Source organism: Acidobacteriota bacterium, assembly GCA_016208495.1.
Classification (GTDB): Bacteria; Acidobacteriota; Blastocatellia; order Chloracidobacteriales; family Chloracidobacteriaceae; genus JACQXX01.
In genome coordinates this window covers 1-57,671 of the sequence record JACQXX010000136.1, presented here as the reverse complement: position 1 = coordinate 57,671, position 57,671 = coordinate 1, and the positions used below count along the sequence as shown (strand labels likewise).

38 protein-coding genes (1 of these 38 running past the window's edge) are annotated in these 57,671 nt (G+C 52.7%); 20 read left to right on the top strand and 18 right to left on the bottom strand.

What is annotated here, in order from left to right:
* The 6 genes from HY774_26725 to HY774_26700 form a co-directional block, all read left to right on the top strand.
* Positions 1-380, top strand: the 3' portion of a protein-coding gene (locus HY774_26725; GenBank protein MBI4752099.1) for a type II secretion system F family protein. The gene continues 838 nt to the left of window position 1, outside the view; the window shows 380 of its 1,218 coding nt (coding positions 839-1,218); its start codon lies off the left edge, out of view; its stop codon occupies positions 378-380.
* Positions 381-451: 71 nt separating this feature from the next.
* Positions 452-2,161, top strand: coding sequence for a type II/IV secretion system protein (locus HY774_26720; protein ID MBI4752098.1), 1,710 nt, complete (start codon positions 452-454; stop codon positions 2,159-2,161).
* A gap of 69 nt (positions 2,162-2,230) precedes the next feature.
* Positions 2,231-4,789 carry a hypothetical protein gene (locus HY774_26715; GenBank protein ID MBI4752097.1) on the top strand — a complete coding sequence of 853 codons (2,559 nt, stop codon included), beginning with the start codon at positions 2,231-2,233 and terminating at the stop codon, positions 4,787-4,789.
* A 400-nt stretch (positions 4,790-5,189) separates the two neighbouring features.
* Positions 5,190-5,708, top strand: coding sequence for a type II secretion system protein (locus HY774_26710; GenBank protein MBI4752096.1), 519 nt, complete (start codon positions 5,190-5,192; stop codon positions 5,706-5,708).
* A 66-nt stretch (positions 5,709-5,774) separates the two neighbouring features.
* A complete protein-coding gene (locus HY774_26705) occupies positions 5,775-6,209 on the top strand; it encodes a prepilin-type N-terminal cleavage/methylation domain-containing protein (protein ID MBI4752095.1) in 435 nt (144 codons plus the stop codon).
* Positions 6,210-6,430: 221 nt separating this feature from the next.
* A complete protein-coding gene (locus HY774_26700) occupies positions 6,431-7,411 on the top strand; it encodes a hypothetical protein (protein MBI4752094.1) in 981 nt (326 codons plus the stop codon).
* 300 nt (positions 7,412-7,711) lie between these two features.
* Here the strand turns inward: HY774_26700 and HY774_26695 are convergent, their stop codons facing one another.
* From HY774_26695 to HY774_26685, 3 genes are all read right to left on the bottom strand, one after another.
* On the bottom strand, positions 7,712-9,439 hold the full coding sequence (locus HY774_26695) for a TldD/PmbA family protein (GenBank protein ID MBI4752093.1): 1,728 nt from the start codon (positions 9,437-9,439) through the stop codon (positions 7,712-7,714).
* A gap of 100 nt (positions 9,440-9,539) precedes the next feature.
* On the bottom strand, positions 9,540-10,409 hold the full coding sequence (locus tag HY774_26690) for a hypothetical protein (GenBank protein MBI4752092.1): 870 nt from the start codon (positions 10,407-10,409) through the stop codon (positions 9,540-9,542).
* A 33-nt stretch (positions 10,410-10,442) separates the two neighbouring features.
* Positions 10,443-11,048 (bottom strand): UbiX family flavin prenyltransferase, encoded by a 606-nt coding sequence (locus tag HY774_26685; GenBank protein MBI4752091.1) that lies wholly within the window; start codon positions 11,046-11,048, stop codon positions 10,443-10,445.
* Between the two features lie 715 nt (positions 11,049-11,763).
* Between HY774_26685 and HY774_26680 the strand changes: the two genes are divergently transcribed.
* The 6 genes from HY774_26680 (at position 11,764) to HY774_26655 (ending at position 19,443) form a co-directional block, all read left to right on the top strand.
* Entirely contained in the window at positions 11,764-12,306 is a 543-nt protein-coding gene (locus HY774_26680) for a hypothetical protein (GenBank protein ID MBI4752090.1), read from the top strand.
* Positions 12,303-12,884 (top strand): hypothetical protein, encoded by a 582-nt coding sequence (locus tag HY774_26675; protein MBI4752089.1) that lies wholly within the window; start codon positions 12,303-12,305, stop codon positions 12,882-12,884. The genes HY774_26680 and HY774_26675 overlap by 4 nt, the downstream gene beginning before the upstream one ends.
* 219 nt (positions 12,885-13,103) lie before the next feature.
* The gene (locus HY774_26670; GenBank protein MBI4752088.1) at positions 13,104-14,804 is read left to right on the top strand and encodes a VWA domain-containing protein; all 1,701 of its coding nucleotides are present in this window, start codon (positions 13,104-13,106) and stop codon (positions 14,802-14,804) included.
* Between the two features lie 226 nt (positions 14,805-15,030).
* Positions 15,031-15,864 (top strand): ABC transporter ATP-binding protein, encoded by an 834-nt coding sequence (locus HY774_26665; protein ID MBI4752087.1) that lies wholly within the window; start codon positions 15,031-15,033, stop codon positions 15,862-15,864.
* A 13-nt stretch (positions 15,865-15,877) separates the two neighbouring features.
* Positions 15,878-16,111 (top strand): hypothetical protein, encoded by a 234-nt coding sequence (locus HY774_26660; protein MBI4752086.1) that lies wholly within the window; start codon positions 15,878-15,880, stop codon positions 16,109-16,111.
* 44 nt (positions 16,112-16,155) lie between these two features.
* Positions 16,156-19,443 (top strand): caspase family protein, encoded by a 3,288-nt coding sequence (locus HY774_26655; protein ID MBI4752085.1) that lies wholly within the window; start codon positions 16,156-16,158, stop codon positions 19,441-19,443.
* Positions 19,444-19,616: 173 nt separating this feature from the next.
* On the opposite strand, the gene HY774_26650 is transcribed toward HY774_26655, so the two are convergent.
* The 7 genes from HY774_26650 to recG form a co-directional block, all read right to left on the bottom strand.
* On the bottom strand, positions 19,617-20,270 hold the full coding sequence (locus HY774_26650; protein ID MBI4752084.1) for a Uma2 family endonuclease: 654 nt from the start codon (positions 20,268-20,270) through the stop codon (positions 19,617-19,619).
* A gap of 104 nt (positions 20,271-20,374) precedes the next feature.
* On the bottom strand, positions 20,375-20,956 hold the full coding sequence (locus tag HY774_26645) for a TIGR00730 family Rossman fold protein (protein ID MBI4752083.1): 582 nt from the start codon (positions 20,954-20,956) through the stop codon (positions 20,375-20,377).
* 74 nt (positions 20,957-21,030) lie between these two features.
* Positions 21,031-21,504 (bottom strand): low molecular weight phosphotyrosine protein phosphatase, encoded by a 474-nt coding sequence (locus HY774_26640; protein ID MBI4752082.1) that lies wholly within the window; start codon positions 21,502-21,504, stop codon positions 21,031-21,033.
* A gap of 14 nt (positions 21,505-21,518) precedes the next feature.
* Positions 21,519-22,259: a DUF1648 domain-containing protein gene (locus HY774_26635; protein MBI4752081.1), complete on the bottom strand. Its 741-nt coding sequence runs from the start codon at positions 22,257-22,259 to the stop codon at positions 21,519-21,521.
* A gap of 22 nt (positions 22,260-22,281) precedes the next feature.
* Positions 22,282-23,079: a class I SAM-dependent methyltransferase gene (locus HY774_26630; GenBank protein MBI4752080.1), complete on the bottom strand. Its 798-nt coding sequence runs from the start codon at positions 23,077-23,079 to the stop codon at positions 22,282-22,284.
* 229 nt (positions 23,080-23,308) lie between these two features.
* The gene (gene aspS, locus HY774_26625; protein ID MBI4752079.1) at positions 23,309-25,108 is read right to left on the bottom strand and encodes an aspartate--tRNA ligase; all 1,800 of its coding nucleotides are present in this window, start codon (positions 25,106-25,108) and stop codon (positions 23,309-23,311) included.
* A 164-nt stretch (positions 25,109-25,272) separates the two neighbouring features.
* Positions 25,273-27,441, bottom strand: coding sequence for an ATP-dependent DNA helicase RecG (gene recG / locus HY774_26620; GenBank protein ID MBI4752078.1), 2,169 nt, complete (start codon positions 27,439-27,441; stop codon positions 25,273-25,275).
* Between the two features lie 145 nt (positions 27,442-27,586).
* Between recG and HY774_26615 the strand changes: the two genes are divergently transcribed.
* The 4 genes from HY774_26615 (at position 27,587) to HY774_26600 (ending at position 31,808) form a co-directional block, all read left to right on the top strand.
* On the top strand, positions 27,587-28,864 hold the full coding sequence (locus tag HY774_26615; protein MBI4752077.1) for a glucose-1-phosphate adenylyltransferase: 1,278 nt from the start codon (positions 27,587-27,589) through the stop codon (positions 28,862-28,864).
* A gap of 315 nt (positions 28,865-29,179) precedes the next feature.
* Positions 29,180-30,361, top strand: a complete 1,182-nt coding sequence (locus HY774_26610) for an acetyl-CoA C-acetyltransferase (protein MBI4752076.1) — start codon at positions 29,180-29,182, stop codon at positions 30,359-30,361.
* A 74-nt stretch (positions 30,362-30,435) separates the two neighbouring features.
* Positions 30,436-31,101 (top strand): L,D-transpeptidase family protein, encoded by a 666-nt coding sequence (locus HY774_26605; protein ID MBI4752075.1) that lies wholly within the window; start codon positions 30,436-30,438, stop codon positions 31,099-31,101.
* A gap of 56 nt (positions 31,102-31,157) precedes the next feature.
* The gene (locus tag HY774_26600) at positions 31,158-31,808 is read left to right on the top strand and encodes a Uma2 family endonuclease (GenBank protein ID MBI4752074.1); all 651 of its coding nucleotides are present in this window, start codon (positions 31,158-31,160) and stop codon (positions 31,806-31,808) included.
* A gap of 107 nt (positions 31,809-31,915) precedes the next feature.
* Here HY774_26600 and HY774_26595 read toward each other — a convergent pair whose 3' ends face one another.
* The 5 genes from HY774_26595 to HY774_26575 all read right to left on the bottom strand — a co-directional run bounded on the left by HY774_26595 (position 31,916) and on the right by HY774_26575 (position 35,237).
* Complete coding sequence (locus tag HY774_26595) at positions 31,916-32,131, bottom strand: hypothetical protein (GenBank protein MBI4752073.1); 216 nt, start codon at positions 32,129-32,131, stop codon at positions 31,916-31,918.
* 6 nt (positions 32,132-32,137) lie between these two features.
* On the bottom strand, positions 32,138-32,839 hold the full coding sequence (locus tag HY774_26590; protein MBI4752072.1) for a hypothetical protein: 702 nt from the start codon (positions 32,837-32,839) through the stop codon (positions 32,138-32,140).
* An 88-nt stretch (positions 32,840-32,927) separates the two neighbouring features.
* Positions 32,928-33,284 carry a cupin domain-containing protein gene (locus HY774_26585; GenBank protein ID MBI4752071.1) on the bottom strand — a complete coding sequence of 119 codons (357 nt, stop codon included), beginning with the start codon at positions 33,282-33,284 and terminating at the stop codon, positions 32,928-32,930.
* Positions 33,277-33,684, bottom strand: a complete 408-nt coding sequence (locus tag HY774_26580) for an MGMT family protein (GenBank protein ID MBI4752070.1) — start codon at positions 33,682-33,684, stop codon at positions 33,277-33,279. The genes HY774_26585 and HY774_26580 overlap by 8 nt, the downstream gene beginning before the upstream one ends.
* A gap of 218 nt (positions 33,685-33,902) precedes the next feature.
* A complete protein-coding gene (locus tag HY774_26575; GenBank protein MBI4752069.1) occupies positions 33,903-35,237 on the bottom strand; it encodes a M20/M25/M40 family metallo-hydrolase in 1,335 nt (444 codons plus the stop codon).
* Positions 35,238-35,470: 233 nt separating this feature from the next.
* Between HY774_26575 and HY774_26570 the strand changes: the two genes are divergently transcribed.
* Together HY774_26570 and HY774_26565 are read left to right on the top strand one after the other, a co-directional pair.
* Entirely contained in the window at positions 35,471-35,701 is a 231-nt protein-coding gene (locus tag HY774_26570; GenBank protein ID MBI4752068.1) for a hypothetical protein, read from the top strand.
* Positions 35,702-35,731: 30 nt separating this feature from the next.
* Complete coding sequence (locus tag HY774_26565; protein ID MBI4752067.1) at positions 35,732-37,360, top strand: hypothetical protein; 1,629 nt, start codon at positions 35,732-35,734, stop codon at positions 37,358-37,360.
* Positions 37,361-37,750: 390 nt separating this feature from the next.
* Here HY774_26565 and HY774_26560 read toward each other — a convergent pair whose 3' ends face one another.
* The 3 genes from HY774_26560 to HY774_26550 all read right to left on the bottom strand — a co-directional run bounded on the left by HY774_26560 (position 37,751) and on the right by HY774_26550 (position 46,419).
* Complete coding sequence (locus tag HY774_26560) at positions 37,751-43,423, bottom strand: choice-of-anchor D domain-containing protein (GenBank protein ID MBI4752066.1); 5,673 nt, start codon at positions 43,421-43,423, stop codon at positions 37,751-37,753.
* 694 nt (positions 43,424-44,117) lie between these two features.
* Positions 44,118-45,575, bottom strand: coding sequence for a hypothetical protein (locus HY774_26555; GenBank protein MBI4752065.1), 1,458 nt, complete (start codon positions 45,573-45,575; stop codon positions 44,118-44,120).
* 634 nt (positions 45,576-46,209) lie between these two features.
* A complete protein-coding gene (locus HY774_26550) occupies positions 46,210-46,419 on the bottom strand; it encodes a 30S ribosomal protein S21 (GenBank protein MBI4752064.1) in 210 nt (69 codons plus the stop codon).
* 817 nt (positions 46,420-47,236) lie between these two features.
* On the opposite strand from HY774_26550, the gene HY774_26545 reads away from it, so the two are divergent.
* Complete coding sequence (locus tag HY774_26545; protein ID MBI4752063.1) at positions 47,237-54,406, top strand: immunoglobulin domain-containing protein; 7,170 nt, start codon at positions 47,237-47,239, stop codon at positions 54,404-54,406.
* Positions 54,407-54,882: 476 nt separating this feature from the next.
* Positions 54,883-57,671 (top strand): hypothetical protein (locus tag HY774_26540; GenBank protein MBI4752062.1); only part of this gene is annotated, 2,789 nt, incomplete at its 3' end.

Sequence of the window (57,671 nt, the reverse complement as noted above, 5' to 3'; positions counted from 1 at the left end):
TGGCCGGGGGACTGACCCTGTTGGAAGCCCTGGAAATTTCCACCGAAGTGGTATCCAACCGGGTGCTGTCGGATTCGATGGTCCAGGTCATGCGCCAGATTCGCGAAGGTCAATCATTGATTGATTCGCTGGAGCAGGCGGGATGGGTGCCGCCAATGGCGATGGATATGATCGGCGTGGGCGAAAAATCCGGCTCCCTGGGGACAATGCTTGATGAAGTTGCCGTTTTTTACGATGCCGAACTCGACCTTCGGCTCTCAACCTTAACGACGTTGATTGAACCGATTGTGCTGATTTTCATGGCCGCCGTGGTGTTAACTGTTTTGCTGGCGCTTTATTTGCCAATCTTGCAGTTTGTGGGCGAGCGTCCGTCCGGTTAAGAAAAGTGACCGCTCCCTGTGATTGACGTCACCTTTTGATCTTCTATTTTTTGAGAATTATTGATTCCGCTATGTCCGAAGCTCCGCAATCCAATGCGACACCGCCTCCTGGAGGCCCACAATTAACGCTCCCAGGGCTTGATGCCATTGATCCCAAAACCCTGGCGCAACCGACGCCGGACCGGTCAGACTTCGACATCGCTGACGCCGAAGCCAAAAATGCTCAGGATCTGGCCCGCCGGTATCGAATGGAGTTTGTTGATCTTGGGGCACTCAACCTGGACTATGATTTAATCAATAGCCTGCCGGTGGAACTGATGGTCCGTCATCAGTTTATTCCACTCCGGCGCGATACTAACCGCCTGATCATCGCTATGGCCGATCCAACCAACATGGATCTGCTCGATGAACTGGCGGTCCAGTTAAAAACCCAGCTCAAACCAGCCGTTGCCACCAAATCAGCCATTGAAAATGCCCTCAAACGGGGCGATACCGCGCAACGAGTGCTCCAAGGGGCCACCGAATCGTTCCGGATGAAGCTGGTCAAGGAAACCGAACAGGGTGAACAAGACCTGGACCTGGACCGCCTGACTGACGAAACGTCACCGGTGATCAAGCTCATTGACACCATTATTTTGAACGCTTTGGAACGGCGGGTGTCAGATATCCACATTGAAGCTCGCGACACCGAGGTGATGGTGAAGTACCGGATTGACGGAGCGCTCTACCCGGCAGCGAAGCCAATTGATATTACCTATCATCCGATGCTGATCTCGCGCATCAAGGTGATGTCGGAACTCGATATTGCCGAGCGTCGTGTTCCCCAAGATGGGCGGTTTCGGGTGCGGATCAAAGGGCGCACGGTTGACTTCCGCGTTTCAATCATTCCGGCTGCCCACGGTGAAAGCTGCGTGATCCGTATTCTGGACCGCGAACAAATCAACGAGTCCTTCAAAGATTTGAGTCTCAACATCGTTGGATTTGAGGAAAATGACCTGCGGCGCTTCCGAAAGTTCATTGCCGAACCCTATGGCATGGTACTGGTGACCGGCCCCACCGGGTCAGGCAAAACCACCACGCTCTATGCCGCCCTCAATGAAATTTACAACGAGGAAGATAAAATCATTACCATCGAAGATCCGGTCGAATACCAGTTGCGTGGGGTGACCCAGATCCCGGTCAACGAGAAGAAAGGACTGACCTTTGCCCGCGGACTGCGCGCTATTTTGCGCCACGACCCAGACAAGGTCATGGTTGGTGAAATCCGCGATGCTGAAACGGCTCAAATTGCCATCAACGCGGCCCTGACCGGACACCTTGTCTTTACCACCGTTCACGCCAACAACGTGATTGACGTGATTGGCCGGTTTCTCAATATTGGTGTCGAAGCCTATAACTTTGTCAGTTCGCTCAACTGTGTGCTGGCGCAGCGACTGGTCCGTCAATTGTGTACTCATTGTGCCCGGCCATATCAACCAACCGACCTGGAACTGATCGAATCGGCTCTGGATCCGGATAAGTGCCGCCAGTACCAGTTTTATGAGCACGTCGGCTGCGAACACTGTAACTACACAGGATATCGTGGCCGAACTGCCATCCACGAACTGTTGGACTTATCTGATCACATTCGTGAATTGATCCTGGATCGGCGTCCCGGTTCGGAAATTCGCCGGGCAGCCCGCCAGGAAGGGCTCACTTCCCTGCGTGAAACCGCAGTTCAAAAAGTTTTTCGAGGATTGTCAACGCTGCGTGAAATCAACCGCGTGACGTTTATTGAGTAGAGGCGACTCACCATTTTTGTTTGATCTTGAGATGACTCACTATATTTTTGTTTGGTTTTGAGGAAAGTTATGAATCAACGATGTTCTTTTCGATACCGACTGTACCGTGCAGCCTGTCACCTGCTTTGTCTGCTGCTGGTTTTGAACCTGTTAGGCGGCAGCACCGCCCTCGCCTTTAATGGAAAAAAATATTTCAAGACCGGGCTCAGATATGAGGCGACCAAAGAATGGGATCGAGCGGCTGAAGAGTTCAGTCTGGCGCTGCGCGAAGATCCAGGAAATGCCGAATATGAACTGCACTACCTGCGTTGCGTGTCAAATGCGTCGTTGATGTTTATGGACCGTGCCCGGATGCTGGTCGCACAGGGAGATTATGAAAGTGCTTACATGGCCTATAAACAAGCCTACACCTATGATCCGACCAATGAACAGGCCCAGGCCAAAATGAAGGAAATGCTTTTGAAACAAGGGATTACGCCTTTGGCAAACGGCGACCCTGACCCGTATCAGAAAGTTTCCGACAAAAACAAACAGGTCATGGACTATGCCGCCCCAGCGGCACCCAAAATCGCCGACAGCATCGTGATTACCGAGCGCACGGTTGAAGATATCATCCTGCAACTGGCTTCATTTATTAACTTTAATGTTGTCTTTGATGCCCAGGCCAAACAGCCGGTCGGTGTTAAATCCAAACTTTCGCTCAAAAACATCACGTATGCCGAGGCATTGGAAATCGTGCTCGATTCCAACAACCTGGCGTTTTACCCGGTCGGGCGGCGGACGATTCTGGTCGGACCCAAAAACAATCCACAACTGGCAGCGCGGTATGACACCAGCATGCTCAAAACGTTCTACATTCGGAACGCGAAACTGCAGGATGTCCAAACCCTGATTACCCAAATGCTGGGTGCCGGGAAACAAGTCGCTCAAAATACCCAAAATAACACGCTGACGGTCCGGGATTCGCCAGAAAACCTGGACATCATCCAGAAACTCATTGCCAGTATTGATAAACCCCAGGCGGAAGTCGTCATGGACGTCAATATCTATGAAGTCTCTCAGGACGATTTGCTGCAAATTGGGAATCAGTTCAACTCAGGCACTGGCCGCAACCAGGCTTCGCTGCTGAATCTAGGCGGAGTTGCCCAAAGCGGATTGCGCAATACTTCGGCGACTGGAATTTTTGGCCCACTGGGAACGGCGCTGGTTTTGCCGCCGACGACCTTCAGTTTCTTGCAATCGCGCGGCAACACCAAGCTCCTGGCCCAAATCCAGTTGCATTCGTTTGAAAGTGAAGAAGCCACCGTCAACGTCGGTCAGAAAGTCCCGATCCAAACGGCTTCAATCCCGTCGTTCAACAATAACAACAACAACAATAACCCCAACAATAACAACAACTTTAATAACTCTCTCTTTGGCGGGGTCAATCAGGTTCAGTACAACGATGTCGGTCTCAATATTTCGATTAAACCCAAAGTGATTGACGATCTGGTTCAGATGACCCTGAGTGTTGAATCCTCAGGCGTGGTGGCCTCAACCTCTGAATCGCTAACGCCAACCTTTACTCAACGCAAAGTAAAAAGTGTCGCACGAGTGCGTGAGGGACAAACCACAATTGCCGCCAGCATTATGCGTCAGGATGATTCAAACTCCCGCCGTGGAATCCCTGTCCTGAGTTTGATTCCAGGTATCGGCAACCTCTTTTCAACCCCTGTGAAAAGCAAAAATGCAACCTATATTTTAATTGCCGTGACGCCACACATCCTGCGCGGTGGCGCCGTCAGTGAAGAAGACGAGAAAATGACCTTTGGCCCGCTCGATTTCCAGATTGGCCCCAATGGCGCTCAAGGATATGGTCGCAAGTTGAGTTTGCTCGAACTGACTCAGCAGGCAGACCTGAAAGATCAAAAAGAAGCTGAACAAGGTCGTCAGCAGGTGCCTTCAAACCAGCAAAATCAATCGCCCTATGCCCCAGCCAAAGGCACCAATCAGTCAAAAGCTGAGTTCCAGGGCGTGAAACAGGGTGATGGAATCGTCCGCCCACAAACGGTCCCGGTGTCACAGACCAATCCTCAAAACTCAAACATCCAGACCTATACACCAACAGTTCTGCCCAACAACGAAACGGCTGTCCCGCCAACCAACCCAAATCCAAACGATGGAAATCCCCCGTCCAAAGAGAACCCGGCTCAACCATCAGCCCCCGTGCAACTGACCCCAGTCATCGCCCCATCCATCCGGCCTGCAGTCGGGAGCATTGTCAATCTGGCGGTCATTGTCAGTTCCCCACAGGTCAAAATTTCATCGGCGGCCTTTTACATCCACTATAACTCGGCGGTGGTGAAACCCATTAGTATCCGAGATGGCGGATTGTTTAATGGACCATTTGACCAGCGTGACGATGGCTCTTCATTGTTTGTCAAAACATCACTCAGCCCAAACCTTGGCTCCATTGCGGCAGCCGGACAACTCATTGTGATTGATTTTCAGGTCATTGGCCCCGGTCCAGCCGATATCGGGTTTGATATGATCGAAATTTTCGGCGCTGATCAGCAACCAGTGCCAATCATCAATAATCCGATTCCAACCATTACGGCCATTGGTCCACGACAGAGCGGACAACAATAATACCAGCTTGTAGTACCAGCTTGTAGTCAGTAGTCAGTAGTCAGTAGTCAGTAGTCAGTAGTCAGTAGTCAGTAGTCAGTAGTCAGTAGTCAGTAGTCAGTAGTCAGTAGTCAGTAGTCAGTAGTCAGTAGTCAGTAGTCAGTAGTCAGTAGTCAAGTGTTGGGGTTTTGAAGTATCTGTCAAGTGTATTTTATTCGATTTGAGTCATTTAGAAACAATTCTTTTCAAGAACTCCACGGATTCAACAATCCGGGTTTTATCTACTGACTACTGACTCATCATCTACTGACTACTAACTACAAACTATAAGAATTTGGAACCAGTCTACCAGACCATCGTGAGTACAACCGGGGGAAATTCTTTCCCCCACTCGTTCAAACACCAGGCCCAGAAATCGAATATGCAAGACCGAAACCATCTTTTCTCTCGTCCACGTCAACGAGCCAGCCTTCTTCAGAGTGGTACCAGTTTACTGGAACTGGTGATCACCCTGGCAATTCTGGCGATATTGACGGCGGCGGTTCTCCCAATGACAGCCAACACGGTCAAAAGCCGGCGGGAAGTTGAATTGCGACGGGCGCTGAGAGAACTCCGCGAATCAATTGACCGCTTTAATCGGATCGAATACGTCTTGTTTCAAGGACAACGCATTCCAATTGAAGATCGAACCCCGTCTGGATTTCCGAAAAAGCTGAATATTCTCTATGAAGGGTTTATCCCAGCCGGACAGGTCAACGATAAAAAGGTGTACCACTTGCGCCGGCTGCCAATTGACCCAATGACTGGAACCGCCGAATGGGGAATCCGCTCATCAACCGACGAACCGGATGATTATTCGACAAATGGGGATGATGTGTTTGATGTCTATTCGCTTTCAGAGGGAACCGCGATGGATGGGACCAAATATAAAACCTGGTGAATTTCACATCGGCGGTGATGCAACATTGACCAACGTTCGATTTATTGTTTTGATTTGATAGGATTTATGGGTATTCAACCATTTTTCAATTCCAATGTTCGCCAGTCTTCGACCCGTGGCCGCGCGCGTGGGTTTACCTTGCTTGAACTCACCATCACCATCTCACTGATGATGATTCTGGCCGCGATTGCTGTACCGGTTTACCAGTCACTCATTCTCCGCGCAAAAGAAACCGTCCTGCACGACACGCTCTTTAAACTCCGGGATAGCATTGACAAATACACCAATCATAAAGAAGCGGCACCATCCACGCTGCAGGATCTGGTCACAGCGAAATATATTCGGGAAGTCCCAATTGATCCAATTACTGGACGCAATGATACCTGGACGGTGAAGTTAGAAGAAGAAGCCTCCTCACGCGACGGGAAAATTGGCATCCGGGATGTTTTCAGCGGGGCCGAGGGGACTTCGACGGAAGGAACTCCGTATACCGAGTGGTAGCGACCAGTCACTCAAACTCCATTTCCACACTGCCTGGGCCAGCGCGCATCGGCTGGCCTTCCTTCTCTCTACCATAGGTTTTCAGATAAACATTTTTGTGGTGTTTTCAGCAATCAAGCTCAGAAACCATTGAAATATTTGGATTTGTTTTTTGTGTATTTCGTGTATTTCGTGGTTTCCTTATCTGAAATTCTATATCAACTTCACGACCAATCACGCCAATGAACTTGTTACAGCGCGCACTCAAGACGCTTAGCGCCCCCAATTTGCCTCATCATGCCTGTGCGTTCGCCACATCTCACATTTCGATAGCCCAGGTTTTACGACATCACGGCCATCGCCACATTGAGCGAAGCGCCGCCCTTCCAATCCATTCTGATTTATTCCGCCCATCATTTAGCGGGATCAATATCCCGAATGTGTCAGCTCTGGCGGATGCCATCTTTTCACTTGGAAAAGGAATTGGATTAGGTCGTGAAAAGCTGTGGGCGGTAACCCTTCCGGATGAAGTCACCCGACCACACATCATTTCATTACACACCAGTGTCACCAATGAACCCGATGTCATTGAAGACATGCTGGTGCTTCGAATCGAACGACTGGTGGGGGAACCAATTGATAAGCTTCGGGTATCGCATTCGCCGCTTTCGCCAGTCGCTGGACAAAAACGCTTTCTGGTCAGTGTCGCGGTTGAAGCAGTAATGAGGGAATATGAGCGCCTGTTTGATGAACTGGGGTGGCATGTCGGCTTGATCTGGCCCACCTCGTTGGCTGAAGCAGTCTGGTTAAACCGGCCCAACGCCTTGCCAAATCAAATTTTACTCAGTTCAACCCCGAACGAAATGACGGTCTTGATCCTGCATGACCAGGATCCAGTGCTGCTCCGAACCCAGACTTTTGACGAATCCGAATTTGGCGATACGTTGCTCCGCCTGTTGCTCTTTTACCGGGATCGTGCTGGGGAAATTATCCCTGGTGTCACCATGGCTGACAATCCACTGGATTCCACCGTGTTTGAAGTCCTGGCCCTGGGCGACCAGTCACATACCAAAACCATTCGTGATTGTGTGCAGGAAGTTTTTGGAGTCTCGCCGGTCATGGTGTCCTCTGACACACTCGGCCTTCCCGTTGCCAGCCTCATGACCGATTTTGCCCACATTGCGGCGGCTGCCGGACTGGCTTCCCTGTCATTGCCAGCGTGATGAAATGACAAGGTGACAAATGACAAGGTGACAAATGACAAGGTGACAAGGTGACCAAATGACAATTGTCACCTTGTCCCCCTGTCATCCTGTCACATTGTCACCCCGTCACCCCATAAGCACCAGGATAAGAAAGCCCGTGCCTTTTCCGTTGGTATTGAATGACGTTCTTGTTGGGTTGGGGTTTCGTCCTGACCGTGACCGTGGGCTTCGCACCACGGCTATTACACGACGACCCTCCAGGCCTGAAATCCTTATCCTGGCGCTTATGCCTTGTCCCCTTGTCCCCTTGTCACCCTGTCACTTTGCCACTTCACGGGGTGATGGCAGAATCGGCAGTCGTTCTGAGGATTTTTCCTTCTTCTGCACTTCAATCTGAGAGGTTAAAAGACTGGGTGAAATCGCTGACACTGGGACCCAGCCGGATTCGGCCCCGCACATCCCGTTAAACACTTCAACTTTATCGCTCCCGGCAATGATCTTGCTAAATGAAGTGAGGGGCGTTCCAATCAAATCAACGCCACGCACCAGTTCATCTGGCCGCCCATTGGTATAAACCCGGTACACCATAATTGGCGTCACTTGAAACGCCTGAGGTGTGTCGCGTTGGGTAAAAGTAAACCCGCCGGAAATATCTTCAAAGATCAACCCAAACGGCTTTTTTTGTTTTTTACATTCAGAAATCAACATGTCGCGGAGTTTTGCTTCAGAAACCGGCTTGCTGGTCTGCACAATCAGGTTGCCCTGACGCCCAACCGGAGCAAATCCAGGAGATTTGCGTCCGTGTCCGTTGGATTGAGTAAACCCTTGAATTGGGGAACGCGAAAGCAAAAAGTTTTTCAGGATTCCCTGTTCAACAATTGGCACCCGCTGGGCCTTTACCCCTTCATCATCAAAGTCATAATAGCCATTCAAATCAATGTTGTTCTGCGCCTTCAATGTCGGGTCATCAAAGACCGAAAGAAAACCCGGCAAAACTGATTGATTGACGCGTTTGGTAAAGGTCTGGCCGCTGTCTTCGTCTTTTTGGCGATGGCCTTCGATTCGATGACCAAAGATTTCGTGGAAAAAGACCCCGCTGGCGCGTCCAGACAAAATTGCCGGCCCGGTATAGGGTTCAACCACGGGTGCATTCCGCAACGCCAGCAGGTCTTTGGACATTTTCTCAATCACCCGGAGAACAGTTGCTTCATCCGGAAGCCGATCCAGCGATTGCGTATCGAAAGCCTCATACCGGTACAAATTCATTCCGTCATCAGCCTTGGTCTGGGCATAAAATCCAAGTCGGCTAAAAATTCGCCCGTGCTGCAGCGAAGCCCCTTCGCTCGTGACCAGATATTTGTTTGACGCCTCGGCATAAAAGGTCACGGCGCCCTGCAAAATTTCAGGATATTTGGCAAACAGGGCCGAATACTCACGCGCTTTTCTCTCCCAGGCAGCAGTATCAACGTCAAATGACACCAACGGCTGAACGGCAACCTGAGGCGTTTCCTTTGAAAAATCAGCCGAGAGGTCTTCTTCCTGAACTTTGATCGCCCGATTGGCTTTGATTTTGATCAGAGCTTCCACTGCCTCGCGATACCGTTTGTCCGTTTGAAGCCACAGAGCACTCTTGATGGCATCCGGGTCATCTTCAACCGGTAAATAACTCGCCGGCGAATACACCCGCGACGAAAAAAAGGCATTTTCACCCCGGATCTGATGGCTGCTATCCAGGCCATACCCACCAACTCGAACATCCACATCCAGCAGGCGATAGCGTGAATTCTGTGAATTCTGCAAAGCTCCAAGCGAGGCCGTAATCTCAACCCGATGAATATCTGAGGCCGCGTAGCTCACAAAGTACGGCGGGGGATCGCCTTTCTGGGTAAGAATTTTGAAGGATCGTTGAAGTTCGTCTTCCAATGCCTGGAGCACGACGCTTTTTTTGACATCGGCTGATTGTGGCGAAGTCTCCCCTGGAACCGATCCGGATACCAGGTTACCGAACGCCAACCAGATACAAAACAAAGTCAATATTTTTTTCATGTGAAACTGTCAGCCAATCTTTCCTGGAATGCAGGCGTGAAAAGAAAAGGTCTATTTTCGTGTGTTTGGTGTGTTTCGTGGTTTTTTGCGCTGAAAATTTTTATCCACGTTTTGAGTGCAATCGGGCTGAAATCTGGGAAATCAAGGTTCGGATGGGCATCGAAACGGTTGAGTCAGCCTGCAATTCCCGAAGTTCGAGGGTATTCAACGTCTGAATCAATGTGGTGGCACGTCCAGGTGACAAATACCGGCTTCGCAACAGGGCCTGTTTGACATATTTGCGAACCGACCATTTCGGGCTATCAGCAATGAGCGACACAACGTGACTGTGGGTTGCTTTGCGCACGGCATTGGCCACAATGTTTTCATTCAAAAACGGGTTGTCGAGGGCAGCCCGCACTACTTCCTGACTGGGGTCATTCAACATATGCGGAATCAGTCGAGTACCGTTGATGCGTCGGGCCATGGTGATTTTTTGCCCCAGAGCAATGCCGGCATACTGCTGCAAAATCAGGTTTTCGGCTGCGGTTTTGACTTCCATGGGCAGGGCTGGGGTTGTCAGGACAAATACCAGATCAAACAAATAAAGCTGTCCCACCAGACGTAATCCAGCCGAAGCCGGCAATTTTGGATTGAGCACCAGAACCCGCCGCAGGACATGGCTTCTGGCGACACGTTGGTCACCCGCCATCCGCCGCAGAAGTTCAAAGCTTACATCACGGCGCCGGGCAAGGATGTGCAATTCCTCCTCGCTGGTCTCTTCGTTATCGAGGAGGGCATGGAGCACATCTTCGACCACATCAAAAACCAGGTCCCGGCGGTCATCAAACACCGTGCTCCGGGCACGTTGCATGCGTCGAAGCAAGTCCAACTGAGCCAGCATCATTTGCTTGCTGGCCAAAACTTCGGCTGAAACCTCCGAAATCGTTTCCCGGATAGCGTCTTCATTCGACACCAGTTCATCAGTCATAGTTCCCTACCCCTGTGTCACGGTTTCAGGTCCTCAGGTGCGACGCCCCTGCCAGACAGTATCCGCCGTGTGCGAAATATCGAGATGGTCCAAAATGCGATAGACAAAATGATCAACTAATTCAACAATCGTTTTCGGGCGATGATAAAACCCAGGCGATGCCGGTACAATCATCGCCCCAGCTCGCTGTAGTTTGAGCATATTTTCCAGGTGAATGGCATTATAGGGTGACTCACGCGGGACCAAAATCAGTTTTCGGTGCTCCTTGAGGGTCACATCGGCTGCCCGGTGAACCAGGTCACGCGCAATCCCATTGGCAATATAGCCCAGACTCCCCATACTGCAGGGAAGAATCACCATCCCGTCGGTGCGGTAGGAGCCACTGGCAATACTGGCACCAACGTCTTTGGCTGGATGCAACTGTATTTTGTCGGACGGGCGTCCAAGCAGCGTTTCCACGTCGGCGGCCTTCACGCCGGAAATATCCAGATCCAGTTCTTCACGCAAGACAATCAAGCCATAAGCTGTCAAAATCAGGTGGATTCGTCGCACTTCCGGACTTTCTTCCAACAAATGCAGTAACCGCTGGGCATAAACCGCGCCACTGGCGCCGGTTACAGCGACAATAATATCTTTCACGCTTTTACCTGCTTTCTAAAACCCTATGTTTTTGAGAGGAAACCGTGGGGATGTTTGCCAAATTCTAAAGGGAACGAATAGTATTTTGGAAGGTCGCTTCACTGTATTGGCGCATCCCGGCTCTGTCACCAGGCAACACCCCAACCATTCGGCAATCTCCTGTCGCATTCAAACTATAGATTTTCAGAACAAGAAACCACGGAATACACGGAATACACAGAAAATAAATCCAAATTTTTCAATAAGGGAGTCGGATGGAAATATCATACCATCAGGGTTCAGGGTTCGGGGTTCGGGGTTCAGGGCCAAATAGTCCACGTTGAATGGTACCCGCCAGTTCCCCAGTCTTCATCGTGCGTCGGATCAGTTGCTTCATCGCCGAAACCCTGAACCCTGAACCCTGCTAATCCCCCCGGATTTTGTGGGGTGATTAGTCTTATGTTGAAAACAAAGGACTTAGCTAAACCACATTTTTGTGGGTGACAGGTAAAACAGCTCAAAACAGGCCATTTTTAGGGCTTTTGGATTCATTTTTGAGCTTACCCCACAACATCCGGGGGGATTAGGAACCCTGAACCCTGAACCCTGAACCCTGAACCCGATTTCAGTGGGATTTTATTTTCTTCTGGGTCCCTAATTTCTGAGATTCCAATGAAATGCGGACGGAGGAAATATTTATCTGAAAAGCTATATCAATTCCTTGTGGAGTCTTCCCATGAAACGTTTTTGGTCAACCATCTTTGCTTCCGCTTGCCTGATCCCAGGTATCACCGGTTTTACATTCGGTTTTTTCATTCTGGTGACTGGGACAATCCACCCGGTACAGGGAATGCCGGTTCAAAACCCGCCCACGACAACCCAAACCAATAAAGATGACAAAACCGGGGCTCAAACCCCACCCAAAGATGAACCCCCAAAGCCACCGGCGATTCAACGCATTCCTGGGTATCCGCCAGTGGAACAACGGGTCGAAGCATATCGCCGTCTGGCAAACAGCGGGAAAGGCCCACGCGAGGAAAGCCGCCCGTATGTGGTTGAAGGCGTTACCGTAGTCGGTCTCTCAGGCACCAGGTCCGCTTTTCTTCGGACCGAAGACGGCAGCACGGTGATTGTCCGGAAAGGAATGAAGCTCTATAACGGAGAAGTTGAGGCCATTCAGTCAGATCGGGTGGTTTTTCGTCAAGGCAAAAAACTGGTTGAAAAATACTACCGTCAGGCCATTAATGCTTCGAAGTCGGAGGAAGGCGACGCCCAGTGAAACATACAGTCCATCTGGCTGATCTCCAGGAGAAAAAAGGTGAACCAACGCCCTATTGCGCCGTTCAACCCTTCCAACTCTCTTCTTCTCCTGGGTTTCAAAGCGCTCTCGTCTGGCTTGAGCACCCCCTCAATCTGGTAAATTTTCCTGAAGTCCTCTCTGCAGCCGTGCTTTTGGCAAGCCCGAGCTGCAGAGTTCATTTTTCCCGCCTGACTGGTCCGCCATCCGTCCCAATCGTAGGCCCACTGGTGCGGCGGGTCGGACCGCATCGAGCATTGGAGTACCTGCTCACCGGAGTCGAACTGAGCGCCGAAGAAGCCTTTCAAGCCCGGTTAATTGATGGTGTGATGTCCGCTGAAACTTTTGAAACCTGGATCAATCAGGTGCTCGTGCTGAGCCCACAATCACGGGAACTGGCCTTTGAAATGGTGCACCTCCAACGCTCAGCCAGCCAGTCAGCCGCTGAAGCCGCTGAGCGGTATGGGTTCGCCCTGGCATTTGCGCTCCCAGATGCTGCCGAAGGCATCAAAGCTTTTCTGGAGAAACGCCACCCCCACTTTCAAATGAAGAATGAATAAAGTCAGTACCACCTGCGTGAGCAGGTGGGTTTCTTTTCAATATTTTAACAAATCATTCATCTTACCTTTGCAACTTTTTCAGGATTTGAGTCACTCACACCATCGTGCGGATGCAACATTCCTCAGTTGTGCTCGCTGCACCTTTTCATTCCGAAACAAACCCACCCGCTCACGCAGGTGGTACTGACTTTATTCTTCATTCCAAAGGGAGTAGGTCTCATGCGTTGCTTGAATCGTGATTCGCAGGGTCAAGTATGGCGTGTGGTATGCATTCTGATGTGTGCTACGCTGAGTTTCACCAGTTTTCCGTTGTTGAGCACCGTCAACGGACAGGCTCGCCAGGTGCGCGACAGTACCAATATTCCCCTTCCACCACAGTGCACACTCCGGGTCGAAAACCTCGGCGGAAATATTCAGGTGGTCTTGACCAACCGTCAGGGGATGGAAATGTTATCTGGGCGGCACGGAGCTGCCGGGCCAGCCGTGCAACCAGATGAAATTGTGTTCCAGGAAGACACAGCCGGCAGCCAGGTGATGATCCGAACTCGCCCGCCCGCGGGTGGACTGGGTATTGATTTACGGCTCTCAGTCCCCGAAGGCACCAACCTTCGCCTTACGAGCGATAGTGGAAACATCGAAGTCTCCGGTTCGGCGGCGAGTATCCTCGCTTCAACCGTGCAAGGAGACGTTCAACTCGTGGTCCCTGAAAAATCCAACGCTGATGTCACACTGTATTCAGCTCGCGGCGTTGTCCGCACCAATCTCACAGTTCAGACCTTCGGCACTGGGGATGATCATTCACTTCAAGGAACGATGGGAAAAGGTGGCGGTATGGTCATGGGTCGTTCAGAACGTGGCAACGTCATCCTGACCACACCTGGAAAAGAGCAGCAAATCCAAATCGCAGCGAAAGATCCAGCCCCGGCTCGCCCCCAGGCGGATGATGATTTCTTAGGCGGGGGCCGCGGACGTCCCGAATCGCTTAAACCGTCACCCCGTACGTCAAACCCGGCTTCCACAGGCCCAGATGCAGACCTGGACGATGACAATATCCTGCGAATTGAATCCGACCTCGTCACGCTTAACGCGGCAGTCAGCAAACGGACGGGCGAGGCCGTCACCAACCTGCGCAAAGAGGATTTCACCTTGTTTGAAGATGGGATCCAACAGGAACTGGTTCACTTCCAGCCAGTGACGATGCCGTTTAACCTGGTGCTGTTGATTGATTTGAGCGGAAGCGTTAAGGAAAAAATCAATCTGATCAAACGGTCGGCCATGCGGTTTATCCAGGCGACTCGTCCGGAAGATAAAGTTGCGATTGTAACGTTTACAGCGACGCCACGACTGGTTTCGCCACTCACCAATGACCGCCAAAAGCTCCGCCAGCGCATTGAAGGCATTCGTGAACCCGATGGCGGCACCAATTTCTACGACGCGCTTGATTACACGATTAACTCGGTTCTGGTCGGAGTCAAAGGCGAACGCAACGCAATTGTGATTATGTCGGACGGCGTGGACAATGCGCTGCCCGGTCAGCCCGGAGACGGTTCAGATATCACCTATGAAGAACTGATGAGCCGGATCCAGGAAACCGATACCATTATGTTTCCGATTTACCTTGATACCGAGGAAGCCGCAATTGAAGAATTTGGGATGAAGATTTCCCGCGGATATGCCGTTGCCCAGCGGCAGTTGAAGGAAATCGCCGAAGCAACCGGAGGAAAGGTGATTTATGCCCGGCGGGTGGAAGACCTGGAAGGAAGTTACGATCAGGTAGCCAATGAGCTGCGCACCATTTACAGCCTGGGCTATTATCCGACCAATACCACACGTGACGGCAGTTTCCGTAAAATTCGCGTCCGCATCAACGTGGCAGATGCCCAGGTTCGTTCCCGGCGTGGCTACTATGCGCACCAATAACCCCAGCTCCACTTCGAACGAACCGTGAAATGACCAAAAGCCATGGGTACAGCGTTGCTGTACCCATTATGTTTTTGAAAAACCAATACCTTTCCGGAAAAAATTTCCTCAGCCTATATTTTGTTAAAACCTCAGAAATCATTGAAAAATTTGGGTTTATTTTCCGTGTATTCCGTGATTCCCGCGGTTTCTTATTCTGAAAATCCATATATGTCGAGGATACCGCATGATTGAAGTTACCAATCTGACCAAAACGTTTGGCACGGTTGAGGCGCTTCGTGCTGTGAGCTTTCACATTCCTTCAGGTCAGGTCTGCGGCTTTTTAGGACCGAACGGCGCCGGGAAATCAACCACCGTCAAAATCCTGGTCGGGGTCCTGAAACCAACCTCCGGAAAAGCGGTTGTGGCAGGTTATTCCGTTGAAGAACAACCGCTTGAGGTCAAAAAACGGATTGGGTATGTACCAGAACTGGGCACCGTGTATTCAACCTTGAGCGGAAATGAATATCTGGCCCTGGTTGGGGCGCTCCACGATATGTCTCCTGAGCAGGTTGCCGACCGATCTCATCAACTGCTGAAACTCTTTCATATTGCGGACCAGGGCAATCGCCGGCTTGATACTTTGAGCAAGGGAATGCGCCAAAAAGTCGTGCTGTCAGCCGCGTTGCTCCACGATCCAGAAGTTATTTTGATGGATGAACCCCTTTCAGGACTTGATGCCAACGCCGCGCATACAGTGAAAGATCTTGTCCGTGGTCTGGCCGACCAGGGGAAAACGGTTTTGTATTGTTCGCATGTGCTCGATGTCGTGCAGCGGCTTTGCGAACGGGTCATTATCGTCAATCAAGGGGCGATTGTCGCCGATGGTGAAACTCAGACATTGCTGCAATCTGCCCATCGTCGCGATTTGGAATCATTGTTTCGATCTCTCACAGCCACTGATGATGATCAGGCAGCCGTGCAAGAATTTTTAAAAAGCTTTGAGGGTGAACGCGCCCATCCCAAAAAGTCGCCGGGTTCCAGGCCAAACAAAGCATCCAGAGAGAATAGTTCTGAATGATGAGCACCCAAAGTTGTATTTTTATAGCCTGTATGGAATCTCAGAAATTATTGAAAAATCTGGATTTATTTTCCGTGTATTCCGTGGTTTCTTTATCTGGAAATCTATAGTGGAAACCACCTATGCTGAAGTTAATCAAATGCGATTGAGCACAGGGCTGGCAATACTGGCAGTTGCATCAGAAATTGGACCACGGATATTGTTTTTGTTGGAGAGCCAGGCTGGGGAAATCCTGATTTTGTTCTGACTACCTGCTACTCACGACTCACTCTTCATTTCGCGGTGGTACGTATGAATCGTTTCTTTTATTTTCTCTCACTTGCTCTCATTATTTTTCAAATTCCGCTTCTGATTCAGGGCGCACCTCAAAAAAAGAAGCCCTCGGCTGGTTTGCCCAAACAATCCCGGACAGTGAAACCGCCAACTTCGACCAAATCCTCGACCAATGCCCAACCGCCAAAGCCCAAACCGAAAGATCCAGTGGTTGAAGTTGATTACAGCCAACCGCGCCTGGTCGTGCAACTCGGGCACACGATGGATGTTGATTCAGTGACTTTTTCTGAAGACGGCTCGCTGGCGGTGACTGGAAGCTGGATGGATGGCACCGCCATTGTCTGGGACGTCCAAAGCGGGCGTGAAATCCGACGCTTTACCGGCAACACTGACAACAAAGGCTATCAGGATGGCTGGGTCAGCGGTGCCATTTCACCTGATAAACGGCTGGTCGTAGTACTCAGTGAATTCAGTTTTCGGTTGTGGGATCTGGTCACCGGAAAACTCGTCAAACGGATTCGAATCACCGATGGCGATTATATTGAAAGCGGTGAGTTTTCGTTCTCACTCGATCAAACCCGCCTCATCTGGCGGAACAACATTTCACGCAAAGTGTGGGACCTGGCAACGGGGAAAATCATTGAAAGCAAACGTGGAAAAGGTGAACCAGACCTCCGCCCGGAAGCCTATCTGTCCCCGGATGGAAAACTCAAAGCGGTGATTGAGGAAAAAGTGGTTCGGATTCTTGACACGGCCACCGGCGCCGAAGTCAGCCGCCTGAATGGGAATCCAAGCGTCGTTGCCAGAACAACCATCACACCAGCGGGGCTGCAAGTGGCAACCGTTCAGGGAAACGCTGTATTTGTGCGAGATGCCGCCACCGGGCGAGCCGTCGAAGTGGGCACCTCCGCTTATGAAATCTTGCTGCCAGATGCCAAAATTTCGCCGGATGGCCGACTCCTGGCCGCAACGAGTCGTGGAAATGTCGGAATCTGGGATATCCAGACTGGAAACCAGCTCCTGACGCTGACTGGCCACACCGATGATGTTTCATCCGTTGCCTATTCACCTGACAGCAAATATCTGGTTACCAACAGTTTTGATTTCACCGTGCGGATGTTTGATCTCGCCACCGGCAAAGAGCGAATGCAAATCAAGAAAACATCCAATCTTGATGCGCCGATTGCTTTTACCCCGGATTGTACCCAGATTGCCTATGCCATTGAGCCGGACGAAAGCGGCAAACTGCTGGTGTATGTGCAGGGCTTGATGTCACGCCGGATTTTGAAAAAGCTGCTGGTGAGTACCGATGGCAACACCTGGGTACAGGACATCGCCTTTTCACCTGATAAAAAACAGATGGTTGTGGCCACCAGTTCAATGGACGATGCCACGCTGTTTGATGTGCAGGTATGGGATCTCGAAACCGAAAAGCTGGTTCGTCACCTCAAAGGTCACTCAACTTATGTCCAGGCAGTTGCTTATTCAGCCGATGGCAAGACCATTGCCACCAATAGTTGGGACACAACCATCCGCTTGTGGGATGCCGCGACTGGGACTCAACTACGGGTTTTGAAAGGTCACGTGGGGCCGGTTGGCGCCGTCGAGTTTTTTGCCAATGACCAGTTACTGCTTTCACAAAGCTTTGACAGTACTTCCCGAATCTGGAGTGTCCAGACCGGCGCGGAACTTGCGTGTTTGACCTCATTTGAAACTGGTGACTGGCTGGTATTGACCCCTGATGGGCGCTTTGATACCAACAACCCCGATCAGATTCGAGGCATTCACTGGATCGCGCCCGATGAACCAACCCGCCCGCTGGCACCCGAGATTTTTCTCCGGCAGTATTATGAACCTCGCCTGCTGGCCCGATTGCTGGCTGGCGAATCCCTTCCGGCAATTCCAAACATTACAACGCTCAACCGGGTTCAGCCACATATTGCCATTACTGGAATTACCCCAGATTCACCTCAAACGGTCAAGATCACGCTTGAAGTCGCCCGAATGAGCGGCACCATCCAGCGGGGCACTCAAAAACTTGAGAAAACGACCGGGGTGTATGACGTGCGGCTGTTTCGAGATGGGCAACTGGTCGGCTACGCGCCTGAAAACAACGGCGAAGTATCAGTTGATCCGGCGACCGGAAAAGCCACGTTAACCTTTGCAGGGATTAAACTTCCACGCTCACGCAACGTGAAAGAAGTCGAATTTTCGGCCTATGCGTTTAACGTAGACCGGGTGAAATCAGCCACTGCCCGTCAGACATTCAAGATTCCATCCACCGTAACACCAGCTCGCGGACGGGCCTATGTGATCGCCGTTGGCGTCAATACCAATCAGCACCCGAAACTCAATCTCCGCTATGCCGCCAACGACGCCCGGCGAATTCAATCCACATTGACGAATTTGCTTGGTCAGTCAGGAGCCTATGAAGAAGTGGTCCCGGTGTTGCTGACCTCCGAAGCTGTGGAAAAGTCTGTGGAAAACAAAAAATCCGTGGATTTCGCCACCAAAGCGAACCTTCAAGCCGTGATTGAGGCACTGGCTGGCCAAAAACTCAGCCATGAACAATTGCGAACCATCCCGAACGCCGTAAAGTTACAATCCACAACCCCCGAAGATGTCGTGATTTTTGCCTTTGCCGGTCATGGCTACGCTGATGCGGACGGTGTGTTTTATTTGGTGCCAAGCGATACTGGCGAGAGTGAAGTTTTGTCAAAAGCGTTTCTATCCCGCTGTATTTCAAGCGACGAACTGACCCGCTGGCTGCGCGACATTGACGCCGGAGAACTCACAATGGTGATTGATGCCTGCCAGTCCGCTGCCGCCGTCGAAGGTGGAGGCTTTAAACCAGGCCCAATGGGAAGCCGGGGACTGGGGCAGCTTTCCTACGACAAAGGCATGCGGATTTTGACCGCGACTCAGGCCGACAATGTGGCGCTCGAAGACAATCGCCTTCAACATGGACTGCTGACCTATTCGTTGATGCACGATGGAATCGAAGCCCATCAGGCAGATTTCAACCCAAAAGATCGCCGCATCACCCTGGCCGAATGGCTTGGATACGGCGTGGTGCGCGTTCCGCAATTGTATGAAGAAATCAAACTCGGTACCGTGACGAGTTTTGCCGACAATCCATCCGCAAACAAACCCCAGGTTCTGGTGACAGATGCTCAGGGACGAATCCTCGAACGAAATGAAGAACGTCAACGAGTTGTTGTCGAGCAGCGGGTACAGGCGCCTGGGCTCTTTGACTTTGCCCGCCGAAATCGCGAAGTGGTGGTGTGGAAGGCTGGAGGAAAGTGAGAAATCAGGGTTCAGGGTTCAGGGTTCAGGGTTCAGGGTTTGGAAACCAGGGGTCATAAGGTTAAACATTTTCAGGGTTTCGAAGTTTAGATCTTGAAATGCTGCAAAGTCTGCTGGTAGCAAACAAAGCATTTTTCTGTTTTGAAACCCTGAACCCTGAACCCTAAACCCTTTTAGCTTGGTTCAATCGTGTCTTCGAGTTCTGCATCACCCAGATCTTCTTCAACCGATGGAAATTCAACCCGGTCATAGAGATCCGAGAGTTGTATCCGACAGTCAATGGTTGGGAGTTCGAAAAAATCGGTGAGGCCAGTTGTGACTCGATAGAGCCACGTCCCATCTTCCTGGCGATGATAATGCTCAACCATCGGCTGGTTTTGGGAAATCAGGACGTAATCCGTCAGGCTGTCAAGATGGCGGGCATAGCGGTGAAATTTCTCACCCCGATCAAAGTTTTCAGTGGATGGTGAGAGCACTTCAAACAGAACCCGTGGATTTAAAAGCACATCCTGGTGTTCGTCGTGAAACAGCGGTTGGTCACACACCACGGTTGCGTCAGCATAAGAAAACATGCCTTTTGTCATTCGGCGCCCGACCAGATAGGATCCGCTCCGAACTTTCATGTTTGGTGAAAGTACCTGATGCTTTTTTCTTTTAAGTTGGCCATGAAGTTCACCGATGAGATTAGCGCAAATCCGGTTGTGCGAAAGGCTTTCCCCCGCCATAGCATAAATCTGCCCATCCAGAAACTCGTGCCGATCAATCACCTTCCGTTCAAAAGCAAGATATTCCTCAAAACTCAGCATCGGCTTTAACTTTGCGCTCATGATTCCCTCCCTGAAAAAGACAAAAAGGACGAAAAGGATGAAAAGAATCTAAATTCGAAAACCCTGAATCTTGACCTCTGAACCCTGAACCCTGAACCCCAGAGCTACGTCTCATCCCGCTTGATCCACTTATCCACCACTGGCGGCACAAATGCTTCCATTCGTTCAAGTAATTGATCAGCGTCCGTGTCGTCAATCACCAACTGGCGATGCACCGGACGAATAAACTTCTGATCCACGCCATGGTCAATCATGGCCAGCAAATGATTGTAATACCCGGCCACATTGAGCAATCCACAGGGTTTGTGATGAAACCCAAGCTGGGCCCAGGTGATGATTTCACAATATTCTTCGAACGTACCAAATCCGCCAGGCAAGGCAATAAAACCATCAGCCAAATCAGCCATCAGGGCCTTGCGTTCGTGCATGGATTTGACAACGTGAAGTCTGGTTAAGCCTTTGTGTTCAACTTCTTTTTCCGCCAGCGCAACTGGAATCACGCCAATCACTTCCCCACCTCGCGCCAGCACGGCGTCAGCAATCGTGCCCATCATTCCAACGTGTCCGCCACCGTAGACCAGTCCAAGCCCCCGATCTGCCAGCAGGTTTCCAACTGTCACAGCCGCTTCAACATAGGCTGGATTCGTTCCTGGATTTGAACCGCAAAATACACAAATTCGATTCATGTCATTCCTTCCATTTTAAGCTCAAGCCGTCTTTCTCAGGCCCAGGCCCGATGTCTCCAGCCCCAGGCCCCGATCTATAAATGGTTTTCCTGAATCTCCGCCAGCAGGCCGCGAGCGGCTTCTTCGATTAAATTGAGCACGTTTTCAAAGCCATGGGCGCCGCCATAGTAGGGATCAGGTACATCCTTGAGATTCAAATGCGGAGCAAAGTCCAGGAAAAGCTTTACTTTGTGATCAAGACCGCGTGGGCAGAGTGCGCGTAAGTAGCGATAATGCCCCTGGTCCATCGCTACCAGATAATCAAACCGCTGAAAATCGCCGCGTTCGACTTCGCGCGCGCGCAAGTGGCTTAAATTGTAGCCTCGACGGGCTGCTGCCTGTTGCGAACGACGATCCGGCGGTTCACCAGCGTGATAATCGTGCGTCCCGGCTGAATCCACTTCGATCTGTTCACTAAGGCCAGCCGTATCAACCAGATACTGAAAGACACCTTCTGCCGACGGCGACCGGCAAATATTTCCAGTACACACAAAGAGCACACTCACCATAGCCAACCAACTTTCTATCTCGCCGAAGCGAGCAACAAAATAGTGCCCAGTACAATGAGCAAGGGAATTCCAATCATGGCCAGAAATACCAGCCAGCCTTTGGGATGCGCAAAGTTGATCGTGTAGCCAAGCCCCGAAAGCTTTGGCACCCACAAATGCGGGTCATTCGGATTGCGATAGAGCACACCGGTATACCCTTCCAGCCCAGGGATTTTTCGCTGGTGAAGCGACCGAATGACTGTCCCCAACCGTCGAATGCCACTCACCATGGCCAGCGCCAGGATGCCAACGATCACCAGGATCATTCCGGTTGGGTTGTCGGGTCGTCCAAGCGGCAACCAGACGGCCAGAATCATAAACACACTGGCCAGTCCCGCCGCCAGGGTGTGAATCAACACCATATTGGCCACCGCCAGCTCAGCAGCCGCATCAACCGGCAGTGTTTTGTGCTTGCGCAGGAGCGTCCCGGTAATCCATCCCAGACAATTGATTAGCAACCACAACCCAAACCCAAAAACAATCGGGAAAAATACCCAGAACGGTGTTTTGGTCGCCCAGCCATCTGGCTGGCCGGAGGCACCCCAATGAATTACCCACCGTCCCGGCAACCGGTCCCACATCGCAATCAGGAAAATAGCGGTCATTCCCAAAAACACCCCTGGCAGCAAGACAATCGCCCAGATCGCTGGATTGGCAAAATAAAGTTCAGTAAATGGGTCTTCGGCCTTTGAGAGTGATGGTTTCGTTTCTGACATGGAGAACTCCAGTGTGAAGAGGTTAACGAACTGGAAAAATTGGATTTCCCTGATCCCTGCCCCCTGGCCCCTGCCCCCCAATGCGCCCCAGCCGTAGTGCAATCGGCATTTCAACTCGTCGAAGGCTCGCTGGATCTCCCCATTGTTCAGCGATTTCCGTTGCCGCCAGTTCCAAAAAACCAGTTCCCTGCTCGGAAATAAGCTTTTGCGTCGCCGACCAGGTCTCAATAAAAGCCATCAACTGCGGCAAGTTCCAGTCAACGCAAATCGCAAATCGCGGCGCTTCAACTGGTTCAAAAGGAAAGGGTAAATCACGGTAGCCATTGTGCGAATGGACATTCTGAGGCGACCAGTACGGAGCAATCACCGTGATAATCCACTCCTGTAGAATTGGATCAATCATCGAATGAACGAACACTTCACTATACACCCAGGCGGCGAAAATACCGCCTGGTCTCAACACCCGGTGCACCTCCGGATAAAACCGGTCATGATCAAACCAGTGAAGTGCCTGCGCCACACACACCGCATCAAAATAATTGTCAGGAAAATGTGTATTTTCAGCCGGTTGCAGCGAGTAGGTTACATTGCTGACCTGAACCGCGTTGGCAAGCTGTCTGGCGCTCGCATCCGTGGCCAAAACCATTTCAAAATGCCGGGCCAACCCAGCCGCCGCCTGTCCATTCCCGGTGGCGCAATCCCAGACACGCTCACGCCCTGGTGCGTGCGAAGCAATCCAGGCAAAGAGTTCGTCCGGGTAGGTTGGCCGGGCCGACCGATACAAATCAGAATGTCCAGAAAAATAATCGAGGAACGACATGGAAATCAGGGGTCAGGGGTTGAAAAACAGGGTTCGGGGTTCGGGGTTCAGGGTTTGGAAATCAGGACTCAGGGTTCAGGGTTTTTGAATTTTCGTCCTTTCGGTCCCTTTTGTCTTTCTCATCCGCCCCTCGTGAAATGATCTGTGCCAAAAACAAAACCTGCTGCAAAAATGGGTTTCACGGGTTGAAACCAAAACTTCCGCAGCAGGCACGATATCTGGCAAAAAATTAACGATCAATCTTCAACCGCAATTCCTTGAGTTGAGCGGGATCAACCGTGCTGGGTGATTCGCACATCAGGTCCGAAGCACTGGCTGTCTTGGGGAAAGCCATCACCTCGCGGATAGACGGTTCATTGGCAAAGAGCATCACCAGCCGGTCCAGACCAAGGGCGATGCCTCCGTGTGGCGGTGTACCATAGCTCAGGGCATCCATAAAGAACCCAAACCGGCGGCGGGCGTCTTCATCCGTAAATCCAAGCGTTTTAAAGATTTTCTGCTGTACGTCCTGACGATGGATTCTGATTGAGCCTCCGCCGACTTCGACTCCATTCATCACCAGATCATAGGCTTTGGCCCGCATTATGCTCAAATCGGCGTCTTCCTCATCGAGCAGGTGCAGGTCTTCGTCACGTGGCGAGGTAAACGGATGGTGCATCGCGTACCAGCGACCATCTTCACCGTTGAATTCAAACATTGGGAACTCTGTCACCCACAACAGGTTATACTGTTTTGGATCATAGAGTTTTTCCTGTTTGCCGATTTCCAACCGCAAGGCGCTCAACGCGGCGGCCACCGTACCGGCATTGCCAGCCACGATAAACACCATGTCACCGGTTTCGGCACCAGCCGCAGCCACGATCCGGTTGATGAGTTCTTCGCCAAGCCCTTTGGTCAGCGGCGAATTCGGCCCTTCGGCCAGCACTTTGATATAGCCCAACCCACCGGCTTTGAAATCTTTGCGCAGCCACTCGGTAAAGGTATCAATCGCTTTGCGTGAATAATCAGCCCGGCCTTTGACGGTGATGGCTTTGACGTGCCCACCCTGCTGGAGTGCCGCTTTGTACGGGACAAAGTCTGTGCCTTCAACCGTTTGTGCCAGATCAATCAGCTCCATGCCAAATCGGGTGTCAGGTTTATCCGAGCCATAACGTCGCATGGCTTCGTCATAGGTCATCCGAGGAATTGGCAACGAAAGCGGAATTCCATTGATCGCGCACAATTCAGCCATCAGCCCTTCCATCGCTTCAAACACAGTTTCCATCTGTGGAAATGACATTTCCACGTCAAGCTGGGTAAATTCCGGTTGCCGGTCAGCCCGCAGGTCTTCATCCCGGAAGCAGCGCACAATCTGAAAGTACCGATCAAACCCGCTGATCATCAACAACTGCTTGAACAACTGTGGCGACTGTGGCAGGGCGTAAAATTCGCCGGCGTGTAGACGACTCGGAACGATAAAATCGCGGGCGCCTTCTGGTGTCGAACGAATCAAACATGGGGTTTCAATTTCAAGGAACCCCTGACGATCCATATAACTACGAATTGCCGAAGTGATCTTGTGGCGCAACCGGATGTTGGCCTGGAGGCTGGGCCGGCGTAGATCCAGATAGCGATATTTCAGCCGCAAATCTTCAGAAGCACTGGCCGCGCCTTTGTCTTCATCCAGCGGAATCGGAGGCGTTTTCGCATCATTTAAAATAAAGAGCGCATCAACCTGGACTTCGAGTTCGCCGGTCACAATTTTTGGATTGATCCGGTCCGGGGAACGCAGCACGACTTCGCCGCTGACGGCAATCACATATTCATTGCGTACATTTTTGGCCTTCGCATGGGCGGCGCCACCCTCACGGTCCTCATTAAACACGACCTGAACAAACCCTTCGCGGTCGCGAAGATCAACAAACGTGAGTGGTCCGTGATCACGGCGGCGGGTCACCCACCCCATGAGTGTTACCCGCTGGCCAACGTGTTCTTTGCGCAGTTCCCCACAATAGTGGGAGCGTTTTAAGTCTCCTAAATGGTCCAACATACTCTTCCTTTGCGTCTAATCTGGATAAGAAAATGGGAAAACGGCAATGATACCTTGTGGGGCGGGAAGGCGTCCAGGGCTGAAAACATTGGGCTGAAAAACCAGGGCTGGGGGCTGAAGACTGACGGCTATCGCCCGCAGGGCGAAAACTGGTAACCAAGCGGTCAATGCAACTGCTGCTCCGCCTGGGGATAACGAAGCTGGGAAAGCTCAACCAGTCGCAGCACTTCACGTGAATGCGGATGCTCGCGCATCAGATCACGCGCCGTTTGCTGGGCGGTTTCCAGCCAGTCGCGGTCACGCACGATATTTCCAACCCGAAAGAGTGGAACACCGGACTGTCGGGTGCCGAATACCTCGCCGGGGCCGCGCAGTTCAAGGTCTTTTTCGGCAATCACAAACCCGTCGCTTGAAGCAGCAAACAATTCCAGCCGGTCTCGGGCCTCCTGGGAGGTTTTCGGCGCCAGCATCAAAATACAATAGGATTTGGCCGCCCCACGTCCAATTCGCCCTCGAAGCTGGTGCAACTGAGCCAGCCCAAACCGTTCGGGATGCTCAATGACCATGACTGACGAATTCGGCACGTCAATGCCGACTTCAATCACGGTGGTTGAGACCAGAATTTGGGTTTCCCCGGCGGAAAAGGCAGTCATCACGGCTTCTTTTTCCACTGATTTCATTTTTCCGTGGAGCAGCCCAATTTTGAGCGTTGGAAAAATCTCGGTTTGTAATTCTTCAGCCGCCTGGGTGGCAGCCTTGAGATCCATCTTTTCAGACTCTTCAACCAGTGGAAACACAATATAGACCTGACGCCCTTCAGCCGCTTCCCGCCGCAGAAAAGCGTAGACCTTTTCACGTTCCGCATTGGTACGGATGGCTGTCCGGATCGGCTGCCGCCCTGGTGGAAGTTCATCGAGCACGGAAATGTCCAGATCGCCATAGGCTGTCATGGCCAGCGAACGTGGAATGGGCGTTGCCGTCATCACCAGGACATCCGGCTGCAGACCGCGTTGTGAAAGCGCCGTCCGTTGAATCACGCCAAACCGGTGCTGTTCATCAATCACGACCAGTCCCAGGCGGGCAAACCGGGTACTTTCCTGGATCAGCGCCTGAGTCCCAATCACCAGATCAACTTCCCCGCCGGCAATCGTTTCGCGGAGCGCCAGTTTTTCTTTTGGCTTTAACCGGCCCGTCAAACTTTCAACCCGATAGCTGGTGTCTTTGAGATAGCGTTTCAAATTCAAAGCATGCTGCTCGACCAGGATTTCCGTCGGCGCCATCATCGCCACCTGGTAGCCGTTTTCAATGGCCACCATCATGGCCTGGAGCGCCACCATCGTTTTCCCAGCGCCGACATCGCCTTGCAGCAGCCGATTCATTGGGTGCGGCGAGGTCATATCGAGCACAATTTCCCGAATCACCCGTTTTTGGGCATTGGTTGGTTTAAAAGGCAATACTCGCCGAACCGCCTCGCGAATGTGGTCATTGACCGTCATCGCCGTGCCTTTTGTCGTCTCGCGCAGGGCCAGTCGGCGGCGGTTGAGCGCCACAGCCAGGAGCAAGAATTCTTCAGTCGCCAACCGGGCGTGAGCCTTTGAACGACCACACTGATACTCATCAAGCCAGTGATCCATCGCTGGAAAGTGAACCTGCCGAAAGGCATCCAGCCGGGATGGAAAACCATAGCGCTGCATCAATGATTCTGGCACCCACTCCTCGCCAGCTTCGGTGAGCTGTTCCAGCATGCGAAACATGATCGTGCGCAGGGCCCGGGTTCGAAACGATCCCAGCTTGCGGTAAATCGGCACTCGCCGTCCAGTGTGAATCGTTCCGGCATCGTCAAATTCGCTTGCGGTGTCCGACGTCTCATTCAAAATTTCATACTCTGGATTTTCGATTTGAAAGCAATTGTGCCGGTTTGAGTATTTCCATTCGCCGTAGAAAACCACCCGTTGCCCCTTTTCAAAGACATTGGTCAAATATGGCTGATTCCACCACATGGCGCGTAAGCGACCAGCCGAATCCAGGCCCGTGATTTGAAAAATCGAAAGCGCCCGCCCGGTTTTGGTTCGAATGGGGGCATATTCCGTGGTCGTCAGTTCGACTTCGAGGGCCGCCTTCATTCCATCAGCCAGGTTTTTGCTGCTCATCAACTGGGCGCGGTCTTCATAGCGAAACGGCAGGTAGTACAACAAATCCTCAACCGTCGGGTCAGCCAGATCCGTCATTTCCAGGAGTTCAGCCACTTCCGTAGCCAGTTTGGTGGCTGTTTTTTTCCCGACACGCGGCAGGTACAGGTGCAACTCCGCAAGTGGTGTGGCAAGTGTCAGCATTTCTGTTCTTTTCCTTGACAGGTAAAGGCGAATGGTAAAGGATGCAGCCCAATCATCCGATCAGGTGAGCGTCTCAGTTTTTCCAACAATACCCAAGCTCCGTTCACGAATCCACGCATCTTTTTTCTGGAGGCATCTCTTCTCTATGGACAATGTACTGGCTGTGATTTTGGGAGGCGGTCAAGGAACGCGGCTCTTTCCTCTCACCCACGAACGATCAAAACCCGCCGTTCCGCTTGGCGGGAAGTATCGCTTAATTGATATACCGGTAAGTAATTGCATCAATTCTGGAATCATCAAAATCTACATCCTGACGCAATTTAACTCGGCTTCACTCAATCGCCACATTGCCCGAACCTTTCGCTTCAGTCAGTTTTCCTCGGGGTTTGTGGATATTCTGGCCGCCGAACAAACCCCTGACAACCCGCACTGGTTTCAAGGCACGGCGGATGCCGTTCGGCAGAACTTCCGTCATATCAAAGATGTCGGGGCTGACACCATCATCATTTTGTCGGGTGACCACCTGTACAAAATGGATTATTCCAAATTCATCAATGCCCATTGGGACGCCAACGCTGATGTGACGGTTTCAGTGACGGCGGTGCCGCCTGAAGAAGCCTCGGAATTTGGCCTGCTCAAAGTTGACGACACCGGAAAAATCGTCGAGTTCAAGGAAAAACCCAAAGGTGAGGCGCTGGAAAGCATGCGCGTCAATACGGAACTGATGGGACTGTCACCCGAAGAAGCTGAATTGCGGCCCTATCTGGCCTCCATGGGGATTTACGTGTTCAACATGCAGGTGCTCGAAGACTTGCTCAACCAGCAGGATCGAATTGACTTTGGCCGCGAGGTGATTCCAACAGCAATTCATAACTATAAAGTGAGCAGTTATCTGTTCAAAGGGTATTGGGAAGACATCGGAACGATTGGAGCCTTTTTCCGGGCCAATATCGAACTCACCGATGTGTTGCCCCGCTTCAATTTCTTTGACACCCGCAAGCAAATCTACACCCGGCCACGGTTTCTGCCTGGCACCAAGATTCGCAATGCTCAAACGCATGACTCCATTATCTGTGAAGGCTGCATCATCAACGAAGCCATCATCCGACGCTCCGTGGTTGGAATCCGCAGCCGCATTGAAAGCGGCTCCCGGCTCGACCATGTGTTGATGATGGGTGCGGATGATTATGAATCAATTGATGAAATGCGCCGCAATAAAGAAACCAACCAGCCAAATATCGGCATTGGTCACAACTGTACCATCAAGCGAGCCATCATTGACAAGGATGCCCGCATTGGAAATAACGTCCAGTTGTTAAATGACAAAGGCGTTCAGGAAGCCACGGCTGAAAATTACGTCATCCGGGATGGCATCATCATCATCCCGAAATGCGCTGTTGTTCCAGATGGGACAGTGGTGTAGATAATTCGTCAGTAGTCAGTAGTCAGTAGTCAGTAGTCAGTAGTCAGTAGTCAGTAGTCAGTAGTCAGTAGTCAGTAGTCAGTAGTCAGTAGTCAGTAGTCAGTAGTCGAGTGTTGGAGTCCTGGAACCTGTGTCAAGCTTATTTGGTTCGATTTGAGTTATTTAGAAACAATTCTTTTTAAGAATTCCACGGATTCAACGATCCGGGTTTTGTCTACTGACTACTGACCACTGACTCATCAACTACTGACTACTGACTCATCAACTACTGACTACTGACTATGGACTCAAATCATCCAGAGGTACCAACATCATATGAGTTATCCAGTCATTCTAAGTGCAGTTCGTTTGCCAATCGGCAAGTTTCAAGGAAGTCTTAAATCATTTCGCGCGCCGGAATTAGGCGCACTGGCAGTCCGTGCCGCCATTGAACGGGCTGGCATTGATGCCGCCCAGGTTGACGAAGTCGTCATGGGCAATGTGCTCCAGGCTGGGTTGGGTCAGAACCCGGCTCGTCAGGCAGCACTCGGCGCCGGATGTCCGACCACGGTCGCCGCGTTAACCGTCAATCAGGTCTGCGGTTCCGGGCTGCGTTCGGTGATGCTCGCAGCGCAGTCCATTCAAGCTGGAGACGCCCAGTTTGTGGTTGCCGGCGGGATGGAATCCATGACCAATGCTCCATACCTTCTCCAGCGGGCCCGCGATGGCTACCGCCTGGGACACGGTGAAATCATTGATTCCATGATCCAGGATGGGTTGTGGTGCGCCTTTGACAACTGGCACATGGGCAATACCGGTGAATATGTCGCCGAGCATTATAGCGTCACCCGCGAAGACCAGGACAATTTTGCCGCCAGTTCACACGCCAAAGCCGTCGCTGCCGCCAGCGCCGGGAAGTTCACAACCGAAATTCAAACAGTCTCAATTCAGCAGAAAAAAGGCGATCCGATTGTGTTTAGCGCCGACGAAGGCCCACGCGCCGACACCACCGCCAGCAGTCTGGTCAAACTCAGACCGGCCTTCAAAAAGGATGGAAGCGTTACCGCCGGCAATGCCTCCAGCATCAATGACGGCGGCGCCGCCGTTGTCGTCACATCAGAACACCAGGCCACAGCACTTGGTCGGGCGCCGATGGCGCGCATTGTCGCCCAGGCCATGAGCGGTGTTGATCCGAAACTGGTCATGATGGCCCCGGTCGAAGCCGTGAAAAAAGTGATTGCCAAAGCTGGCTGGAAGCTCGATGACGTGGATTTGTTTGAACTCAACGAAGCATTTTCCGCCCAGGCTGTCGCCGTCACTCGTGAAATCGGCGCCGATCCAGCCAAAGTTAATGTCAACGGCGGTGCGGTTGCTCTCGGTCACCCGATTGGTGCCAGCGGTGCCCGTGTGCTGGTCACACTGTTGCACGCCCTGAAAGACCGTGGTGCCAAACGTGGTGTCGCTTCCCTCTGCCTTGGCGGAGGCAATGCGGTCGCGCTCGCGGTTGAATGTCTTTAATTGAGCAAGGTAGCGAAGTAGCGAAGTAGCGAAGTAGCCAATCCAAAAAGTCAAAGATGAGAAGCAATCAACTCATGGAAAAAAAGACCTGGATTTTGCGACTTACTACTCGCTACTCACTACTCGCGATTCGCTCCATACTGGGTGGTTTGTTTTTTCTCTCTTCAGCCTGTAGCACGTCAAAACCTCCGGCCATGAATCCCACTCGAACCGAACTTTCCGCTGCCGAAATTCGACTCCGAGACGCCGCCCACACAGCCCAGGTCACCTACCCGCTTCAAAACCCTGAAATCAAAATCTTTAAAGGTACTCGCCGGATTGAGCTCTGGGCTGAGCAAAAACTCGTCAAATCTTACAAGGTCGGATTAGGGTCGTCTCCAGTCGCAGACAAAGAGCGGGAAGGCGATTTCCGAACTCCAGAAGGCAAATTTTATGTCTGCACCCGCAATGAACAAAGCAAGTTTCATTTGTTTCTGGGCGTGAGCTACCCCAACAAGGAGGATGCTCAACGCGGTCTGGCTTCAGGCTTGATTACACAGGAACAACACGACGCCATTGTTGACGCCCAAACCAAACAGGAACGTCCGCCGTGGAACACGCCGCTTGGCGGCGAAGTCGGAGTTCACGGGCATGGGTCAAGTTGTGACTGGACCTGGGGTTGTATTGCGGTTGAAAATGAAGAGATTGAAGAGTTGTGGCTTGCCTGCCCAATGAAAACCCCGATTACGATTGCAAAATAATTACTCAGTCATCATAATAACGCTTCCTGTCACACATCGAAAGAAAGGAGCCGGATATGTCAACTGTTATCCATCCCCAAACCCACATTGAGGTGATTTATCCGGAAAGCGATGGCAATCGCATGGCAGACAACACTGAACAATTTGAATGGATTGTTAAAATTAAAGAAGGTCTGGAATTTCAGTTCGCCACGGATCCAAATGTGTTTGTTGCTGGCGATTTGTTGTGGTACCCGGTCGAAAATAACAATAAATGTCGGGTGGCACCTGATGCGATGATTGTCTTCGGACGGCCTAAAGGGAGGCGAGGTTCATACCTTCAATGGAACGAAAACGGGATTGCGCCGCAGGTAGTTTTTGAGGTGTTGTCACCTGGAAATCGGCTTTCCGAAATGGCTCAAAAACTTGAGTTTTATGATATTCACGGAGTCGAAGAATACTATCTGATTGACCCTGGTCACATGGATGCCAGTGGATGGATTCGCCGTGATGACCGGCTGCACGCAATTGAATCCCTTCACCAGTGGATCAGCCCACGTCTGGGTATTCGGTTTGAAACTGAGTCAAATCAAATCAAGCTTTTCCACCCGGATGGAAGCCCATTTAAGAGTTTCACTGAGGTTTCCCAACAACTTGAACGAGAACGTCAACGAACTGAACGCCTGTTAGCTCAATTGCGAGCAGCAGGACTGACGCCGGAAGAATAAGATTATTGAGACTCCGTTGCGGAAAGGTCACTTGAGCTTGACAGCCCCCGCCCGGAGGGCGATGGAGAGTAGCCGGTGGTCGCGCAGCTTTGGGCGCTACCACCGGTTCACTGCCCAGCCCCGTCTCGCGCCCGGATGGGCGCTGGAAGATTGGTTCGGTCTGGTATCGCAGTGTTCACTGACCCGCTTGAAACTTTGGTCCAGTGCCCATCCGGGCGCGAACCATGCATGCTGCGCCCATATTCCGGTGGGTGCGCCTCAAAGCAGGCTTCCCACCGGCTACTTTCCGGCGCCCATCCGGGCGAAAACCGACCTTTCCGCAAGGGAAGTTAAGGGTCTTCATCTGACTCATCCTCGCAGTCTTCGGATGTAACATCACCAATCGTTGAGAACTCTGGGTCTCTGATATAGAGCAAGTTGTCATTGTTCAACACTTTGCGCAGACAATCAAAGTGACAGTATAGTTCTTGTTCTTTTTGGTTTGGGCGTGACTGATCAATGTTTGCAACAATGATCAGTGCACAAGGGTCAAGCGGATTATGTATCTTCACACCTTCTTCAATCCCGTTCTTACAAAAACAGCATTGGTATTGCATAAGACGCTTTTTTAATCCCACCAAAAAAAGAAGCGTTGGTTGCCTGGTATCTGCCAGTGGGTCATCAATATAGATCAGTTCACCTTCCAGCGATGGATCGCCTAATTCTTCGGCCTCGGCTCGGGTCATTTCTCGAAACTGACCATCATCACCGCCAAAATCTTGTCCAAACTGTTCAGCTTCCTGATGAAACAGCTCAAATATCCGCAACCGTTTTTCTGGGTCGGCGGGGAGGACCACCGTCAGTGCCGGGGCAGCAGGTTCGGCAGTATCAGGTCGCACCACCTCATCCAAATCAATCAGAACCTGTTCGGCGCCTGCCCGGTACAGCTCGTTGAGATAGCTGAAAATCTCAGCTCGCGTGTCAAAGCGATTTCCAGCCAGCAAGGCTCCTGGATGACGATTGAACCAGTCTTTTGCTTCTTCTTGAGCCATATTTTTGTGTTTTTCGTGTTTTTTGTGTCAGTCATAGTTTCTTGCTCGACACTTCTGAATCTGTACCCAGCCCCAGGCCCTCAGCCCATCATTTGGTGTACTGCCCCGCTCCCAGAAAATGAAGCGAGACATACGGCTCATCACCGACCACCCAGCTATCGTGTGGCGTTGATGGAATATAGAAGAGTGTTCCGGGCGTTAACTGGTGAACTTCCCCGCCCTGCATCGCGGCGGTTGCCGTTCCAGACACAACCAGTCCAACGTGTTCGACATTGCAAAACGGAGTTCCCGCCAGCGGCGCAACATGTTCGGACCATTTCCAGCCAGGCTCATAGGTTGCCCGGCCAATGGTGATGCCGCCGATGGTCACGAGTTCAAACTTTCCTTTTTCAAACATCCGAACCTCATCCGGATGGTCAAATCGTTTGAGGACGACTTCAAGCATTGGGGGACTCGCTTTCTGATGCTGAGGGTTTGTCATCTGGAAACCATTGGTATTTTTGCAGGTCAAGTTTCCCAGAAGTATCAAATTCAACGCCTTCTGATTCGAGTAATTCCTGCTGCAGATTCGGGGCGCCAAGCAAAACCCGGCGCGTACTGATTGTTCCTTGAGCGTTGATGACGCGATGCCAGGGGATGCGCCGTTCGTCATACGGACAGGCTTTTAAAGCCCAGCCGACGCCAACGGCGGACAGGCGCTCGTCAATCAACCGCGAAATTTGCCCATACGTCATCACCCGCCCGGAAGGAATCTGCACCACCCAGCCATAGACCAGTTCAAACACACCATCACTCGCTTTTGACTGGTCAGATTCAGGTTGTGTTTTTTTGGAACGTGTTGTCATGGGGCGTCCAGGGGATGGTGAGGTAAAAACATAAGGACCAAAAGGACCCAAAAACAGGTGTGAAGGCAGTCTTTTGGTAAGCAACAGGCTAATATTTGGGTAAAATTTTGGTAATTCGCCTGGGTGGAGAGTGATTAGTGATTGGGTACTGGTTCTTCTTTGAAAGTATTGATTTCTAACCACTAACCACTAACCACTAACCACATTCTTCATTCAATTCATTTTCGCTCAAAGGAAAATGGTGTCGAACGTGTTCCCGTTTGTGGGTTGAGGACGGTAATCGTCACCACTTTTCCTTCAGGCAAAAGTGAAGTCAGGCGCGAATCTTTGGACTTGAGCTGCTTATAGGTTGCACTTCCCGCCGCGTCAGGCTGGGCCACTTTAATGCGTCCCAGAGGCTGGTCATCAATCTCGATCTGGGCATCGCGTTGAAAGTTCTCACCCTTGACGACCAGGGCGCTATTTTTGTAGGAAATCGTTGAAATGACAGGGATTAACATCCGTTCGTTGGCCATTTTGTACGCCCAGGCAGCGACCAGCTTCATGGATTCACCGGCCATGTCATTTGAAATATTGGCCGGGACATCCGACGACCGATGATAGGCCGGGTAAGCATCCCAGTCATTTTCAATCACCAGAAAGGCTGGCAGATCTTCATTCAAAAACGGCACATGGTCGCTCCCAAATGGTCGCAGCGATGTTTCAGTCCGAAGCCTGGTAAACTCCGCGGCCAAACTGGTTGGTAATGCCGCAATTGATTCAAATTTGGAACTGGTCTCAAACAAAATATCGAGGTCGGCATCTTTGGTGTAACCGATCATGTCCATAATCAACGCCGCCTGCATTCGTTTGTCACTGCCACTTGTCCGAAGCGAGTCAACATAGGCGGTGCTTCCAATCAGACCTTCTTCTTCACCGGCAAAAGCGACCAGAACCACCGTTGTCCGCGGTGGATGATCGTGAAAGAGCGTGGCCAGTTCCATCAAGGCCGCCGTACCGCTGGCATTATCTTCGGCCCCTGGCGCTGTCACGAGTGGGTCGGAATCCCGCGAAATCGAATCGTAATGCGCCCCAAACACCAGAAAGGCTCCTTTGGCCTCTTTGTCAGCCGTTCCAGGCAAGGTCGCAATCACATTGGATGCCCGACGCGGTCCAATCGGAAAAGGTTGGAGTTCAGTTTTAAAACCAAGACTCGAAAAGTGCTTCATCAGGTAGTTTGCCGCAGCATCGCACCCCGGAGATGTGCTATAACGGGACTTAAAGTCAGCCAATTCCTTGATATAGCCGACATACCGGTTGATATTCACTTCATTCACAAATGATGAAGTTGCTTCTGAAGTCACCACTCCTTTTTTGGGATTTTTCGGTTTGATCCCTGAAAGTGTTGGTTTTGAAATTTGTGGGAAAAAATCAATTAACGAAGTGGTCGAAGACGAAGCGGCCCCACCCCCAGCCTGACTGACTGGCTCCTGACTGAAAACTGATACCAGAACAACCCAACCGATCAATGCCAGACACACCACGACCAGCAAGGTATTTTTGCGATGAACCATAACCTTTGAAGTACTCCTGAAAGAAAAGCATTACGCGGGAATGACTTGCAGCATACCATATTGGGGAATGAGCGAAATAGCTCTTCAGAAAAAGGTTTAGAGTATCATCTTTAGACGAGAGGGTTTTATCGTTCGTCCCACCCGGCAAACCTCACGCCTGAAGGCGTTACTCTGAACGGAAATCTTTTTCTGAGAAGCTATATTTCGCTATTTCACTATTTCGCTAAAGGGCCATGAACCACTCACACCTCTCGGCAGAATGGATTTTTTTCGATATTGGCGGTACGTTGCTGGGAATTTACCGGCCACTGGCGAAGCTTGTTCAGGAATATCTGGGCCAGGCAGGCGACCAGATGCCGGTTGATCCGCTCTATCAAACAGTGCAAAAAACAGTGACATCCCTCCCAACCCGGCACCCAAGCTATACCCATTTGGAAGCCAATACTGACTACAAACTGGTATAAGCACCAGTCACCCAACACCAGTCACCCGACATGCCATCTCTGCCCGACCCTTCAAAATTATTACCCCTTCGGCAGCGGTTGCTTCCAGTCGGAAGTTCTCTTGAGCGCCGAACAATCACTCCTGAAAGTTGGGAACAGCTCCAGAAAGAGTTGCTGACACTGGGCGGCCCGCCTATTGATGAGTGGGAAACAGCCGCTCGTCTTGAATCACTTGGATATTCCGATGTTCTGATTCAGGAACACTTTGCGAGGGAATCTATCTTTGCGCTGGCACGAGACCTCTTTCCCAGCCTGATCTCGGGAGACAATCCGCCCCAGCCTTCAAGATTACCGCCGACCTGGTACAGTAGATTCAAAGCTGACGGGATCCGCTTTTCCCGGTCCCTGGCCTATGCACTGCCCTGGCTCTTATTGTTTTTCAGTGAACGAGGCGTTGGTTTGGAGCTTTCTCCCGAACGGAAACTGACGCCGGAGGCTGCCGCCGCTGTATCTATTTCGATTATGCTGAGCCTGATTGTGAATGGCGGGTTTTTACAAATCATGGCTCGCCGAGGGTTGTTTTATCAGGGCATGAAAGAACCAGCACTGGAACGAGTCTTTCTAGTGCGAGTCTTTCGTCTGGGACTTCTGGTTTCAGGAATTGTAGCCTGTGCCGGTTTATTAGGTGGGTTTTATTCAAACTGGCTGCCGGATCAGACACTGGTGCTCTGTGCAATAAGTTTTGGATTGCTCAGTGTTTTGTGGCTGAGTTGTGGAATTTTGACGGTCTGTACCCCAACACCTGCCATTGCCGGGGTATTTTCCATCTCCGTCGGGGTGTATTTGGGGCTTGTTCTTTTGACCACAGTACCAGTATTAACCGCGCAAACCGCTTCGATGGTTGTGGCTGGTCTCAGCACTGCCTGGATGGCACGCCGGGCATTACCAGCCCTGAATGTGCAAGAACCACTGGCAGCCTTTCCCGATCCAGTGGTCCTTGGGTACTTGCTGGTTCCGTATTTTTGGGTTGGGTGCGGGTATTTTGCCTTTTTGTTTACAGACCGCTGGCTTGCTGGAACCGTGGTGTCTTTTGGATTTGGAACTCCCTTTGTGGCCCACCCCGAATATCAACTTGGTATTGATCTGGCATTACTGCTTTTCTTTCTCCTGGTTGGATGGGTCGAGGTATGTGCCTTCCGATTTACTCAAGGAGTTTTTGACCAGGCAGGTCAGGTAGACCTTCTGCAAGGAAATTTTCATAAACAGGTTTACAACCAGTACTTACGGTTTTTATTTGGATTAGGGAGTCTGGTTGCCGTGATCCTCCTTTTGGTGTGGAGCCTCCCGGATTCAATCTGGGTGTTGCTCACGGCTTCCGCAGCTCAAGCCCCAATTGTGCGCGGCATTGCCTTGCTTGGAACATTTGGATATGGGTGTTTGGCGCTGGCTTTGTTTCAAGGCTTGATACTGTTTAGTTTTTCACAACCTTCAGCCGTGTTATGGCCTTTGAGCTGGGGATTCGCCATCAATCTCGTCATAAGCTATTTTCTTAGCAACTTGTTTGGCTTTGAATTTGCGGTGTGCGGGTTGGTTTGTGGTGCGGCCACCTGGTTGTGGCTTGGAGCAGGATCAGTTCGGCGATTGATCAACGAGCTTGAATATCACTATTTTGCCATGTGACCATGTGAGTTGATATCAGGGTTCGGGGTTCTTTCAAGGGATGAGGGATGAAGGATGAGGAATGGCTCTCAATCCTGCTTCTAAGGGACCCAGAAGAAAATAAAATCCCACTGAAATCGGGTTCAGGGTTCGGGGTTCAGGGTTTCGGCGATGAGTTGACTGATCCCACTCAAGATGAAGACTGGTTCGGCGATGAGTTGACTGATCCCACTCAAGATGAAGACTGGGGAACTGGCGGGTACCACTCAACGTGGAGTATCTGGCTCTGAACCCTGAACCCTGAACCCTGAACCCTGATGGTATGATATTTCCATCCGACTCCCTAAAAAAGAAACGGCTGGGATGAAGAATCTTCATCCCAGCCGGAAAGCTCACGGTGTTGCTGTTTTTTTACGGACGTGAAAACGCTACGGCTGGTCCAACCACTCCATTCGGGTTACGAATTGAAAGTTGAACTGTCGCGCCCCGTGGAATTTGTGAAGTCACCGGGCTGGAGGTGATAAACCGGTTCTTGCTGGACTTGAGAATCAGCAATTGTCCGGCATCAGCACCATTGATCAAGAGAACCGCACCGCTCAACGCGATGTTTGAGCCACCGCCTTCGATTCTCAGTTTGCCACTCACCTTGACCTTTGGACCAATCACAATTGGGGCTGGCCCAACGGTGAAGTTTCCAGTTTCAGCGCTGCCACTGTTACCGGCTGCGTCGCGAGCGGTCACCCGAACACGCGCATTGGTGGTATTGACTGACTGGCTAAAGCTCAGGTCAAAGGCAGTTGTTCCACCAGAGAGCCCGGCAGCGACCAGGCTGAAGGACCCACCGTCTGAGAAGAACACGTCAATGCCAGTGACACCGACATTGTCGTTGGCGGAGAACCGAACCGTTGTCCGCGTACCAGAAGCAAATGCCTGACCGGAACGTGGGTCGCTCACCGATACGGTTGGGCTGATGTTGTCACCACCTGAACCTGACAGGCTTGCCGTCACTGCAGTCGCGTTTCGGGCATTGCTGGTCACGGTCAGGGTTCCACTAAAGGCTCCAGTGGAAGTTGGTGTAAAGGCAATCTGGAAGGACTGTGAAGATCCGGGCTGTAACTGGAACGGTGTTCCTGGTACGCCCTGAGCCTGGAAGCCCTGTCCATTCACGATGATGCTGGTCACGTTCAACACCGCGTTTCCAGTGTTGGTGATTGACACCGCCTGGGTTGAGGTCTGATTGACGGCTATGCTACCAAACTGGATTTGGGTTGGGTTGAGCGAAATTGCGGGTGCAACGCCGCGGCCCGTCAGACTGGCAGTTACCGTTGGATTATTGTCCGCATTGGAAGCAATCACCAACGATCCAGTAAAGTCGCCAGTGGTTGGTGGTGTAAAGCAGATTTGGAAGGTACCGGAGGCACCACCTGGCACCTGCTGGTTACCCGTTCCACCGCTAAATCCATTGCCTTGAACCGTGGCATTAAAGACCAGGGTTGAGTTACCGGTGTTGGTAACGACCAACTGACGGCATGACTGATCACCGACGGCCACATTGCCGAAGTCAATCACGCTGCCAATCGGCACACCGTTAATCGTCACACTACCCAAAAGTGGTGCAGGTGGTGCAAGGCCAACGCCGACCAGATTAATCACAATTGGAGAAGCGGTATTTGGAGCATTATGCGCAATGCTCAAGGTCCCAGTTCGCTGGCCAGTTGTGGTTGGTCTAAAGCGCAATGGGATCGTGACCGCTCCATTCGGGTTAATCGCTCCGATGCTTGGGCTAAAGCCATTGTCATAGATGAAATCAATGCCTGCCAATGTCAGCGAAACCGTCAACGGCGCCGCGCCGGTGTTGGTTACGGTAACGGTTTGGACTCCGCTGGTTTCACCCACGGTAATGCTTCCAAAGTTGAGAGTGGCACCATTGCCTGGATTGGTCGAGATGGCCTGACCTGTTCCATTGACTCGCAACGGCAGGACAAAGTTTTGATTGAGGGTGGTGGTAATGGTGAGGGTGACTTCGCCGTTTTTGACACCAATGGTGGTCGGTGCCGCCGTGACTGCAAAGTCAACAAAGGAGCCTGGTGAACCCGTCAATTCCGTGGTTGGCGGCAAGGTCACCGGCAAGGAGGTGGTCAGAGGCTGCAAAATAAATTGCGCCGGACTGCCGCCTGGATTGGTTAAGGTAATGGCGCTGACGGTAATCGGGGCGCCCAACGTGCCTGTGCTCAACAAGCGAACCGTTGCCTGTTTGGTGGTATTGATCGGCACGTCACCAAAGTCCAGACCTGAAATTGGGGTCAAGGTCAGTGGTGGTCCAGCATTCACCAGATTCAGCGAGAAGGATGGTGTTCCCTGGGCTGGTCCTTGATCAACCAGTTTGGCAACTGAGATTTCCGAGGTTGCCCCACCTGGGCTGCGCAGGGTCGCGGTGATCACGTCACCGATCTGAGCGCCCGTGGTGGTCAATGACCAGGTTGATGGAGTCACGGTCGCGGCCACGGTGGTTGTACCAAGGAAGCGCTGCGTGATACCGGCTGAATTGTTGCCCGCACCTGGAACCGAGGTGGTGCTCGACGCATAGACTTCAACCGTGAACTGGTTTGCACCTGAAACATAGTTGCGACCCAATTCGCCGACAACCTGCAAGGAGTTACCGTTTAACAAGGCTGATTTCACCTTGATGGCGGCCCGTGGCTGGCTCACTGGAACCGCAGGTGGGCTCGCCGGAGCATCCGCCAGTTCTGAAGTTCCATCATCATCCGCCGTCACGGTGTATTTTTCGTGGGCAAATGAATTGGCGCCAGAAACACCGCGTGGACCTTCGCGCGGATTCCCGATCTGGTTGGTGACAATGCGGATGCCACGAATACCGTTGCCCACGATTGAGCATTCGGTAATGGTGTTGAGGTCGCAGTTGTCGCCGTCAATGTTGATGCCATCGCCACTTGGGACTGGGGCAATGCCATTGAAGAAAATCAGATTGCGCCGGAAGAGGTTCAATTGAACGTTACCGTCCTGACCACCTGGGCCAAGACCGAGGGCAATCCCGTGACGACCGTTGGAAAGCACCGCGCCAAGCGCCGTAGTGGTGGCTGAACTGTCAGTGCCAATCCGGTTATTGATAATCTGGTTTCCATCTGTCCCCTGATTTCCGGGGAATGGGTGGCCAGCCACAAAGTAGGTATCCACCACGGCCACACCGTCAATCAGGTTGTTGGAAACCGTGTTTCCGTCAAGTGTGTTCAATGAAGCCTGGTCAGAGACCACGATTCCGTTTTGCTGGTTGCCACGATTGTTGGTGGTTGGGTCACCACCGTTGGTCAATCGGCCAGTTGAATCCGTTCCAACCCGGTTATTGGTGACGGTGTTGCTGTTTGTTCCCAGATCCCGAATGAAAATCCCATGCACCACGTTGGCCGATACGGTGTTGTTGGTGATGGTGTTAAATGTCGAGGAGGTTTCAAACAAAATCCCTGATCCGGTGTTCCGGGCGGGGACCAGCGAGGTAAACAACGGCACGTTGATGCCGCTCGCTTGCAAACCAATCAAGTTGTTTTGAATGGTGTTGCGGCTTGGTCCAGCATTATTCCCCTGAGCCGTGTACAAAATACCGTTCACGGTGTCAGCGACAAATCCATTGTTTCCGTTCACACCGCTGCAGGAAATCGTGTTGCCTGAAATGGTGTTGCCGGTGGCATTGTTTCGCAACTCGATGCCGGCTGAACCAGAGCTTGGATTCGGTTCAAAACCGTTTCCAAATGGGGTGGCCCCATTGCGGAGAACCCCGATGAAGTTGTTGGTGATCTGGTTTGAGGCGCTGCCGCCTTCAACCAAAATCCCGTGATCGTGGTTTCCGGAAATAATCGTCCGGCCTGATTGGCCTGAGGCACTCACACTGGTGACGGTGGTATTCCCCGCCCCATTGATGCGTACCCCGCGTCGGTTCCCGAGTCGAAAGACGTCGGCATCATTCACTCCTGGAGTACCACCCGCTTGTGGCGTGTTGGTAAATGAACCATTTGAAATGGTCAAATCACCATCGGCATTCAGGAAGTTGGACGAGCCAAAAAGGTCGAGCGCACCGAGGTAGCAGTTTGAAATGGTGTTGCTTTGAGAGCCGACACCATTGAGTTCAATCGCTGAGGCGCCGACACCGCCCTGTGAGCCAAAGCGGTTAAAACCGGCAATAATCAGACTTTCAAACCGGCAGGTTGAAGCACCAACTTCAAACCCGGTGTTGAACAGATTGTCACCCACGATGCGGATGTCTGGGCCAACCTTATTGATATTGGCCACGGCGGTTTCAGTCGTGCTGCCCAAAACTCGTGGCAGACCGCCGTTTCCGCGGGTGGTTGTTCCAGCCAGGTTTTCACCACGAATCGTGGTGCCGTTTCCATTGGGGGCCGTCAGAGTGAGGCTGGTCAAGCCCGTCACGCCCACAGTGTTCACCAAATTGACGTTGTACAACCGTTCACCAGTGGTTCCAACGATGATCGTGTTGGGGAACACAATGCTCTGGTTGAGTACCGGAGGTTCGCGGAGATTGCTTCCGGCCAGTCCTGGAGGAATCCCCAGAGAAGTATCTTCACCCACCCGGAAGGCAATCACTTCCGGTCCTGGGTCGTTGTTGGCGGCAATCATGGCATCCAGGAACGTCACCGGGAGGTTGTTAGTCACCCGGCTCGAAATGTCGGCCATCGTGCCATTGACAGGGATATTCAAAAGACCACGCAGGTCAGTCACAAAAATCGTGTCGTTTTGGACCTGTTGTGGACCATAGGTAAACGAAACGGTCTGTGTATTCTGGCCGCGCCTGGCGACCACCATATCGCTGACCGCGTCAATGTCAAACCGTCCGATGGCGACATCAACTGGATTTGAATCCACTTTGTAGGTCGCTGTTTGGCCAAATGACCGGCCATTGCGGCTCAAGGAAACCGCAACCTGGCTGTTGGCACTATCAACCACGATAATGTCTGGATAGGCATCGGTGTCCATCCAGTCAATTTTCACGGTTGCCGCACTGCTGGCGGGCTTGAAGGTATAGGCGGTGCCAAACCCGGACCCTTTTTGATTGGTCCAGACATTGACCGTACCGTTGACAGTGGCCGCAACGATATCAGCGTGCACATCCAGGTTCAGATCACGCACGGCCAGGGCTGAAAGCGCTTCGCTCGAAGCCAGCGTGGTTTTGCGTGAAAAATTCCCGTCTCCATCGCCCACCCAGATTTCGACACCAGCTTTGGTGGCGACAACCAGATCAGTGTGTTGGTCAGCATTCAGATCGGCGGCTTCAATCGCCACCACTCCGGCGCCAGCCTTCAATACCTGAGCTTCAGTGGCTTCATAGGTAAAGGAGGTGTCTTTGCGGGCAATCACCCGAATTTCACCTGAGGCATCGCCAACCACAATCCCTGGCAGACCGCTATGATTGAGATCGGTCACGGCCAGAGCAGTTGACGCATTGCCAACCGAAAGGTCCGTCAATGCGCTGAAGTTCCCCTGGCCATCACCAGCCACCAGGGAGAGCTTGTTGGTCGTGGCATTCACCACCGCCAAATCAGCCAGCCCGTCAGCGTTAAAATCCCCAACCCGAAAAGCGATTGGGGTGTTGGATGACAGGGATGAAACTTTGGTTTCTGAAAATTGGCCCTGGCCATCCTGTGCCCGGAACGTCAGAAATCCCTGGCTGTCAGAGGCACCATAACTGGTCAAAATATCAGTGCTGCCATCACCATTGATGTCAGCCGTGATCATGGCCAGCGGTTGGGCTGAAGTGCTGTATGAAGCCCGGAACGCCTCGACTGAACTCCCCTCTGGCAAATCTCGGCCATCAAGTAAGTAAAAGTCGGGGCCTTTGGCGGTCTGGGCGCGAAATGTCACCGCTCCGGTTTCGGGAACGGGAAAAAACTCCAATGGAGCTACTTGCTGAACCATCGGAGCTGCTTCAGGCAGCGAACTCCGCGCTGCACTGTTGGCGGCTACGGGACGAAGGGTGGCAATAGCACCACCAGCGAGTAAAACACCGCAGGTCAGCCAACTAAAAGTGCTGAATAGTTTCCTTCCTGGTTTCAACATTCTGGTCCTCCTCTATAGGTTGGAACGCTCTGAATGCGTCACATCTCTTTCTCAGGCTTTGATTGTTTCGTCTTTAAGCTAAAAAACTTCAAAAAACTACAAAATGACAGGGTTCTTCAGACAAAAGAAGCTGAACGGGAGAGTTCATGACTCACTCATGATGTAAAGACTGTCTTTTTTTGGAAAAACTTCTGATTGGAAAGTAAAAGTGTGTAGTTTTTGGGTTGTTACTCTGGCGCAGACTTTCCTCTGCATTTAACGTGCCATAGTTTTCACTTCGCACCACGTCCCCTGCTTTTTTGATCTGGGCTTAGAAATGACTGCACTTATCAAACCAGAAGGTGATCAAAGCACAACAACGAAGTGGGTCAAATGGATAGCGTTCAGTAGGTAGTAACTATACGTGAACCGCTATCCACTATCTAGGAAACATCAGGCACCCGTATTAAATCATTTCCAACCGGTCAAACCAAAGAATCAGCGGGGTCAATATTTTGAACGTGGGGTGAAGTCCGCCACTTTACCCTAATTCTCGTGTTACGCAACCCCAAAAACAGGATTGGCGCAATCAAAGGGGGTACTGAAGGGCGAACCGATTGTCAGATGAAATCAAGTTTCCAAACCTGGAGCCCGCTGACCGAACTCTTTCAACCCATCTGAACCTGATGTCATTCCCATCCGGATCAGGAAAACTTCACTTCGGTTGATTGGTCAGCATCAGGTTCCCCTTTGCATCCCGTCCAACCCGCAGGGGTGCTGAACGCGGTGTGGCAGTCAATCCGCCGGTCTCAGCCAACCCATTGTAAATATTCCCGGCTACAATTGAGGCCAACGATCCCCGCTGTCGGGATCCGGTGGTAATGACTGAAATCACCAGGCTGGGATCAGCCGGGTTAATAAACGAAGTAAACAGACCCAGCTTGGTTCCCTGGGCACAATAACAATCACAACTTCCAGTTTTTCCAGCCACTGCCAGAGTGGCCGCATTTGATCGGCGTGCTGTGCCATGGTCAACCGCAGCCAGCATCCCTTCGATCAGCTTTGCCCGGACAGGCTCCGGAATCGAGATGGTGCTGGCCACTTCGGGTTTAAAATTCTTGAGGTCGTCCTGGGTGCGCAGAATCTGTGGTTTATAGACGGTCCCCCCATTGGCAATCGCCGCTGTAAACGCAGCCAACTGAACGGCGGTGATCCCAAAACCATCCCCATGGCTGAAAACTCGTCGCAGATTGTTGGCCGAGGTTGGCAGGTACCCGTTGCTCTCACCGGGGACATTGACCTCGGTCGGTTGGCCAAAGCCAGCTTCGCGGGCATAGGCCAACATCCGCTCTAATCCAATTTGCTCCCCAAGATCCTGAAAGTATTCATTATTCGAGCGTGCCAGGGCTTGAGTCATGGTGAACTGGGTTCGCCCAAAGGCCAGCGGGGTGTCAGGGTCGGCAATCCCCTCTCTCAACGCTGCCAATGAAGTCAGCAACTTAATTGTGGAACAGGGTTTAAAGGGCCGACTGACCGCCCAGGCTTGATTGACCATGCTTAAAACCCGGCCTGAGTTGGCATCCATGACCACCACGGTTCCGGGGTTGTCCCCCAATGCCTCAAGGGCCAGTTGCCGAATATGCAGGTTTTCCCCGGTCAAATCGTCAGATTCAATTTGATTTTGGGTACTGGCCAGCAAGCCATTGTCTACCGCTCGGATCCGCGCCAGGCGGGCGGCGGCGGCCCGGCGCTCGGCTTCACGGCGGGCCGCAATCCGGGCCGCCCGGCTGTTTTTTCGACTTACGGTTGATTTGGAGGCAACTGCTTTTTTTCCAGCGCGGGAGGACGTGGGACGTGTTTTTGACTTCGAAGCGCGATTTGAACTGGCGCTTGCGGGTTTGCTTTTTGACGGAGCTGTTTTCGAAGCGGCTTTTGACGACCGGCCAGCCGGCTTTGCGGGCGACTTCTTGGCACGGGCTCCAGCTTTGGTTGAAGTCGAGGGTTTCGAGGCGGAACTTTTCTTGGATGGTGTCGAGGCTTTGGCCTTTGACCCTTTGGACTTTGTCCCGCCAGTGCTTGTCGCCAGCGTGATCGGCTGGAAACCAAATACCAGTCCCAGGAGCATCAACCAGCTAAATGCCACCTGACTGAAGGTGTGATTGGTCTGTTTCATAGTAACCTCGTCCTCGAACGCACATGATGAATTTATAAGTCGGACCTGGGTTTGAGGGCTATAAGCGCCAGGATAAGGGAACCTTGTCCGATCTGGACAAGGGAACAGGGAACAGGGGCATAAGTGCCAGGATAAGAAACCTTGTGTTCTTTCCGTTGGTATTGAATGACGCTCTGGTCGGGCTTGGGTCTCGTCCTGGCCGTGACCGTGGGCTTCGCACCACGGCTATTACACGACGACCCTGCGGGCCTGGAATCCTTATGGCGCTATGGTCGCCTTCCCCCGCTCTCAATCGGAGTTTATTCAAACTTACAAACCTTGTGAATTGTCTCCGTGTCCCCTTGTCTCCCCAGCTCCTTGTCTCCAAACAGGCTCACATTTCTTTGATCCTGGCACTTATGGGGCTCAGGACTGAGGACATCGGTCAGAAAGGAGTGATTCTTGAGCCGACGGCCCGAAATTCTTCAATCCCAGGCGCCGAAGCCCGATGCCCTGGTTTCTGGCAAAGACTTGATTTCAAAGGATCAAGCACCAGCAACCAGCCCCTGAAAGCAGAAACGGCGGTCAAGAGTTGCCCCCGTGAGGTTGTTCCCCTTGACCGCCGCACCTGTGTAATTGTACCGCTATGGGTGTTTTAGCGTCCGCTATCAACCCGGCGCTTGCGCATACTGGATCGCTGCCGTTTCCGGGCCAATTCGGATTTCAATCGCTTTCGCTCACCAGGTTTGACAAAAAACCGATGTTTCTTCACGTCGGCAATAATGCCTTCGCGTTGGACCAATCGTTTAAACCGGCGAAGCGCGCTCTCGATTGACTCACCTGGGTACAGTTCGACCTGAGCCACGTTGTATCACCACCTTACTGTGATTGAAATGAATACAGGCTGCCTCTCTTTTCGGAAATACATGAAAACAGAAGCGAGAATCGCAAAGTACAAGGGAAAAGAAGACTCTGTCAAGTTGTTTCACGCGCTGTGATGGGCAAACGTGGTATGGGGTTTGCTAAACAAAACATGCTCCATTCGCATTTTTCAATTCCTGAAACAGTTACTTTGTGGTTTTTACTGGCTGAGGCTGGAAAAACGCCCCAGTTCCTGACTTTTCGGACTGCTTGACAAGCAATTTGCGAGTGTGAGAAGGTTGCGCTAGGTAGTCACCTCAGCCTTTTAACAATAACCATCTCATTCAAAACACACTTTTTGGTCTTGCATCCCGCACAGCTTCCATCTGTGCCCCTTCTCTTCAATTCGTCAGGGAAAGATCAAACCCTTTCCCGAAGTGATAGACCGATTCAGCACCACCCCCGGGAAACGCTCCAGGCTGAAAAAAACCTGCCAAAGGGCATGTACTATTTCTAAACGGTCCTGGACAAGCCTCCTTGAGGCGAAGGTTGAACCCGGTATCTATCACAAGTGTTCTACCCAAAAACCCCGCATCCTACGGCCCAGCTCAATCAAGAGTGAGCCTTTAATAAGATACTCTTTTTGTGATGCTTGGATGGTATCTTCAATTGAAATGCGACAAGGGGAAAATCTACCACAGTTCAACTCCGATCAGTCCGACCTGCTCGGCTTTCAGGTAAAGTCCGCGGGATGACTGCCTGGCAGTTGAATCCTGCTTTCTTGGGAGTTAGGTCGCAGAAACAACAGAGGAGAAACGTCAATGTACACACGTATCGTGAAGAAACAAGGTTTTGCGGCAATAGGGGTCTTCCTGGTGATGTCCCTATTGTTGGTTAGCAGCAGCCTCTGGCCCTCCGCTGCTAACCCGACCTTGACCGCCTCTTCCCCACGGACGATCACCCCGCTTTTGCGTGGTGCCACTCCACAAGGACCTGCGGTTATAGGTCAAAGTGATCTACAGGGAACCTCAATCAGCTATCACAATGCTGGTGGGCTTGCCTTAGATTCAAGCGTCCAGCCCAGCCGATTTTATGTGGCTGATACCTCGAATAATCGGGTACTTGGTTGGGCAAGTGTGAAAGATTTCCAGGCCGGTGCGGCTCCAGGCATCGTGCTGGGACAGCCTGATTTTGGAACACTTGCCGCCAACAGCCGTGGCATCAGTTCTGAAAGCCTCTCTCATCCAGTCGGAGTCGCGGTTGATAAAGCTGGGAACCTGTTTGTGGCCGATGCCGGAAACAATCGGGTTCTGCGCTTTGATTCGCCGTTTACGACCGATACTGCGGCAGACCTCGTCTGGGGACAGGAAAGTTTTACTGACAACCAGCCGCGGAGCAAGCGGGCCGGACTTGACTATCCGACCGGCGTTGCCGTTGGCACCACCTCGGCAAACGGTGACTTCCTCTATGTCACCGATCAAGGCAACAAACGGGTCGTTGTGTATCACACCACCGATGCCGCTCCCGTCAATGTGCTTGAAAATGAAGCCTTTAAGTCTCCATCTGGTATTGCAGTCACCCACTTTTTCGAAGAATTGTTTGTCACCGACTCCGGGACCAATCAAGTGTTCGTCTATACCGAAGCGTCCACCACCCCAACCCTGGCGCGTGTGATTGACAAGGTGGGCAAGAAAGTCAGCAAGGATGCTTCCAAGCTTCCATTGAAAGGAATCGGCTCTATCGCGGTGTCGCCAACCGGCGGCTTCTATCTGGCTGATTCAATGAATGGACGGGTGATCGAATTCACCACCCCAACGAATGAGGAAGATTTTGATGCGGATCGCATCTTTGGCGGCAGTGACGTGGACCTCTACAGCCCCTTCGCCAAAAACTTCCGAGGAACGCCACTAGCCGTGGCGATTGACCGGGATGGCTCAATTTATGTAAGCGATGCCAATACCGGATCCATCCAGGTCCTTCCTTCCCCGAACGCTCCGGCCAGCGCCTCGTTGCCGACGGATTCGTCAAAGGGCGGATTGGATGTAGTGCCGAATGCGTTCCCAGGAACGGATACCTTCAATCCGGCTGGGAGCTATGTCCGTGTGCCAACCGGAATCAACAATCTGTGGCAGATCACTATTTCATCTGCCGCGCCGGCCTGTACGCCAGGTACTGGCGGCGACCCAATCAATAATGCGGGTCACTCGGCGCCAAATTGCGCTGGCTTCCGCAACAACGCAAGCTGCTCAATCGCCAGCCCGAATGTCTCGATTTCGGCGGGCGAACTCCGATCCGGAACAGGCGCGAACGTGTGCGCTGACTATAACCTGACCGGTATTTGCGGCGGTGCGACGTTGAACCTCAACTACTTCCTGCGCACGGCGCCGGCTGCCGTCGGTACCCGGCAGGCATTTATTGAAATGCGAACCAGCGCCACCTCGTCGTTCGCAGGCGGGTTCACGGTGATCGCCTCCAACCAGGGCACCGGTGTGCCACTGGTCGAAGCCGCCACCAACACTGATCCATTTACCGCCATCTCGATCCCATTGACTGGCGCGGCAGGCCGGTTCCTGCAGTTCCGCTGGCGCTTTAGCGCGGTGAACAACAGCGGCATCAACGCCAACAGCCGTGGGTTCTTTGTGGACGATATTCAGGTGGCGGCCAACAACAACCCACCAACCGTCAACATCACGGTTGACAATGCCACCCCGTGCCAGGGCGATACGGTGACCTTCACCGCCAACGCCACAAGCGCCAATACCTTCCAGTGGCGCAAAGACGGGATTGATATCCCAGGTGCCACCAGCAATACGCTGGTTCTCGCGGGTGTTCAAGGGTCGGATTCAGGGAACTACACCTGCTTTGTGACCAACAACTGCGGATCAACCCTGAGCAACGCTATTGCCTTGGGTGTAACGATTCAACCACAACACCTCAACATCAACGCCACGCCAAATCCATATTGCGCCGTGGGTGACATTGTCACGATCACGGGTGTGATTTCCGGTGCTGATGAATACCGCCTGCAACGCAGTATTGACGGCGGGGTGACCTGGACGAATATCGGCGGCATCGTTGCCTCGCCGGTCTTCAACCGAACCACGGTGGCGGCGGACAATGGCGCCTTCTTCCGCGTCCTTGGTCGCAACACACCATGCTTTGACTTCCCACCTGACATTGACCCAGGTGATGGCGACCCGGCAGCCTCGCCGACCGACGCCATTGTGGGAATGCCGACCATTCAGTTGACACTAACGGCAGCCATTACAGCGGTCAATATTGTGGCCAGTCCAGGCACAACGATTTGTGAAGGCAGCACACTGCAGATCTTCTCAACTCCAATTGGTGGAACACCAAGCACGTTCCAGTGGCAACTCAACGGCGGACCACTTACTGACGGCTTTACGCCTGGTTTCGGAACGATTTCGGGCGCCAACACGGGAACGCTGACGATCAGCGGGATTGTGGCCGGAATGGGTGATTTTACCCTGTTAGCCGACAATAACTGTACTGTTGATCCAGGCGTGACGAGCAACATTGTGACGGTCACGGTTGATCCAGCCGCCGTGGCTGATCAAACCTGCTTCGATGCGGATTGCGACGGCGCGGTCACGCTCTGCGAAGGTGATTCTGGAACCTTTGACGATCTGGGTATTACAGCCCCAGGACCAGGCATTACCTACTTCCTGCTGCGAAGCCCAGACGGAATTGCCCCATTTGTGCCGGTTGCCGGTCCACAAGCGACCTCAGCCTTCCTGTACTCGGCAGTTTTGGCCGATAACGGGGCTCAATATCGGGTGCGTGTGGTGACATCGTGTGGAAACGCCGATGCCGACCCGGTCGCCCTGACGGTCAATCCGGCTTCACCGGGAACCGCAGACACCACCGTAAGCGTGGATGGCGGCGCCCCACAAACCAGCCCACCACCGGTGCAAGCCTGCTCAGGCGCGACACTGGTCTTCACGATTCCAACCATTCCAGGTGCCACCTCCTATCAATGGCGTCAGGCTGGCGTTGATCTGATCAATGGCCCATCTGGCCTCATCACGATTTCAGGTGCCCAAACAACCACCCTGACGATCACCAACGTCCAGGATCCAACCTCGGATGGTGTGTATCGCTGCTTTGTCATGCACCCCTGCGGCAACTTCCAGAGCACGGGCGTCAACGTCAATGTCATTCCTGGCCCAGTCGCCACCCAGACCTGTGCGGGTCCTGGTCCAACCGAATGCGACGGCGCGGTGACCCTCTGCCCAGGCAACTATATCTTTGATATGACGGGTGGATTTACCCCTCCGGGTGCTGGCGTGACCTACACGCTGCAACGCAGCCCGGATGGTGTAGCCCCATTCGTTGACCTGGCTGGCCCATCGGCTTCGCCAACCTTCCTCAACATTCCAGTGGCCTTCCCGGCTGACAACGGTGCCCGGTATCGCATTCGCGTGACCACCGGCACCTGCAGCAGTGCGGATGCCCTGCCATTGACCCTGACGGTCACCCCACCAATCCCGGCCACGCTCAATACGACTGTGGAAATCAACAACGGCGGCCAGACCCCAGGTCCAGCTAATGCCTGCGAAACCGACACCGTGGTCTTCCGAGTCCCGGATGTGCCAGGTGCCACGGGTTTTGTCTGGCGGCAAAACGGCGTGCCGTTTGCCACCGACAACGGCACCTTGGGAACGGGCGGCTTTACCGGCGCCTTTACCCAGACGTTGACCCTGCTCAACATTGACACGATGGCGGCTGGGGACTATGACGTTCAGGTCATGCATCCTTGTGCCCCAGGTGGAATGTTCTTTAGCGCTCCGCCAATTACCTTGACGGTAACCCCGGATCTGGATGGTGCGATTGCCATGGTGGCAACTTCACCAACCTGCGAAGGTTCAACAGTGATCTTCAGTCTGGATCCAGCCACCACGCTCAATGCGACGAACTTCCAGTGGCAGTACAGCCTGCTTGAAGTTGGTCCATACTCAAACATCATCGGTGCGGTTGCCTCGACCTACACCATCAGCCCGACAGATCAGGCCGACACGGGCTTCTATCGCTGTGTGGTGTCCAATGCCTGCTCACTGGGCGCGACCAGCACCGCTGTGGCACTGGTGGTGAATGCAACCTTGCCGCCAACCATCACCACGGTGGTGACGCCAGTGGTCACCAGCATTTGCGAAGGCCAAAGCGCCACGTTCTCGGTGCCAACCTTTGCCGGTGCGGCCTACCAGTGGCGGTTAAATGGTGTGCCATTCCCAACCAACGACGGCACGATGGGTGCTGGAAGCTGGGCGGGTGCACTCACCAACACGCTCTTGATCAGCAATGTTGACGGTTCGTTTGACGCTGGCGACCCGCTTGAAGGCTACGACTGCGTGGTGACAGCCGCTCCTGGCTGCGTCCCACCAACCGTTACCAGCAGCCTGGCGCCATTGCGCGTCAATGAACTCGTCGTGGCTCCAATCGCGACCATGGCCATTCCGGATCCGCCGGATGTGTGCTCTGCCGCGCCAAACAACGATGTCACGTTGACCGTGCCAACCTTTATCGGTGCCACCTATCAGTGGTATCGCGGGTTGAACCCGGTGGTCGACGGCGGCAACATTGCTGGTGCGACAACTGAAGTCCTCACCATTACCGACATTGTGCCCGGTCAACAGGGTGCCTATCGCTGCTTGATCACCCCAGGTGGTGGTGGAGCCTGCGGCCCAGGCATCTTCAGTCAGACCCAAACGGTCACAATTAGCGATCCATTGCCGACCCCAATCACAGCGAGCTTTGTGGTTGACGGTCTGCCAACTCCAGACAATCCAGAACTTGTGTGCGAAGGTGCGAATGTCAACATCGTCACGACCCCAGCCCTTGCTCCAGCTCCAGGATTGACGTTTGAATGGTTCTTCAACGGTGTTTCACTGGTTGCCACGCCGGTGGCCAATGTCACGGGTGCCGACACGGCAACCTTGACCATTACTGGTGCACTGGATCCAGAAAACACTGGTGATTACCAATTAACCGTGACCAACCCATGCGGACCGGTCATGAGCACGATTGCTTCCCTCGTTGTCGTTCCAGACACACCAGTTCTGACCACCGTGATTGATGAAGACAGCGGTGTTTCGGATGATGGTATCGTCTGTGCGGCACCAGGCGTAGTGGTCAATTTTGTCTGCACCGGCGGCCCAGCCCCAGGTCCAGGCGTGACCTATGAATGGGTCTTTAATGGCGGCCCGGCGGCTCTGGCCAACGGTGCCAGCCCAATCGGTACCATTTCGGGAGCGGATACGCCAACCTTGACGATCACCGACCCGACCTTTATTGCAGCCGGCACCTACTTCTGCCGATTGACCACCGTGTGCGGTCTCATCGCCAGCAACATCGTGACGCTGCAAACCAACCAGACCTTATTGCCAGGATTTGACATTGTTGCCGATCCGAGCGAAAGCGTGTGCGTTGGTCAGGATCTGACGCTGACAGCTCCAGTGCCGGTCGGTGGCTTCGGCCCAGGAACGACACTGCAGTGGACTGGCCCAGGTGGGGCGTTAGTTGATGGCCCGGTGGTGGGCGGTGGCAGCGTTGCAGGCTCAACGACACCTGTCTTGACCTTGAGCGATGTGACGGTTGATTTTGCCGGCGATTACTCGCTGACGATTATGAATGCCTGCGGTGCGGTGACAAGCGAAATCGTTCCAGTACTCGTGAATGCGGCTGTAACGGTGGTGGCGGATCCTCCGGCCCAGAACATTCCAACCGGCAACGATGCGGTCTTCTCAGCCACCATCAGCGATCCAACGGCCACAACCCAGTGGTTCTTTGATGCTGATTGCGGCGGAGTTGGCGCAGCCGTGGCGATCACCAATGATGGTGTCAACTACTCCATCATTGATGCTCCAGGCACCTCAACCCTGACCATTTTGGCGGCAACCGCCGCTGATGCTGGATGCTACTTCCTGCGCGCGACAAGTGCTCAGTGCGGTATTGCCGACAGCAACCTGGTGCAGTTGATTATCAACGGCGCCGAATTCCCGGTGGTCTATGTGGCTGACACAGCCAATAACCGCATCCAGCGCACAACCAACGGTGGCGTGAACTGGACGGTACTGGGCACGGGCAAACTCCTGGGTGGTTCAGCTCAGGGCGACTTCCGCGCTCCCGAAGCCGTCGCAGTGGATCCAGGCGACAACCCGCTTGATCCAGCCGACGACATCGTCTATGTGGCTGACACCCAAAACAACCGTATCCAGGTTGGTATCAATGGTGGTCTTCTCCCGGCAGACTGGTCAACGTTGGCGATCAACGGTACGACCATTGAGCGGGTGAAGGCACCGTTTGGCATCACGGTGGATATCGAAGGCAACGTCTATGTGTCAGACACCAACAACTTCCGCGTCATTCGCTACCTCGGTGGTGTGAACGCTGCCGCAACCAACCAGATCCTGGCAACAGGCGGAACGGGTGCGGGTCAGGTGAGCATTCCACACGGTCTGGCAATTGACTTTGAATTTAACCTTTACGTTGCCGATCAGGGCAGCAACAGCCGTGTGCTCAAGATCGTCAATGCCAACACCGTGGCGGTAACCAATACCGGTCTGCCGGTGGCGACTTCTGGAACGGGAGCAGCCAACGTCAAGAATCCACAAGGTGTGGCGTGCGACAGCGCGGGCAACCTGTTTATCGCTGATACCGGCAACAACCGCGTGAAATTGCATCCAGCTCCAGTCAATACTCCGGCTGGCGCGGGTGTCATTCTCACCAACGGCAATGGCACGGCTCTCGGCCAAAGCCGCGCTCCAGAAGGTGTCACCCTGGCTCAGTTCACTGATCCAACCACACCAGTTGGATTGCGGGACGCGGTGTCCATCATTATCTGCGACACGCTCAACAACCGTGTTGAAGGTAAACTCAATCCATACACGCCAGCTCCAGCCGCAAACTGGGTGCTGCTGGGTGGACAGGGAACCGTGGCGGGTCAGTTCAAGTCACCGAGCAAGTGCCGGTAGTTCCAACATTGAAGGGAGAAGGCATCAACCAACCTCCTCCCTTCTCTTCGCTCAAAAGGCCGAAGGTTCTATGTGAACCTTCGGCCTTTTGCTTTTTCAGCCCCAAACTGATCCGAATGAGATCAACCATCATCGAAAAAGCCTGTCAAGCTACTTAACAATCACACACATCCTTGACAATGACCTGGAACCCGTTCAAGTCAAAGGTTTTAATTCTAAATAATCATCAACCTGCCCTTTCATGCTGCATACTAGCTACACACAAGTCACTCTATGAGATGAAGTGGCCAGGGCTCACCAACCCCAAAAGTACCAACCTAACTCTTTTCATATCAGCTACTTAAAAAAGCAATTTAAAATCGAACGATACTTTACACAATGGCACGCTAATTGCATATAGGAGCACACCTACATCATTTTCATCAATCACCGCAAACGTACATAAGAAATTCAATCAGCCAAGCTGAGGTTAAGATATGAGCAAACTGTTTCGCCTTTTGTTGTGTGTTCTTCTCGTCGCCGGAATGGGTGGCCTGTGGCTGCGTCAGGGCAGCGCGTCCACGTCACTGACGACCGACAAACAAGCCGCCGGCTTGGAAATCCCAACCACGGAAGCCATGGACCTCTGGCAGGACGTTGATGTCGCAACCTTGCGCGCCGTCCAGCAGCAGGAAGTCAACTGGATCAATCCGCTGGAATATCGGTCAGTCGCCCTAAACGAGCTGTCACTTGCTGGAATTTTGAATCAGGCGCCGATGGAATTCAGTGCTGAATCCATGAGCAGCCGGGTCGTGATGACCTTCCCAATGCCGGATGGCACCAATCAGCGGTTTGCCATTGTTGAGTCCCCAATTATGGGGCCGGAACTGGCCGCCGAATGGTCACACATCAAAACCTATGCCGGACAAGGCATTGATGATCCAACGGCAACCATCCGCTTTGATGTGTCCCCAGTTGGTCTGCGTGGAATGATCTTGTCCGCCGAAGACACCGTGTATATTGATCCGGCCAAGCGTGGCGGAACAAACCTCTACATGACCTATTCCAAGAGCAAGTATGTTCGGGAAGATAAAGCGTTTGATTGTGAAATGACGTCACCTGAACTGGGCGATCTGGATCAGCATGACCACAAATTTAGTGTGACTCCAAATACGCTGCCGACTGAAAACCCAATTCGTCTGCGCACCTATCGGCTGGTGGTGTGCGGCAACGCCGAGTACGGGAATGCGGCTGGTGGCGGAGTACTCGCCAATGCTCAGGCAGCCGTGGTGACCACGGTCAACCGTGTATCAGGTCTCTATGAACGAGATATGGCCGTACGCCTGAGCCTGGTCAAATCCTATGTGTTTGTCGGAAGCACCACTGCCGATCCATTTACCAACAGTGCCAATACCAGTGCCACAACTGCGTGGAGTGAAAATACCACCTACATCAACAACAACTGGGGCGCGGCCAATTACGATGCCGGCCACTTCTTCTCAACTGGTGCTGGTGGTGCTGGAGATATCGGCCAAGTGTGCGTCGCCGGACGGAAAGCCAACGGCGCAACCGGTCAATCAGCCCCAACGGGCGATGGATATGACATTGACTACGTCGCCCACGAACTGGGCCACCAGTTTGGCGGACGCCACACCTTTAACTCAGGCGGCACCAATGGATGCAACGCCGGAGCACGTGATACCACCGGCCCACTGCCAAATGCGATTGAACCCGGCAGCGGCAGCACGGTGATGGCCTATGCCAGCATTTGCGGCAGCCAGGATTTGCAGTTGATTGGACAGGGCGAAGGCGCCAACGGACAGGTGATTGCCGGCGCGAGCGACGATTACTTCCACTCAACCAGCGTTGAACGCATCATCAACAACGTCACCAGCGGCACCAGCACCTGCGGTGCGCAAACAGTAACCACCAACAACCGGCCAACGGTTGATGCCGGGTTGAACTACACGATTCCCGTCAACACCCCATTCACATTGACCGCCGCCAGTGCCAGCGATCCAGATGGTGATGCGCTGACCTACTGCTGGGAACAAATGGACCAGGGCTCAGCGATTACCTCAGGCAGCCTGCCGAACCCGGACCTGGGCAACAACGCGATTTTCCGCTCCTGGCAGCCAAGCACCAGCTCATCACGAATTTTCCCAGAGCGGTCAGTGATCCTCAATGATTCAACCAAAGAATCCCGTCCAGGCCGCCATGCCAAATCACTGAAAGGTGAAAAGCTGCCGACCACGTCCCGCACCATGAACTTCCGCTGCACGGTTCGCGATAATCGTGCTGGTGGCGGTGGCGTGAGCTGGGATGCAATGACCGTGACCACCACGACTGGTGCTGGACCATTTGCGGTTTCAGCTCCCAACACCAACGTTTCCTGGGCCAATAACACCAGCCAGACCGTTACCTGGAGCGTGGCCAACACCAGTGCCTCACCGGTTTCCTGCGCCAATGTGAAGATTTCGCTTTCAACCGATGGCGGCGTGACCTTCCCAACCGTACTGCTTGCCACCACCCCCAATGACGGCACACAGGCTGTCACGATCCCATCTGGTATCACCTCAACCACGGCCCGGATCAAAGTTGAAGCCGTCGGAAACATTTTCTTCGATATTTCCAATACCAACTTCACCATCACTGCCGGATCAAGCTGCACCTTCTCAGTCTCCCCAACCACGGTTTCAGCGACTGCCGCTGGCGGCGCCAGCAGCGTGAGTGTTACCGCCGGAACGGGCTGTGCCTGGACCGCGACCAGCAACGCAAGCTGGATCACGACTTCGGCTTCAGGAAGCGGCAACGGAACGGCGTCATTCACCGTCGCGGCCAACAGCACCACCTCCACCCGAACTGGCACCCTGACCGTCGCTGGCCAGACCGTAACGGTTAATCAGGCCGCCGGAACATCAACCTGCACCTACACAGTCTCCCCAACCACAGTTTCAGCGACTGCCGCTGGCGGCGCGAGCAGTGTGAGCGTCACCGCCGGAACGGGATGTGCCTGGACCGCAACCAGCAATGCAAGCTGGATCACGACTTCAGCTTCAGGAAGCGGCAATGGCACGGCGTCTTTCACCGTCGCCGCCAACAGCGGTACGACCTCACGCACCGGAACACTCACCGTCGCCGGCCAAACCGTGACCGTGACCCAGGCTGGAAACACCGGTTCACAAACCGTGACGGGCAGCAACACGAGCGCGATTGCGATTCCTGACAACAACACGACCGGCGTTACCCGCGTGATCAACATTGCCACCGCACTGACGATCCAAAG

Bases quoted from the DNA above. Each gene is read 5' to 3' on its own strand.
- HY774_26720 (MBI4752098.1), top strand. From the start codon at position 452: ATGTCCGAAGCTCCGCAATCCAATGCGACACCGCCTCCTGGAGGCCCA.
- HY774_26715 (MBI4752097.1), top strand. From the start codon at position 2,231: ATGAATCAACGATGTTCTTTTCGATACCGACTGTACCGTGCAGCCTGT.
- HY774_26710 (MBI4752096.1), top strand. From the start codon at position 5,190: ATGCAAGACCGAAACCATCTTTTCTCTCGTCCACGTCAACGAGCCAGC.
- HY774_26705 (MBI4752095.1), top strand. From the start codon at position 5,775: ATGGGTATTCAACCATTTTTCAATTCCAATGTTCGCCAGTCTTCGACC.
- HY774_26700 (MBI4752094.1), top strand. From the start codon at position 6,431: ATGAACTTGTTACAGCGCGCACTCAAGACGCTTAGCGCCCCCAATTTG.
- HY774_26695 (MBI4752093.1), bottom strand. From the start codon at position 9,439: ATGAAAAAAATATTGACTTTGTTTTGTATCTGGTTGGCGTTCGGTAAC.
- HY774_26690 (MBI4752092.1), bottom strand. From the start codon at position 10,409: ATGACTGATGAACTGGTGTCGAATGAAGACGCTATCCGGGAAACGATT.
- HY774_26680 (MBI4752090.1), top strand. From the start codon at position 11,764: ATGAAACGTTTTTGGTCAACCATCTTTGCTTCCGCTTGCCTGATCCCA.
- HY774_26670 (MBI4752088.1), top strand. From the start codon at position 13,104: ATGCGTTGCTTGAATCGTGATTCGCAGGGTCAAGTATGGCGTGTGGTA.
- HY774_26665 (MBI4752087.1), top strand. From the start codon at position 15,031: ATGATTGAAGTTACCAATCTGACCAAAACGTTTGGCACGGTTGAGGCG.
- HY774_26655 (MBI4752085.1), top strand. From the start codon at position 16,156: ATGAATCGTTTCTTTTATTTTCTCTCACTTGCTCTCATTATTTTTCAA.
- HY774_26650 (MBI4752084.1), bottom strand. From the start codon at position 20,270: ATGAGCGCAAAGTTAAAGCCGATGCTGAGTTTTGAGGAATATCTTGCT.
- HY774_26645 (MBI4752083.1), bottom strand. From the start codon at position 20,956: ATGAATCGAATTTGTGTATTTTGCGGTTCAAATCCAGGAACGAATCCA.
- HY774_26640 (MBI4752082.1), bottom strand. From the start codon at position 21,504: ATGGTGAGTGTGCTCTTTGTGTGTACTGGAAATATTTGCCGGTCGCCG.
- HY774_26635 (MBI4752081.1), bottom strand. From the start codon at position 22,259: ATGTCAGAAACGAAACCATCACTCTCAAAGGCCGAAGACCCATTTACT.
- HY774_26630 (MBI4752080.1), bottom strand. From the start codon at position 23,079: ATGTCGTTCCTCGATTATTTTTCTGGACATTCTGATTTGTATCGGTCG.
- aspS (MBI4752079.1), bottom strand. From the start codon at position 25,108: ATGTTGGACCATTTAGGAGACTTAAAACGCTCCCACTATTGTGGGGAA.
- recG (MBI4752078.1), bottom strand. From the start codon at position 27,441: ATGCTGACACTTGCCACACCACTTGCGGAGTTGCACCTGTACCTGCCG.
- HY774_26615 (MBI4752077.1), top strand. From the start codon at position 27,587: ATGGACAATGTACTGGCTGTGATTTTGGGAGGCGGTCAAGGAACGCGG.
- HY774_26610 (MBI4752076.1), top strand. From the start codon at position 29,180: ATGAGTTATCCAGTCATTCTAAGTGCAGTTCGTTTGCCAATCGGCAAG.
- HY774_26605 (MBI4752075.1), top strand. From the start codon at position 30,436: ATGGAAAAAAAGACCTGGATTTTGCGACTTACTACTCGCTACTCACTA.
- HY774_26600 (MBI4752074.1), top strand. From the start codon at position 31,158: ATGTCAACTGTTATCCATCCCCAAACCCACATTGAGGTGATTTATCCG.
- HY774_26590 (MBI4752072.1), bottom strand. From the start codon at position 32,839: ATGGCTCAAGAAGAAGCAAAAGACTGGTTCAATCGTCATCCAGGAGCC.
- HY774_26585 (MBI4752071.1), bottom strand. From the start codon at position 33,284: ATGCTTGAAGTCGTCCTCAAACGATTTGACCATCCGGATGAGGTTCGG.
- HY774_26580 (MBI4752070.1), bottom strand. From the start codon at position 33,684: ATGACAACACGTTCCAAAAAAACACAACCTGAATCTGACCAGTCAAAA.
- HY774_26575 (MBI4752069.1), bottom strand. From the start codon at position 35,237: ATGGTTCATCGCAAAAATACCTTGCTGGTCGTGGTGTGTCTGGCATTG.
- HY774_26570 (MBI4752068.1), top strand. From the start codon at position 35,471: ATGAACCACTCACACCTCTCGGCAGAATGGATTTTTTTCGATATTGGC.
- HY774_26565 (MBI4752067.1), top strand. From the start codon at position 35,732: ATGCCATCTCTGCCCGACCCTTCAAAATTATTACCCCTTCGGCAGCGG.
- HY774_26560 (MBI4752066.1), bottom strand. From the start codon at position 43,423: ATGTTGAAACCAGGAAGGAAACTATTCAGCACTTTTAGTTGGCTGACC.
- HY774_26555 (MBI4752065.1), bottom strand. From the start codon at position 45,575: ATGAAACAGACCAATCACACCTTCAGTCAGGTGGCATTTAGCTGGTTG.
- HY774_26545 (MBI4752063.1), top strand. From the start codon at position 47,237: ATGTACACACGTATCGTGAAGAAACAAGGTTTTGCGGCAATAGGGGTC.